The sequence below is a fragment of the Myxococcus sp. CA051A genome (genome assembly GCF_013336705.1).
GTDB classification, from domain to species: Bacteria; Myxococcota; Myxococcia; order Myxococcales; family Myxococcaceae; genus Myxococcus; species Myxococcus llanfairpwllgwyngyllgogerychwyrndrobwllllantysiliogogogochensis.
Genome location: NZ_JABUMS010000022.1, coordinates 57,672 through 111,572, shown reverse-complemented (window position 1 = coordinate 111,572; position 53,901 = coordinate 57,672). Strand labels below are relative to the sequence as shown.

General features: G+C 67.3%; 57 protein-coding genes (1 of these 57 cut by a window edge). 24 read left to right on the top strand and 33 right to left on the bottom strand.

Going from position 1 to position 53,901, the window contains the following annotated elements; translation table 11 throughout:
* Positions 1–336, bottom strand: the start of a protein-coding gene (locus HUA74_RS39865) for a right-handed parallel beta-helix repeat-containing protein (RefSeq protein ID WP_174458772.1). 2,406 nt of this gene lie to the left of the window's left edge; the window shows 336 of its 2,742 coding nt (coding positions 1–336); it begins with the start codon at positions 334–336; the stop codon falls past the left edge of the window.
* Positions 337–471: 135 nt separating this feature from the next.
* Positions 472–1,386 carry a LysR family transcriptional regulator gene (locus HUA74_RS39860; protein WP_174458771.1) on the bottom strand — a complete coding sequence of 305 codons (915 nt, stop codon included), beginning with the start codon at positions 1,384–1,386 and terminating at the stop codon, positions 472–474.
* Positions 1,387–1,535: 149 nt separating this feature from the next.
* Here HUA74_RS39860 and HUA74_RS39855 point away from each other — a divergent pair, with 149 nt between their 5' ends.
* The 3 genes from HUA74_RS39855 to HUA74_RS39845 all read left to right on the top strand — a co-directional run bounded on the left by HUA74_RS39855 (position 1,536) and on the right by HUA74_RS39845 (position 4,043).
* Positions 1,536–1,946 (top strand): RidA family protein, encoded by a 411-nt coding sequence (locus HUA74_RS39855; RefSeq protein WP_174458770.1) that lies wholly within the window; start codon positions 1,536–1,538, stop codon positions 1,944–1,946.
* Between the two features lie 152 nt (positions 1,947–2,098).
* The gene (gene lepB, locus HUA74_RS46185) at positions 2,099–2,992 is read left to right on the top strand and encodes a signal peptidase I (protein WP_174458769.1); all 894 of its coding nucleotides are present in this window, start codon (positions 2,099–2,101) and stop codon (positions 2,990–2,992) included.
* 253 nt (positions 2,993–3,245) lie between these two features.
* The gene (locus tag HUA74_RS39845) at positions 3,246–4,043 is read left to right on the top strand and encodes an N-acetylmuramoyl-L-alanine amidase (protein WP_174458768.1); all 798 of its coding nucleotides are present in this window, start codon (positions 3,246–3,248) and stop codon (positions 4,041–4,043) included.
* A 69-nt stretch (positions 4,044–4,112) separates the two neighbouring features.
* Here the strand turns inward: HUA74_RS39845 and HUA74_RS39840 are convergent, their stop codons facing one another.
* Positions 4,113–5,150 carry a DUF3592 domain-containing protein gene (locus HUA74_RS39840; protein ID WP_174458767.1) on the bottom strand — a complete coding sequence of 346 codons (1,038 nt, stop codon included), beginning with the start codon at positions 5,148–5,150 and terminating at the stop codon, positions 4,113–4,115.
* Between the two features lie 110 nt (positions 5,151–5,260).
* A complete protein-coding gene (locus HUA74_RS39835) occupies positions 5,261–6,160 on the bottom strand; it encodes a LysR family transcriptional regulator (protein WP_174458766.1) in 900 nt (299 codons plus the stop codon).
* Positions 6,161–6,261: 101 nt separating this feature from the next.
* Between HUA74_RS39835 and HUA74_RS39830 the strand changes: the two genes are divergently transcribed.
* Positions 6,262–6,876 (top strand): glutathione S-transferase family protein, encoded by a 615-nt coding sequence (locus HUA74_RS39830; RefSeq protein WP_174458765.1) that lies wholly within the window; start codon positions 6,262–6,264, stop codon positions 6,874–6,876.
* Positions 6,877–6,891: 15 nt separating this feature from the next.
* On the opposite strand, the gene HUA74_RS39825 is transcribed toward HUA74_RS39830, so the two are convergent.
* Positions 6,892–7,884: a hypothetical protein gene (locus HUA74_RS39825; RefSeq protein ID WP_174458764.1), complete on the bottom strand. Its 993-nt coding sequence runs from the start codon at positions 7,882–7,884 to the stop codon at positions 6,892–6,894.
* Positions 7,885–8,163: 279 nt separating this feature from the next.
* Complete coding sequence (locus HUA74_RS39820) at positions 8,164–8,307, bottom strand: hypothetical protein (RefSeq protein ID WP_174458763.1); 144 nt, start codon at positions 8,305–8,307, stop codon at positions 8,164–8,166.
* A 62-nt stretch (positions 8,308–8,369) separates the two neighbouring features.
* On the opposite strand from HUA74_RS39820, the gene HUA74_RS46965 reads away from it, so the two are divergent.
* The 3 genes from HUA74_RS46965 (at position 8,370) to HUA74_RS39810 (ending at position 9,936) form a co-directional block, all read left to right on the top strand.
* Positions 8,370–8,618, top strand: a complete 249-nt coding sequence (locus HUA74_RS46965) for an MYXO-CTERM sorting domain-containing protein (RefSeq protein ID WP_371817385.1) — start codon at positions 8,370–8,372, stop codon at positions 8,616–8,618.
* A gap of 62 nt (positions 8,619–8,680) precedes the next feature.
* The gene (locus HUA74_RS39815; protein ID WP_174458762.1) at positions 8,681–9,043 is read left to right on the top strand and encodes a cytochrome c oxidase assembly factor Coa1 family protein; all 363 of its coding nucleotides are present in this window, start codon (positions 8,681–8,683) and stop codon (positions 9,041–9,043) included.
* Positions 9,044–9,051: 8 nt separating this feature from the next.
* Entirely contained in the window at positions 9,052–9,936 is an 885-nt protein-coding gene (locus HUA74_RS39810; protein ID WP_174458761.1) for a hypothetical protein, read from the top strand.
* A 292-nt stretch (positions 9,937–10,228) separates the two neighbouring features.
* Here the strand turns inward: HUA74_RS39810 and HUA74_RS39805 are convergent, their stop codons facing one another.
* From HUA74_RS39805 to HUA74_RS39770, 8 genes are all read right to left on the bottom strand, one after another.
* The gene (locus HUA74_RS39805) at positions 10,229–11,047 is read right to left on the bottom strand and encodes an alpha/beta fold hydrolase (protein ID WP_174458760.1); all 819 of its coding nucleotides are present in this window, start codon (positions 11,045–11,047) and stop codon (positions 10,229–10,231) included.
* A 74-nt stretch (positions 11,048–11,121) separates the two neighbouring features.
* Positions 11,122–12,015, bottom strand: a complete 894-nt coding sequence (locus HUA74_RS39800; protein ID WP_254625470.1) for an RNA polymerase subunit sigma-70 — start codon at positions 12,013–12,015, stop codon at positions 11,122–11,124.
* Between the two features lie 145 nt (positions 12,016–12,160).
* Positions 12,161–12,433, bottom strand: coding sequence for a hypothetical protein (locus HUA74_RS39795; protein ID WP_174458758.1), 273 nt, complete (start codon positions 12,431–12,433; stop codon positions 12,161–12,163).
* Positions 12,434–12,520: 87 nt separating this feature from the next.
* Positions 12,521–12,967: a hypothetical protein gene (locus HUA74_RS39790; RefSeq protein ID WP_174458757.1), complete on the bottom strand. Its 447-nt coding sequence runs from the start codon at positions 12,965–12,967 to the stop codon at positions 12,521–12,523.
* Positions 12,968–13,375: 408 nt separating this feature from the next.
* Positions 13,376–14,203, bottom strand: coding sequence for a MerR family transcriptional regulator (locus HUA74_RS39785; RefSeq protein ID WP_174458756.1), 828 nt, complete (start codon positions 14,201–14,203; stop codon positions 13,376–13,378).
* Entirely contained in the window at positions 14,200–15,267 is a 1,068-nt protein-coding gene (locus HUA74_RS39780) for an alpha/beta fold hydrolase (RefSeq protein WP_174458755.1), read from the bottom strand. Before HUA74_RS39780 ends, HUA74_RS39785 begins: the two co-directional genes overlap by 4 nt.
* A gap of 119 nt (positions 15,268–15,386) precedes the next feature.
* Entirely contained in the window at positions 15,387–16,850 is a 1,464-nt protein-coding gene (locus HUA74_RS39775; protein WP_254625462.1) for an SH3 domain-containing protein, read from the bottom strand.
* Between the two features lie 392 nt (positions 16,851–17,242).
* Entirely contained in the window at positions 17,243–18,001 is a 759-nt protein-coding gene (locus HUA74_RS39770) for a hypothetical protein (RefSeq protein ID WP_246137514.1), read from the bottom strand.
* Positions 18,002–18,147: 146 nt separating this feature from the next.
* On the opposite strand from HUA74_RS39770, the gene HUA74_RS39765 reads away from it, so the two are divergent.
* Positions 18,148–18,633: a hypothetical protein gene (locus HUA74_RS39765; protein WP_174458754.1), complete on the top strand. Its 486-nt coding sequence runs from the start codon at positions 18,148–18,150 to the stop codon at positions 18,631–18,633.
* Between the two features lie 73 nt (positions 18,634–18,706).
* Positions 18,707–18,958 carry a hypothetical protein gene (locus HUA74_RS39760; RefSeq protein ID WP_174458753.1) on the top strand — a complete coding sequence of 84 codons (252 nt, stop codon included), beginning with the start codon at positions 18,707–18,709 and terminating at the stop codon, positions 18,956–18,958.
* Positions 18,959–19,062: 104 nt separating this feature from the next.
* On the opposite strand, the gene HUA74_RS39755 is transcribed toward HUA74_RS39760, so the two are convergent.
* Positions 19,063–20,007, bottom strand: a complete 945-nt coding sequence (locus HUA74_RS39755; RefSeq protein WP_174458752.1) for an AraC family transcriptional regulator — start codon at positions 20,005–20,007, stop codon at positions 19,063–19,065.
* 32 nt (positions 20,008–20,039) lie between these two features.
* Here HUA74_RS39755 and HUA74_RS39750 point away from each other — a divergent pair, with 32 nt between their 5' ends.
* Complete coding sequence (locus HUA74_RS39750) at positions 20,040–20,927, top strand: SDR family NAD(P)-dependent oxidoreductase (protein ID WP_174458751.1); 888 nt, start codon at positions 20,040–20,042, stop codon at positions 20,925–20,927.
* 41 nt (positions 20,928–20,968) lie between these two features.
* Here the strand turns inward: HUA74_RS39750 and HUA74_RS39745 are convergent, their stop codons facing one another.
* Complete coding sequence (locus HUA74_RS39745; RefSeq protein WP_174458750.1) at positions 20,969–21,847, bottom strand: PhzF family phenazine biosynthesis protein; 879 nt, start codon at positions 21,845–21,847, stop codon at positions 20,969–20,971.
* 122 nt (positions 21,848–21,969) lie between these two features.
* On the opposite strand from HUA74_RS39745, the gene HUA74_RS39740 reads away from it, so the two are divergent.
* A complete protein-coding gene (locus HUA74_RS39740) occupies positions 21,970–22,863 on the top strand; it encodes a LysR substrate-binding domain-containing protein (protein ID WP_174458749.1) in 894 nt (297 codons plus the stop codon).
* Positions 22,864–22,932: 69 nt separating this feature from the next.
* Here the strand turns inward: HUA74_RS39740 and HUA74_RS39735 are convergent, their stop codons facing one another.
* Complete coding sequence (locus HUA74_RS39735) at positions 22,933–23,529, bottom strand: TetR/AcrR family transcriptional regulator (protein ID WP_174458748.1); 597 nt, start codon at positions 23,527–23,529, stop codon at positions 22,933–22,935.
* A gap of 119 nt (positions 23,530–23,648) precedes the next feature.
* On the opposite strand from HUA74_RS39735, the gene HUA74_RS39730 reads away from it, so the two are divergent.
* The gene (locus HUA74_RS39730; RefSeq protein WP_254614839.1) at positions 23,649–24,548 is read left to right on the top strand and encodes an NmrA family NAD(P)-binding protein; all 900 of its coding nucleotides are present in this window, start codon (positions 23,649–23,651) and stop codon (positions 24,546–24,548) included.
* Positions 24,549–24,669: 121 nt separating this feature from the next.
* Here HUA74_RS39730 and HUA74_RS39725 read toward each other — a convergent pair whose 3' ends face one another.
* On the bottom strand, positions 24,670–25,530 hold the full coding sequence (locus HUA74_RS39725) for a helix-turn-helix domain-containing protein (protein WP_174458746.1): 861 nt from the start codon (positions 25,528–25,530) through the stop codon (positions 24,670–24,672).
* A 177-nt stretch (positions 25,531–25,707) separates the two neighbouring features.
* Between HUA74_RS39725 and HUA74_RS39720 the strand changes: the two genes are divergently transcribed.
* Together HUA74_RS39720 and HUA74_RS39715 are read left to right on the top strand one after the other, a co-directional pair.
* Positions 25,708–26,328 carry a glutathione S-transferase family protein gene (locus HUA74_RS39720; protein WP_174458745.1) on the top strand — a complete coding sequence of 207 codons (621 nt, stop codon included), beginning with the start codon at positions 25,708–25,710 and terminating at the stop codon, positions 26,326–26,328.
* Between the two features lie 262 nt (positions 26,329–26,590).
* A complete protein-coding gene (locus HUA74_RS39715) occupies positions 26,591–27,223 on the top strand; it encodes a hypothetical protein (protein WP_174458744.1) in 633 nt (210 codons plus the stop codon).
* 67 nt (positions 27,224–27,290) lie between these two features.
* Here HUA74_RS39715 and HUA74_RS39710 read toward each other — a convergent pair whose 3' ends face one another.
* A complete protein-coding gene (locus HUA74_RS39710; RefSeq protein ID WP_174458743.1) occupies positions 27,291–28,058 on the bottom strand; it encodes an alpha/beta fold hydrolase in 768 nt (255 codons plus the stop codon).
* A gap of 182 nt (positions 28,059–28,240) precedes the next feature.
* On the opposite strand from HUA74_RS39710, the gene HUA74_RS39705 reads away from it, so the two are divergent.
* Genes HUA74_RS39705 through HUA74_RS39695 form a run of 3 tightly spaced genes read left to right on the top strand, consistent with a single transcriptional unit; the run spans position 28,241 to position 30,668 of the window.
* Positions 28,241–28,831 carry a hypothetical protein gene (locus HUA74_RS39705; protein ID WP_174458742.1) on the top strand — a complete coding sequence of 197 codons (591 nt, stop codon included), beginning with the start codon at positions 28,241–28,243 and terminating at the stop codon, positions 28,829–28,831.
* Positions 28,828–29,898 carry a sensor histidine kinase gene (locus HUA74_RS39700; RefSeq protein WP_174458741.1) on the top strand — a complete coding sequence of 357 codons (1,071 nt, stop codon included), beginning with the start codon at positions 28,828–28,830 and terminating at the stop codon, positions 29,896–29,898. The genes HUA74_RS39705 and HUA74_RS39700 overlap by 4 nt, the downstream gene beginning before the upstream one ends.
* The gene (locus HUA74_RS39695) at positions 29,895–30,668 is read left to right on the top strand and encodes a LytTR family DNA-binding domain-containing protein (RefSeq protein ID WP_174458740.1); all 774 of its coding nucleotides are present in this window, start codon (positions 29,895–29,897) and stop codon (positions 30,666–30,668) included. Before HUA74_RS39700 ends, HUA74_RS39695 begins: the two co-directional genes overlap by 4 nt.
* Positions 30,669–30,752: 84 nt before the next feature.
* Here HUA74_RS39695 and HUA74_RS39690 read toward each other — a convergent pair whose 3' ends face one another.
* From HUA74_RS39690 to HUA74_RS39665, 6 genes are all read right to left on the bottom strand, one after another.
* Entirely contained in the window at positions 30,753–31,646 is an 894-nt protein-coding gene (locus HUA74_RS39690; RefSeq protein WP_174458739.1) for a GNAT family N-acetyltransferase, read from the bottom strand.
* Between the two features lie 218 nt (positions 31,647–31,864).
* Positions 31,865–33,406, bottom strand: coding sequence for an arylsulfatase (locus HUA74_RS39685; protein WP_174458738.1), 1,542 nt, complete (start codon positions 33,404–33,406; stop codon positions 31,865–31,867).
* A gap of 154 nt (positions 33,407–33,560) precedes the next feature.
* The gene (locus tag HUA74_RS39680; RefSeq protein ID WP_371817384.1) at positions 33,561–36,518 is read right to left on the bottom strand and encodes a PQQ-dependent sugar dehydrogenase; all 2,958 of its coding nucleotides are present in this window, start codon (positions 36,516–36,518) and stop codon (positions 33,561–33,563) included.
* 197 nt (positions 36,519–36,715) lie between these two features.
* A complete protein-coding gene (locus tag HUA74_RS39675) occupies positions 36,716–37,198 on the bottom strand; it encodes a hypothetical protein (RefSeq protein WP_174458736.1) in 483 nt (160 codons plus the stop codon).
* Positions 37,199–37,346: 148 nt separating this feature from the next.
* A complete protein-coding gene (locus HUA74_RS39670; protein ID WP_217443689.1) occupies positions 37,347–38,171 on the bottom strand; it encodes a sterol desaturase family protein in 825 nt (274 codons plus the stop codon).
* A gap of 104 nt (positions 38,172–38,275) precedes the next feature.
* Positions 38,276–39,064, bottom strand: coding sequence for a helix-turn-helix domain-containing protein (locus HUA74_RS39665; protein WP_371817383.1), 789 nt, complete (start codon positions 39,062–39,064; stop codon positions 38,276–38,278).
* A 54-nt stretch (positions 39,065–39,118) separates the two neighbouring features.
* Here HUA74_RS39665 and HUA74_RS39660 point away from each other — a divergent pair, with 54 nt between their 5' ends.
* On the top strand, positions 39,119–39,370 hold the full coding sequence (locus HUA74_RS39660) for a hypothetical protein (RefSeq protein WP_174458734.1): 252 nt from the start codon (positions 39,119–39,121) through the stop codon (positions 39,368–39,370).
* Positions 39,371–39,450: 80 nt separating this feature from the next.
* On the opposite strand, the gene HUA74_RS39655 is transcribed toward HUA74_RS39660, so the two are convergent.
* Together HUA74_RS39655 and HUA74_RS39650 are read right to left on the bottom strand one after the other, a co-directional pair.
* The gene (locus HUA74_RS39655; protein ID WP_141647681.1) at positions 39,451–39,891 is read right to left on the bottom strand and encodes a YciI family protein; all 441 of its coding nucleotides are present in this window, start codon (positions 39,889–39,891) and stop codon (positions 39,451–39,453) included.
* A gap of 163 nt (positions 39,892–40,054) precedes the next feature.
* On the bottom strand, positions 40,055–41,917 hold the full coding sequence (locus tag HUA74_RS39650) for a long-chain fatty acid--CoA ligase (protein ID WP_174458733.1): 1,863 nt from the start codon (positions 41,915–41,917) through the stop codon (positions 40,055–40,057).
* 140 nt (positions 41,918–42,057) lie between these two features.
* On the opposite strand from HUA74_RS39650, the gene HUA74_RS39645 reads away from it, so the two are divergent.
* Both HUA74_RS39645 and HUA74_RS39640 read left to right on the top strand, forming a co-directional pair.
* Positions 42,058–42,759, top strand: coding sequence for an AraC family transcriptional regulator (locus HUA74_RS39645; protein ID WP_254614851.1), 702 nt, complete (start codon positions 42,058–42,060; stop codon positions 42,757–42,759).
* Positions 42,760–42,902: 143 nt separating this feature from the next.
* Positions 42,903–44,339, top strand: coding sequence for a hypothetical protein (locus HUA74_RS39640; protein ID WP_174458732.1), 1,437 nt, complete (start codon positions 42,903–42,905; stop codon positions 44,337–44,339).
* Between the two features lie 113 nt (positions 44,340–44,452).
* Here the strand turns inward: HUA74_RS39640 and HUA74_RS39635 are convergent, their stop codons facing one another.
* Positions 44,453–44,788: a putative quinol monooxygenase gene (locus HUA74_RS39635; RefSeq protein WP_174458731.1), complete on the bottom strand. Its 336-nt coding sequence runs from the start codon at positions 44,786–44,788 to the stop codon at positions 44,453–44,455.
* A gap of 174 nt (positions 44,789–44,962) precedes the next feature.
* Complete coding sequence (locus tag HUA74_RS39630; protein ID WP_174458730.1) at positions 44,963–45,622, bottom strand: glutathione S-transferase family protein; 660 nt, start codon at positions 45,620–45,622, stop codon at positions 44,963–44,965.
* A 94-nt stretch (positions 45,623–45,716) separates the two neighbouring features.
* On the opposite strand from HUA74_RS39630, the gene HUA74_RS39625 reads away from it, so the two are divergent.
* A complete protein-coding gene (locus HUA74_RS39625; RefSeq protein WP_174458729.1) occupies positions 45,717–46,232 on the top strand; it encodes a helix-turn-helix domain-containing protein in 516 nt (171 codons plus the stop codon).
* 544 nt (positions 46,233–46,776) lie between these two features.
* Positions 46,777–46,899 carry a hypothetical protein gene (locus HUA74_RS46515; protein ID WP_256433628.1) on the top strand — a complete coding sequence of 41 codons (123 nt, stop codon included), beginning with the start codon at positions 46,777–46,779 and terminating at the stop codon, positions 46,897–46,899.
* A gap of 60 nt (positions 46,900–46,959) precedes the next feature.
* On the opposite strand, the gene HUA74_RS39620 is transcribed toward HUA74_RS46515, so the two are convergent.
* On the bottom strand, positions 46,960–48,135 hold the full coding sequence (locus tag HUA74_RS39620) for an NAD(P)/FAD-dependent oxidoreductase (RefSeq protein WP_174458728.1): 1,176 nt from the start codon (positions 48,133–48,135) through the stop codon (positions 46,960–46,962).
* Positions 48,136–48,244: 109 nt separating this feature from the next.
* On the opposite strand from HUA74_RS39620, the gene HUA74_RS39615 reads away from it, so the two are divergent.
* Positions 48,245–48,913 (top strand): TetR/AcrR family transcriptional regulator, encoded by a 669-nt coding sequence (locus HUA74_RS39615; protein ID WP_174458727.1) that lies wholly within the window; start codon positions 48,245–48,247, stop codon positions 48,911–48,913.
* A gap of 33 nt (positions 48,914–48,946) precedes the next feature.
* Here the strand turns inward: HUA74_RS39615 and gcvA are convergent, their stop codons facing one another.
* On the bottom strand, positions 48,947–49,897 hold the full coding sequence (gcvA, locus tag HUA74_RS39610; protein ID WP_174458726.1) for a transcriptional regulator GcvA: 951 nt from the start codon (positions 49,895–49,897) through the stop codon (positions 48,947–48,949).
* Between the two features lie 143 nt (positions 49,898–50,040).
* Here gcvA and HUA74_RS39605 point away from each other — a divergent pair, with 143 nt between their 5' ends.
* Entirely contained in the window at positions 50,041–50,718 is a 678-nt protein-coding gene (locus HUA74_RS39605; RefSeq protein WP_174458725.1) for an FMN-dependent NADH-azoreductase, read from the top strand.
* 72 nt (positions 50,719–50,790) lie between these two features.
* Here HUA74_RS39605 and HUA74_RS39600 read toward each other — a convergent pair whose 3' ends face one another.
* Complete coding sequence (locus HUA74_RS39600; protein ID WP_174458724.1) at positions 50,791–52,863, bottom strand: glycoside hydrolase family 5 protein; 2,073 nt, start codon at positions 52,861–52,863, stop codon at positions 50,791–50,793.
* A 434-nt stretch (positions 52,864–53,297) separates the two neighbouring features.
* On the bottom strand, positions 53,298–53,831 hold the full coding sequence (locus tag HUA74_RS39595) for a GrpB family protein (protein WP_174458723.1): 534 nt from the start codon (positions 53,829–53,831) through the stop codon (positions 53,298–53,300).
* Positions 53,832–53,901: the final 70 nt, after the last annotated feature.

Sequence of the window (53,901 nt, the reverse complement as noted above, 5' to 3'; positions counted from 1 at the left end):
ACGGTTTGGCGAGCCCTTGCGCCAGGTGAGCTCGGTGAGGTTCTTCCAGGGGTTGCGCTCCTGGAAGGCCGCGTCATAGCCGCCGAGCAACCGGACTCCTGGGAAGACGAGCTCCCAGTTTCCACGCTCCAGCTTGCCGTAATACCGCCCCGCGGCGACGTGGACCGCGTCGTTCGCCTCCAGGCGCTCCAGCGCCATCCAGGGGTCGGCGAAGGGCCTTTCCCGCGAGCCATCACCTCCCGTGGCGCCCGCGCGGACGAACCAGTCGCGCGCCTGGGCGGGAGCTGCGAGGCAGACGGCGGCCAGGATGAGCATCCAGCTCATGACACGGTGCATGAAGAACTCCTCGGGGAGAGTCAGCGAGAGGCGCGACTCGACCGGCCCGTCTTCACACACTTCACGCTGTCGTCATTTCCAGCACCGCGACAATGGCGTGCACAAAGGTGACATCACCCAGGAATAAGCCCTGGCTCAGGGGAGCTGGCGAGACTTCGCGCTCCATTGCGCGACCATCAGGTCGATGAAACGTCGCACCTTCGCTGGCAGGTATCGTTTGCTCGGGTAGATGGCCATGATGGGGACGACCTCCGTCTCGCAAGACGGCAGCAGCGCCTTGAGCCGCCCATTCGCCAGGTCTTCGTCGACCAGAAAGTCGGGAAGATAGGCGATGCCCTGTCCCGCGACGGCCGCATCCCTGAGCGCCTCGCCGCTGTCGAGACGAAGGCGGCTTCGCCCCTCCACCTTCACCGAGGAGCCGCCCTTCTTGCGCAGCTGCCAGTGTTGTCGTCGCGTCCGGCTGCTGAATATCAGGCAATCATGCGTCGCGAGTTCCTCCAGCGTTTCAGGCTCGCCGCGCGCCTCGAGGTAGGCAGGCGCGGCGCAGAGGACCGCCCGGTGTTGAGCCACGAGCCGTGAAACCAGGCGCGTGTCGGTGCTGGTCGTGTTGATGCGCACGGCCAGGTCGTAACCCTCCTCGATGATATCCGCGACGCGGTCCGTGAAGCTCACCTCCGCCTGCACTTCGGGCCAGGTCCGCAGATAGTCCCGCAGCAAGGGGAGGACATGCCGTCTGCCGAAGGCGTCGGGCACGGTGAGCCGCAAGGTTCCCCGGGGGTGGCCCGTGCGCTGACCGACGCTGGCTTCCGCTTCGTCCAGGGCCGCCAGGACTTGCAGGCAATGCTCATGGAAGACACGGCCATCGTCGGTGAGACTCACGTGGCGCGTCGTACGATTGAGCAGCCGCACCCCAAGGCGGGCTTCCAGCCGGGCCAGGGCCTTGCCAGCCGTCGAGCGTGTCAGTCCGACGGCCCGGCCTCCGCCCACGAAGCTGCCCGCGTCCACGACGGACATGAAGACGAAAATCTCATCCAACTGGGCGCGTTTCATGGAGGGCCCTCATTGTAGCCCCCAGCGTCGCTGGAGAGGCGAACGCCATTCGTCAATGGCCTCGGTATACGAGTCCGGCAATCACCTCTTCACGCCGGGGCGGCGACGTCCCCGAAACGCTTCCCGGCACAGCCCACTGGAGCGCACTCATGCCCGTCACCCTGCTCAACCCCGAAGGACTCCCGAAGACAGACGCGTATGGATACCGACAGGTGGCGATTGCCACCGGCACCCGGCAGGTGCACGTCGCGGGGCAGGTCGCGTACGACTCGAATGGCCAGCTCGTCGCACGCGGTGACCTGGCGGGACAGGTGGCGCGGTCCTACCGCAACGTCGCCATCGCGCTCGCGGCCGCTGGGGCGACGTTCCGTGACGTCGTCCGACTGACGTTCTACGTGGTCGACTGGAAGCCCGAGATGATGCCCGCCTTCCTCGCCGGCATCGAGCAGGTCGCCGCCGAGTTGCAGATTTCGCCAGCGCCGGCCTCTCTCATCGGAGTCTCCGTGCTCTTCGAGCCGGGCGTCCTCGTCGAGATTGAAGCCACCGCGGTCGTGGGCTGACCCACGTCGTAACCGAGCGTCCATTCGACAGCGGAGGAGTGGGGCCAGGACGGTTGTGCAGGGCCGCTCTCTTCGCGGATGCTCCGGCGATGACGGTCGAAGCCGAATCAGCCATGCCCCCGCCCCGGCCTCTCTCATTCCGGCGCAGGGCCGTGGCGACCCTCCTCGCGCTGTTCAATCCCGGTGTGGGTCATGCACTCATGGGACGGTGGCTGCGCGGAGCGCTGTGGGTGGGAGCCATCGTGGTGCTCAGCGCGAGCCTGCCGTTCATGGGCTTCGTCGGCGTCGTGGTGCTGCTGGCACTGTACGTGGCGGCCGTCGTGGATGTGGCGCGTGTAGCTCCACCCGCCGTGGGCGTGCCCTCGCGCTGGCGTGCGCTGCTGATGGTGGTGGGAATCTGGCTCGCGAGCAGCGTGGTGCTGAATGAGATTCGCGCCAGCGTCACGACGTCCTGGCGCATGCCGTCCGGGGGAATGCATCCCTCCCTCCTGCAGGGAGAAGTGCTCATTGCGGACGCCACAGTCGCGCCTCCGCTGAGGCGTCGCCCTCTGCTGCGCGGTGAGGTGTTGGTGTTCGACCCCCCGCACACTTCAGAAGGACCCTTTCTGCAGCGCATCGTCGCATTGGGCGGTGACACCGTGCGGATGGAAGCTGGCAGACTGTGGCTGAACGGCCAGCCCGTCTCGCGCCGGCTCACCGAGGACGCGTGCATCGCAACCGACCCGCCGCGGCAGGCGCCCGGATGCGCGGTGTACGAGGAGTTGTTGGGAGAACTCAACTACCGCATCCAGGTCGGCGGGGAAGGAGCGTCCCTCCCGACGGAAGAGGGACGCTGCCCAGCCCACCTCGAACTCGAGGGCACGAGCTGCAAGGTCCCCGAGGGGCACCTCTTCGTCCTGGGAGACAATCGCGACAACAGCTTCGACTCGCGTTACTTCGGCGCCGTGCCGGAAGCCAACATCCGCGGTGTGGGCTCCTACATCTTCTTCTCGTGGGCACCCGAAGGCAGGGCTCGGTGGGGCCGGCTCGGCCAATGGCTCCGGTGAGCATTCAGGGTGCTGTGGACTTCCACGAGAACGCCGGGCGGGGTTCGCATCACGTGGCGGATGCCGCCGTGCAGGCTCCAGACAACAGCTTCGGCTCCAGTTGCAGGCTGCGGCCTACAACGCGGGCGGTGGGGCTTCGTCCTTTCGCATGGTTGGAGGTGGCCTGCGCCTTGCTCTGTGGACCACGCAAGTGCTCGCAGAGGAGCAGGCTCACGGTTGCTCCCGTTCCATCCCCACACCCCAGGATTTCCCCATGCTTGGTCCCCTGAAGCGCATCGTCGACAACAGCATCGTCCGCTACTTGAAGGACGAGCCGAGTCCTCGGCCCACGCCCACTCCACGGCCCGCACCCTCGCCGGGCCCCGTGGACAGCTTCGAACCTGTTCCAGCGCCAAGGACAACTCCCTGCCCGCACCCGGGCCCGGCGCCGTCGAACGCCAGTCCCGGTGGGCCGAACTGCCCGGACCCGGCGCCCCTGACGCCTCCGTCCACCGACCCGAAAAACCCGACGCCGAAGATGCAAGTCCGTCCGGCCAGATCGGACCGCTACGATGAGTCCCGCAACGGAACGGACATCGACACCATCGTCCTTCACCACACCGCCGATAAGTCCGACAAGAGCAGCCTGGAGACGCTCACCGGCGAGGGGGGCGGTCTCATCGGTGAAGCCACTCGATGGGCGAAGGAGAAGAAGAACGGCGGCAAGGTCAGCGCCCACTACGTGATTGGAAAGGATGGGACCATCTATCACCTCGTCGCCGACGAGAAGCGTGCCTGGCACGCGGGTGGGGGGGCTGTGCACGGTGATAAGTCGAAGGACGTCAACGACCGCTCCATCGGCATCGAAATCGTCAACGACGGCGACGGCAAGGATGGCTACACCGAAGAGCAATACAAGGCGCTCGAGCAGCTCGTGCCCTATCTCTCCAAGCGCTACGACGTCCCCACCAAGAACGTCGTGGGCCACAAGGAGACCAACCCCGACAAGAAGGACCCCTCGGAGAACTTCGACTTCGGGCGTATCACCCGCGCCACCGAGAAGGTGCGGTAAGGGGCACACGGGACTCCAGGCATGCCCCCTGCCCGGAGCCCGTGTCGTGCGACACCGATGGGCCGTGAGTCAGGCGGAGCGCAGCTCTTCCGGGGCGCCCTCGCCAACCTCGAGGTGCGTTCGCAGCCAGTGTGCCAGCGCGTCTGCCTCCTCCTGGTCGGGGAAGCTGGCGATGGCTTCCTGGCGCGCCTCGCCGTCGGCGGTGGAGAGCTGGAGAGTGAGCTGATAGCTGCTCACCCGCTCCTTCTTGGGCATGTGAAGCTGGGGTTCGACGCGGAGAGACCGCACATCGCGCCACCGGACGTCGAGCCGGTGTTTGCGTTCGGAGAAGGGCGGCAGGGAGAGGCTTCGCGCCTGGGTGTGGAGGCGCACGTCATGGTGCCCTGACTTCAGCCGTTCGCGCGCCCACCGCCCGGCGAGTACACCGCAGGCGATGATGACCCCCCAGGTCCCCACGCCCACGGGCAGCGGGGCGGTGAATCCCCCCATGAATCCCCCGAGCGCGAAGCACGCCTGGGAGGCGCCCACCAGGGCCAGGGAGACCCGGATGGCCGGCCGCGGCCCATCGAGCGTCACGCACTCGCTGCCGTCCTCCCGGATGAAGGTGGACAAGCGGAACGGCTCTTCTTTCTTCGGGGTCCACCTCACCACGACCCACAGCCAGAACATCACCAGGTTGAAAGGCATCGCGCCCATGAGCGTGAACAGCCCCCAGCTATCCATGCCCGCCTGCAACACCGCCTCCGAGGGCTGACCAGGCCGGTAGTACACGGGGACGCTGGCCCCGAGGGGGTAGCGCGCGAGCTGCTCCTCCTCGTACCTGTGTATCCCCGAGCTCCCCGCGTTGAAGCTGTGCTTGTCGCCCTCGTAGGGCTGCCCGTCGACGGAGTAGGTGTAGGCCAGCTTCAGCTCGCGCCTGTAGCCCTTGCTCGTGTGCACCATCACCACCTCGCTCCGGGTGATGGTGCCCTGCGCGGAGGGCCAGCTCGCCACCTGTGCCTGGCGGACCATGGCGGAGATGGCGAAGAAGTCCAGGCCCCCAATGAGGACCGTCACCGGCAACACGACCACGATCATCAGGAGGGGCGAGCCCACGCGAACAGACATGGCCCCAGCCTATAGGGATACTCCGGAATGAACGAAAGGACGTCCGCTACGGGGCCCCCCTCCCGCAGGGTCCTGCGTGACGTCGCTCGCCGGACGGGTCACGTCGCCCATCACGAGCGTTTTCGACGCGGGCCCTTGTGCGGAGGCACTGTCGGCTCGGCCAGCGTCGCCATGGCGTCCACGAAGAGTCGGACCTTGGCCGGGAGATTCAGCCGGCTCGGGTAGACGGCGTGGATGGCCCGTGACATCGCGGGCCGGGGACCGAAGAGAATCTTCAGCCGGCCCTCACGGACGGCATCCCGGCAAAGGATGGCGGGGACGCGCGCGATGCCGACCCCGTCAATCGCCGCGTCGCACGCGAGTTCGAGGTCATTCACGGTCAGGACCGGGTCGATTCGAGACTTCACTCCCTCGGCCTCCCACGTCTCGAACGCACTGAAGCCAATGCAGCGCGCGGAGCGGAGGTCCCTGGCGCTCGGCATGCCGTACTTGGACAGGAAGCGGGGGCTCGCGACGAAATGGAACGGGCTCTCGCCGAGCTTTCTCGCCACGAGCGACGAGTCGTCGAGAGGGCCGATGTGAATCGCGACGTCCAGCCCCTCTTCGATGAGGTGGACGCGGCGGTCCGCCAGCACCAGCTCCACCCGCGCCTGGGGATGGCGCGCGAGGTACCGTGAAACCACGGGGGTCAGGTATCGCCGACCGTAGAGCACTGGCGAGGAGACCCGCAGCAAGCCCGTGGGCTCTGCCTGCCGCTGTTGCACCTCGCTGTTCGCCTCGTCGATCTGCGCGGCGATGGCGGCGCAGCGCTCGTAGTACGTCGCTCCGGCCCCGGTGACCCGCAGGCGCCGCGTTGTCCGTTCGAGCAGGCGCACCCCGAGCCGCGCCTCCAGATTCCCGATGCGCTCGCTGACGGTCTGCTTGGTGATGCCGAGCTGGCGCGCTGCTCGGGTGAAGCTCTCCTCTCGAACGACCGCGACGAAGAGCATCATGTCGGCTGGTGGAATCATGGCCGTCAATCCTAACCTGACAATGAGTTCGCTCTTGGCCACATTGTCAGGGCAGCCCTGGCGGCATCATGTTGCCGCTCGCCAACCTCAGGAGCTCACACATGAAGCTGTACTTCGCCCCTCGAACCCGAGCGACCCGTGCTCGCTGGTTGCTGGAGGAACTCGGGGTGCCCTACGAACTGGTCAAGCTTGACCTTGCTCGACAGGAGAACACCGCTCCCGCCTACCTGGCGGTCCATCCGCTGGGCGAAGTTCCCGCTCTCGTGGATGGAGACGTCACGCTGCTGGGGACCCTGGCCATCTGCCTCCATCTGGCTGACCTGTTCCCGGAGAAGGGCCTGGCGCCGCGGATGGCTTCCGCGGAGCGCGGCCTCTATTACCAATGGATGGCCTTCGCCGAGGTGAGCCTCGAGCCCGTGGTGATGGAGTTCCACGGACACGCGCAGTTGCCCGAAGAGCGGAAGGCGGCCACGCGCTCGAATGACGACCTCGCGAAGCTCGGGACTCGCCTCGCGACCCTGCTGGATGTCATCGACGAGGGCCTTGGCGGCCGCGAGTTCCTGGTGGGACACACGTTCACCGCCGCCGATGTGCTGATGGCATCAATCCTCCACCTGGCGCACACGCTGACGCTGCTCGACGGGCATCCGCGGTTGGTCGAGTACGTCAAAAGTCACACTCGACGCCCGGCGGTGAGGACGGCGGTTTCAGGGTAGGACACGGTGGAGGTCTCAAGGGGCGCGTTCGAAGACGGCCACCGCCTGGTCGTAGTCGACCGTCACGCGAAAGAACCTCAGCGCATTGCCTCCCAAGGCTCCTTCGACGGGCTTGTCCATGAACTGCGACATGAACTCACGGAAGTTCGGGTCGGGCCGGGTGGTGAACCAGACGGGGCCGACCTCATGACCCGCCACCTCGATGCGGGGAACCTCGATGAGCGTTGAGCCTGGAAGGTAGGTGTCTGCATCCTCGATGACCCGCCAGTCCGGGTGACGCTGGTGCCAGCGCTCGAAGGTGGAGCGAGTGATGAAGTTCGTCGCCCGGGTCGCCGGCCGCTCATCCGCGAGCACCTTCCTGGCGGACTCCGTGAGAGACAGCATCGCGCCCGTGTCGAAGAGCAGGTCGAGCGTCTCTCCGTCCACCCGAACCTGGATGCGAGGAAAGTTCGCCTGCCTTTTTCCCGTCGCATCAGTCGGAAACCCCAGCGCCACCCGGTGAGCGGGAGCGACCTCCGGAACGTCTCTCGCCGCGCGCAGCCACAGCTTTCCGCCGGGGTAGTCGAAGGTCCAGACCCGTCCGGCGAACCAGCCCTGACCAAGCATTCCATCCCCGAGTTCAGACAGGACCCTCTCCATTGCCGCCACGGGGAGCTGTCCCTCGGTGCCTTCGGGCATTGGCATCCAGGCTTCATTTCGGAAGTCGGGCATCCGTACCCAGTCCCCGGAATCCTCACTTCCTGCCGCTCTGGCAATCCGTTGCAGTCCCAGTCGCGTCACGGCATCCGCCAGGATGAAGAGGCCTCCCCCCGTGTCCGTGTAGAACGTCAGCGTCTGCCCTTCGAGCGTCACGGGCTGCACGAAGAATCGGTCCTCGCTGAACTTCACCGGCAGCGCGAGCGGTCGGCCGGGCACCGATGCGGGAGTCTTGAGCGCGTCACTGGGGCTCGGCGTGGTGGCGCAGGACACCAACATTCCGAAGAGCATCAACAAGAGTCGCTGCGGCATGCGTGCGGTTCCTTTCGGGGTGTTTCCATCCTGCGACATTCACCACGGACTCCGGCGCGTGAACCACCGGGTCGAGCAGGCCGCTGCGCAGCACCGTGCAACGCCTTGCGCAGACGACGCCCGCGGGACGCAATATCAGGCAGACACCGTCGTGGCCCAGGTGGTGCAAGCTGGCGTCCACGACTCAACAGGGAGCACCTGCTCCTCTCGATGCTTTCCGGGCCCGGCGGAAGCACTCATCCCCCACCTCACGACCGCCATGCCTTCCACTTTCCCTCGTCACGCATCCAGGGGAGCCCTGCGCCTCTGTCTGGGTGTCGCGCTCCTCGCCTGGATGGGCTGCCGCTCACGACCTCCCGCCGAGTCCGTCGCCGCGCCCACGAGCACGGCGGTCAGCGCGCCCTTCGACGTGGCCTCCGTCATGAGGCAGGTCCACTTCGCCTACCGCCCCGAGGGCGAGCAGTGGAGCGGGGGCCATTCGACCTATGAGGTCCGGGCCTCCACGAACGGAATGTCGCGGTGGCGTCCAATGGCGTGGACTCTGGAGTTCCTCCAGGAGGGGCGTGTCGCCGCCTCCCGTCGACCCTGGAACCGGGAATGAGAGGCCAGGGACGTCCGGATGTGGCTGTGAGGCGCATCCAGGGGCGGGCGCCTCGGCGCCGTTTGCCTTCGCGCTCGTGCTCCTCCTCGGACGGCTTGCGCGCCGGGGTTCCCGTTCGTTTCTATCGGTATAGGCAGCGCACGCTTAGAGTGCTCCCCGTCACGTCGTCAGGCCCAGAAGGGCCGGGAGCCAGGAATGTCGCCGACGCTGAAGTGGGTGCTTGGAGCGCTGGTGGGACTTCCGTTGATGTGCTGCGGCTGCGGCGGCATGTGGTTCCGGGGTCAGTTTCCCCATGAGGAGGCGCTCGCGCGGGTCGTGAACCATCAGCAGGTCATCCAGACACTCGGCGCGCCCGTGAGTGGCAGCTTCTTCTTCTCGGGCACGACCCAGGCTCGTGACGATAACGCAGTCGCCGAAATGCAGATTGCTCTCTCGGGAAGCAAGCAGGACGGCGTGCTGCATGTGAAGGCGGTTCAGACAAGCCAGGTCTGGGGATTCAGCCGCCTTCGAGTGATGGCGCAGGACGGCAAGGTCATCAACGTCGTCGCCGAGTTCTGAACAGGCCCATGACTCGGCTCGATGAACTCGGTGAAGTGACAACGTTCGCGGAAGTCGCCAGGCGGTTTGCCGGAGCGGATTGGCTCACCTCGTTCCTGGAGACCGAGGAGTTCAACGACCCGGAGACCAATGGCATCGTCGTGCCACGCATCGTCAATGGCAGCGTGCGTTGCGAGGACACCATCAAGAGCGGGCGCGGCCCATGGGCCGTCGTCATCGATGGAGACCTCGAGACGAGTGGTGACCTCGTGTGCAGGACCAACGACTACCTGTCGAGCGCACTGGTCGTGACCGGCGACGTGCGAGCGAGAAACGTGCGCTTCGCCGCGAGCGCACGCGTCGAGATAAAGGGCGACCTGATTGTCGGCGGCGGGCTCGGCATCGTGAGTGGAGCGTGGGGCGACGGCGGCGCGGTATTGGTGGCGCGCTCGTGTGAAGCCGCACTCGTGTTGCTGGATGGCACCACGTGCGTCGACGCGGACCGGTGCCGACGCACGGTGGTGTGTGGGGCGCGCGGTTGGACCGAGTTCACCCCCGACATCCACGACCACGCGACGTTCGATGAAGTGTTCGAGCCCACCGTGTTCGATGCGGACGGCTCTGTCGACTATGACCGCGTGATGTCCCTCGCGAACGCAGGGCACTCCGCGCTGAAGCCCGAGGTCGAGGACCGGCTGCGTCAGGGCAAGGGCCTGGCACCACGCGCGGCGCTCACGTGGCTGGCGAGTGATTCGCGCAGCCAGGCGCTCATGGCGCTCGGCGATGACGCGTCGATGGCGGTGCTCGTCGAGCTGTTGGCGGAGCGCGGCCACTCGGTATCCATTGAGAGCCTTACGCGCTCGGTGCGAGCCATGCGTGGAGTTCGTCTCGGTGGACCGGCCCCAGGCACTTGAACCAGGGCCTGACGCCGCCCTCCTGGCGCAGGCATCCTGGCGCTCCCGATTCGTTCCTCTTCAATCAACAGGCCCGGGAGCTCACCACCGTTGGCGCGCTGTCCCAGACATCCATCATCCTGAGCAACGACCCCCAGGTCGACCGTTGCGGAAGGAATGCAGCGGCGTCTGTCGCACTTCAGAGGGCTCCTTGCCGGACGTGGGAAGGGCTGTGGACAGGCATTGACGCGCGTATCACGCAGTGACCGGATTGGGGGCGCCTGACGCGGAAGGTCCGGCTTCGCGCGGCAGGTCAGGGCCCGAGGAAGGGCTCGACGGTTGTAATCATCGCGGGGGACTCGAACAGGTCGTAGTGCGTGTGGCCGGGCAGGATGGCGAGGCTCGACTTGGGGCGACCGCTGCCGTCGAGGCCACCGTCGCGCTGGCCTCCGCCGAGCAGCTCGTAGAACCGCGCGATGTACGAGGGCGGCATGGAGTCCGCGTCCGCGAACACGAGGAGCACGGGCATGGCGAGCTTCGACACCTCCACGGACCAGTCGTAGGGCCGGCGCTGGAGCTCGCCGGTCTTGTCGATGAGGCGCGCGAAGCCCGTCGCATCAGGCGCGATGGCGGCGTAGGTCTGGTACACCGGCGCGGGCTTCATCATGTCGGCGAGCGCGCCCGTCAGGTGCTGGAACGCCGTGGCCACCTCCGGGTACCAGCCGGTACTGCTGAACGGCGAGCTCACCACGACGAGCTTGCGCACCCGCGACGGATGCTGGATGGCGAGGCGCAGGCCGACGCCCCCGCCGAGCGAGTAGCCCAGTACATCCGCCTGCGGCACGCGCAGCTCGTCGAGCAGGGCCGCGAGGTCGTCCGCCAACTGCTCGTAGCGCAGGGGTCGGTCGATGTCGGCGGTCCTGCCGTGGCCCTGGAGGTCGACCGAGATGAGCTGGCGTCCCTGCGCGAGGCGCGTCGCGACCGGCGCGTCCATCAGGGTGTTGTGGAGCCCTCCGTGCAACAACACGAGCGGCATGGCTCCGTCAGCGAGGGCGCCGCGCACCTCGTAATAGAGGCGCAGGCCATTCACCTGGGCATGGCCGGTCTTCGTCGGAAGGGTGGGGGACGTCATGGGGGAAGCGCCTCGGGAGGAGGGAATGGAGGAGCAGGAGACGGCGAGGAGGGACAGCGCGACAAGGAGCGTTCTCACCCGAGCACCTCCGGCAGACCGAAGGCGGCCCTCAGCCTGGGTTCGAACGTCGTAATCTCGTGGATGCGGCCGTCGCGTACATGCAGCACGTCGAGCTTGAAGGCGCGCAGCTCGGGGTCTCCCGGTCGTCGCAGGTAGCTCATGGCCGCGGGCATGCGGTTGGCCCACGCCGGCACCAGTCGCCACTCTCCCATGGCATTCGCGCGCTCCATGAGCGGGAGCACCTGGTCCACGCCCTCGAAACACGCGGGCAGTGGGGGCATGGTCACCCGCACGTCGCGCGTGAGCAGCGCGATGGACGCCTTGCAGTCGCCGCTCTGGTGCGCCGAGATGAACGCCTCCAGCAGCGCGCGCTCGTCGGCGCTCACCGCGTCGCCGCGTGCGAGGGGCTCGTGGCGGGAGAGCGTGGCGCGGGCACGCTGGAGGCTGCTGTTGACCGCCGCGACCGAGGTCTCCAGCAGGGAAGCCGTCTCGGCCGCGGACCAGTCCAGGAGCTCGCACAACACGAAGGCCGCCCGCTGCCTCGGCGGCAGTCGCTGGATGACGGCCAGGTAGCCCAGGGCGATGGACTCGCGCGTGACGGCCTCCTCTTCAAGCAGGACGTCCGGGTAGGGCTGCAGCCAGGGAATCTCGGCGAACGAGCGCGCGGAGGCCGCCTGCCGCGAAGAGCTTCGCAGGTGGTCGAGGCAGGCGTTCGTGGCGATGCGGTACAGCCAGCGCCGCATCCCGGCTTCACCGCCGCTCGCGTCGAACGCATCGCGCGCATTCCACGCGCGCAGCAGCGTTTCCTGCACCAGGTCGTCGGCCTCCGCGAACGAGCCGACCATGCGGTAGCAGTGGAGATGCAGCGCGCGGCGGTGCGGTCGCACGAGCGCGTCGAAGGCGGTCATCGGGGGCGGGGAGGGTGTGGTCTCTATCATCCACACCCAAACGACGCGGAGGGACCGGAATCATCGGTCGACCGATGATTCCTCCCCGGCCCCAGTGAAAACGCGGGCTTGGCGCGGCTTCGATGCAGGCCCGCGCGAGGGCGGCTCAGAGCTTGAAGAGGTAGACGGCGCCGCTGTCCTCGCTGCTGTTGTCCGCCTGGTTGCCGTTGATGCCCTTCGCCTTGCTGTCCTCGTAGGGGACACCCACACCCAGCAGGTAGCCATCCGCCGAGAGCGCCAGGCGCAGGCCAAAGTTGTCGTTGACCCCCGTGTTGGAGGCTTTGACGTAGGCCTGCTGCTCCCACGCGGTGCCACTTCGGGTTCGGTGTCTCGTGCGTCGTGAGTCAGGCGGAGCGCAGCGCTTCCGGCGCGGTCGCATCCACCTTGAGGTGTATTCGCAGCCAGTCCGCCAGCGCGTCTGCCTGCTCCTCGCGCCCGGTGGCCCCGAGCACCTGCGTCGGGGTCGTCAGAACCGTCCCGACAGGCCCAGCATGCTCCCCTTCGCGTCGAGGGCGAGCACCGGCAGGAGGCTCACCTCGGCGGCGGGGGCCGAAGGCGCCATGTTCGAGGCGTGGGACACCTCGTAGCCGATGAGTGAGCCGGCCATGGCGAATGCCGGGAAGAGTAGCGGCGCGATATCCTCGTGCTTCTTCGGAACCAGCGTCGAGGCCAGCAGCCCAAGGCCGCCCCCGGTTCCAGCCCCCAGCAATACGCCCCCGAAGGTCCCTCGGCCCCGGGTGGCCCGCCCACCCAACCAGACGCCCAGCGGAGCACCTATCGCGGCCCCCACGAGAAACCCACGCCCTGCTCCATCGAGGTTCAGGAAGTCGAAGCGGGACGGTGGATCCTCCCGCAAGCTCGTCGCGCCGATGATCATTCCGGGGATCGCCGCCGCCATCGAGGTCGCGGCCATGAGTCCCACCTCGGCCGCGATGCGCCCCACATACCGTCCACCACTCTCCTCCCGAGGCGCATCCACCAGCGGGGCCGGGCTGAGAGGCTGTGGGCTTGACGCCATCTCACCGGGCGACGCTTCGGCTTCCGATGCACGGCCGACTCCTGGCGCGAGGAGGACCCATCCGAGCGCCACGAACGACGACCAGGTCGACAGATGCCTGAGGGTATTCATGCCCGGTCGCCCAGCAAGAAGCTGGCCCTGTCCCAGTCTCCCCATCCTCGACGGCGCCCATGTCAGGGCTGTGCAATTCCTTGCACAATCCAGAGGTCGATGTGAACGCGGCTGCACAGCCTGGCGCGTACACGCTTCTCCAGTGGCTCCAAGGAAGGCACTGGCTCAGCCCATCCATCGGGAGGGGCTGACTCAGGTCTTGCTTCGAAGCCCGTTCCCCTCCCACGGCAGCGCGAGCTCGGTCAACCAGGAGGCGCTCTCCTGTGTGTCCACGCGCAGGAACGTCTCGCGCAGGGGAAGGGCTGGGGTGCGCTCCTTCGAGTGAAGGGATGCGAAGAGGCGAGCCCAGGATGGGCCCACGGACTGGGGCGCCCCTGAGTGGACGAGCGTGACTGCCTGGACCTCGGGCACCTCCTCGATGGTGACACCTCGCGGAGTGGCTCCCGGTGCCAGGGGGACACACCAGGACACGTCCGCGTCCTCCTCGCGGTACTCCGCCTCGTGAAGGAGGCAGAAGGGCGCACCGGCCACGTGGGGGCCGCACGCGGCGAACAGCCTGGGGAAGGCCACCGACGCGTCGGAGTACCGTCCCCGGGCCCGGTGCACGGCGACGCGGGCCGGAGGGAGCCAGCGCTCGAGGAGTGGCGGCGGTGCGCGCAGGTACGCCTCCGCCTGGGCCTGGTTTCGCAGCAGGGTGTCCAGCGCGAGCACGGAGCGGTGCGCGCTGGCGGCCTCGTCGGCGAGCCGGGCGCGCGCGCGCCCCAGTTGCTCCGCGAGCGAGGCGCCCGTCGCCACCTCCGTGAGCACTCCCTGAATCTCTTCCAGGGACAGTTTCAGGTCGCGCAGCGCGCGCAGCGTGTGGGCCAGGGCGATGTCGCGCTCGGTGTAGTAGCGATAGCCAGAGGAGGGGTCCACGCGCGAGGGTTCGAGCAGTCCCTTCTCCTGGTAGAAGCGCAGGGCCTTCACGGTCAGCCCGGTGATGCGCGAAGTCTCGCCAATGGAATACAGCAGTCCGCTCACCGCTCCTCCTCCAAGAGGAAGGCGCGCACAGTGGCCGCGAAGGACTCGGGTTGCTCCTCGAAAGGGAAGTGCCCGCTGTCCGCCAGCTCCACCAGTCGCGCGTGGGGAATCGCCTCTACCACACGCTCCGTGGCCGAGCGCGGCTGGAGGTCCTGGGCGCCATGGATGACGAGCGTGGGCGCGCGCACCCGGCGCAACCATTCCGTCCAGTCGTGATGCCGGCCCAGGCTCAGGTAGAGCCCCAGCGAGAGAAAGCCTCCCGCGGTGCCGGCGCCTGGAAGCTTCGCGTCGGGGCGGGCGTGCCGCGTGGCCTGGACGTACAGGGGGCCGAAGGCGGCGAAGTGCTCGGCGAGTCGGGCCTCGTCGTCCTTCAGGCGGGCAGGGAAGTCGAAGGTGTGCTTCAGCCACGCCGCCAGCTCGCGTTGGCCCGTTGCGTCCAACCGGGCCCTCACCTGGGTGAACAGGTCGCCATCACCCGCGGGCATCGTCACCAACGGGGCGGGTGCCACCAGCACGAGGGCCTCGACCCGCTCCGGCCACTCCGCGGCGTAGAGCGCGGCCACCAGGGCCCCGAAGGAGTGTCCCACGAGCGTGAGGCGCTCCTTGCCCAGCAGTCGCCGGATGCGCTCGAGGTCCGCGAGCTGCGCGGCGAGTCCCAGTCGCAGCTCCACCGCCTGCATGGCCTGCCACGTGCCGCCAGGGGGCGCGTGGGTGAAGGGCCGCGACGAGGCGCCGCAGCCTCGCTGGTCATAGAAGTGCCAGCGCAGGGCGTCACCCGTCATGGTCGCCCCGCGCCAGGGTTCCGCTGGCGGGAGTCCAGGGCCGCCATGCACGACGACGACGTCCCGCCCATCACCCACGGCCACGTGGTGGAGCCTCACGTCCGGCGACACCTGCCAGGACGGCCCATCCGCACGTTGTCCTGGGGGAACGTCCAGCGTTTCGCCCCGCGCGGCCAGCAACTGCTCCACGGTGCCTGGTTGGAAGAGCGCTCGCCCCATCCACCACCAGGTGCCCGCTGCCGCCGCGACCAGCAGGACGAGTGTTCCAAGAACTCCTACCATGACCATCCTCCGAGACCTGTTTCCGGGTGACATGGAGCGGAGGGTGGCGGTCTCCCCTTGGGGGAGAGTCAAGCGGAGGCGGCCCACGCGAGCATGGAATTCATCGCCCGCGGCCGGGCCTATGGCCGCGTGACGTGTACGAGGCTCGTCATCGCGTCCACGTACAGGGTCGTGTCGTCGGCATACAGCGGCAGCAGAGGCGTGACCGATACCTGGTTCAGCTTCGTCTTGCGGAGCTGCTGCGTGGCCGGGTCCTTGAACACGGCGAACGGGACATCCTGGATGACGTAGGGCTCGCCATCCACGTGGCCGATGATCATCAAGACGTGACCGGGAACGACGATGAGGTCACCCACCTGCGCTTGGGCCAGCGCGCGCAGCCGCTCGGCGTGCGAGTCCTGCGCAGTGAAGAGGCGGTGATTCAGCGCCTCGCTCTTGCCCTGCATCCCGGAGTTGGGCGGCAGGAACAGCCCCAGGCTGCGGTACACCTCGCTGGTCAGTCCGCTGCAGTCGCGTGCATTGAACTGGTGCCCCCAGCCGTAGCGCTCGCCGAGGAACTTGAACGCCTGGCGGAGGATGTTGGCGCGTGTCATTGGCAGATAGCCCGGCGCGGTGTCGGCGGTACGGCGCAGCAGCGCGCTCTGGAACGCCAGTGTGCCGTCCTGCTCGCGCACCGGCAGCAGCACCGGCCACGATGCATAGCTGCTGGCGCCGTTGACGGGCTCACCGGGTGCCACGTCGGCCCGTGGCAGCGCGACCCCCATGTCGAGCTCGAGCTCGGACACTCCGGGTGCTTCCGGCGTGGAGACTGTGCGCACCTGGTCGCCCGTGACGACGCGCCCGGGCGCTTTCGCCACGTACGAGAACACCGCGTCCGCCGAGCCTTCCGCGACATCGGCGCGCCGGACCCATGCGGGACCCTGGGTCGTCATGACGAGCAGCCATTGTTGGTCCGCGCTGTGGTGCGCGATGATGACCGGCTCGCCAGGGAACAGGATGCCGGCCTGCAGGCTTTCGTAGTCGCGCAGGTTCTCCGCCGCGAAGAACTTCTGGTCGGACGGCAGTGACCGCAGGGTCGTGCGCCGCACGCTGAGGCCGTAGCGCGCGGTGGAGGCTTCGGGGATGTGTTCGGTCGCGGTGTTCTGGCGCGGCTCTTCGAGCATCGCCTCCGTCACCGGTCGGCCCTGTTCGTCGATGACTGCCTGGATGGGTGTCTGCTGCGCATCCTTGACCCAGCCGGCGACCTGCGCCCGCGTCAGCGTGGCCGGGATGCGCTTCAGGTCGATCAGGCCGCCATCCGGACCGAAGGCGCGCATGCGCTTGGCCGCCACCTGGTTGGCATCGAGCAGCACCTCGTCGGGAGATGGCGCGCGGCGGATCCAGAACTCGGGCGACAGCATGTCTTCGCTGAACGCGGGCACCCCGGATGGAGACACGGCGAGCGCGGACGGCGCGGCGCAGGCGGCAAGGCTGGCGGTGGTCCCCATCACCGCGAGCGAGAGAATCCGCGTGCGCCATGTGCGTGCGCCAGCCCGGCACGTCGTCGCACGAGGCTGAGTGGAGGGGGATGCCAGGCGGCTCATTCGTTCAACTCCCAGGGGGGAAGACGGCTCATGCGGCCGTGCATGCGCGCGGGGGCGAGCAGGTCATCGCACTTGTAACTGGCTGCTCACCCTCAGGCACAACGAACTCTGGGCGAGAGCTATTTCGCAGGCGCGCGGCGTTTTCTCCGGGAGGCAGTCGCTCCAGAAGCTCCTTGAACGGACGGCTCGCCTTGTCGGCTGCTCGCCGCCTTCACGGGCCCACTGGGATGCCCCTCCGTCAGGGCTGTTGTCGCCTCGGAGTTCACGGCTCGTTCACTGGCCGCGACGCGCTGGCGCTCATGGCAGTGACGCGCTCGCGATGCGGCGACCGGGTTTGGGAGGCACATGGGTGCGCTTCTCGCGCAAGCTCATGGCCACTCTCGCGGTCGGGCTCAGCCCAGCCCCGCCGTCACGCTCGCCACCAGCCAGAAGGTCCCCCTCACGATGTTGCCGGGCCGTAGCTGGGGCGTCGCCTCGTCTGCCGCCGCGAGGACGTCATAGGTGCCTCCATAGGTCCGCACGAGGGCGTGCTGGAACTGGTGGCCGGTGACGCCGTTGGTGCGCACGTCCGCGGCCTCCACCTGCCCGGCGAAGTAGGCCCGGGGCTCGACCGGGGGAGGAGTGCTGCTCTTCGACAGGAGCGAGGCAGGATTGGGGATGAAGAGCTTCGAGCCCCGCAGCGCCTTCCCCGGCTTGCGCGAGGTCAGGTAGGCCGCCTCGTCCGGCCAGGCCTGCAGCGACTCCGCGAAGGCGCACGGCGCAAGTTCCAGCACCATGCCGGGCCGGATGCGCTCGCGCACCAGCGCGAGGTCATCGAGCTGCGTGGCGAACGGGTAGAGGACGTGGCCTTCGGAGTCGACCATCTCTGCCTTCAGCGGGTCGCAGAGGCGGCAGCTCTCGTGGAGGGCGAAGTCGGTGGCGCGGACCCGCAGGCGCGACTCCGCCCGGAAGCCCGGGATGGCGCACTGCACCTTGTGCGCGTGGTTGAAGACGAAGCTGTAGCTCGCGCCCGAAGTGTCGGACCACACCTTCAACTCGTGGTCGCGTGTCGTGCCCGCGACCGTGGTGTGCTCCAGCAGGGAGTCCAGGACGCGCCCGAAGGCCGCCTTGTCGTTGGCGTGGATTCCGATGCAGGCGAGGTGGTTTGCCATCCACCGAAGGTAGCACGCGCCTGTTGCTCCACCGCGCCTCGCGGTTCGTCCAGGACACGCAGCGAAATTGACCCGTGCTACCGTCGAAAACCTGCGCTTGCAGCACCGGGGTTGTTGAAGTGCTTGATGGATTGGATCGCCGCGCCATGACTGCAATAACGAATATCGCGACGCAGGTTCGGCAGCACTGGCTGGAGCGGCACCTCAACGTCCAGCCGGTCGCGATGAAGGAACTCGTGGACGCGTGGCGGTCGCTTCCTGGCGTACTTCCAGAAGAATACGAGGCGTTCCTCCGCATCGCCGGGCTTCCAACGGATGAGGATGCCCAGGGGTTTCGTTTCTGGTTGCCGGGGGAGCTTCGCGCGACCGCCGATGTTCTCCGAGACGCAGGGTACGGCTGCAACGCCACGGAGGCGTCTGTCATCTTCGTCGACTACTTTCAGCAGTCGTGGTGGTACGCGCTGTGGGTGTCAGGGCCATGGAAGGGATACGTGTCTCTCGTCCTGGGCACCAAGAGCGGCAATGATCCTCGGTTCCCGTTAGGGAGCCTGGAGGAATTCCTGCTGGCGTACATCAAGGACGACGAGGAATTTCTGTGTCGGGGGATGCCGAAGATAGGCGAGGAGCGCTGACGTGGAGGCGAGGCCCGGCGCCCCGCGGCCCCCTGCGCTGTCGAAGGTCTCAGCGGCGGTATAGGTTTCGCGCATGCGCGACCTGCAATCGCACCGATGGATGTGGGTCAAGGCGATCCTCTTCGTCGTCATCGGCCTGATGTCGTCGGCGCTCGTCCTTCTGCAGTTGCCCGAGTGGCGTGTCCTGCTCCTGCTCAGCCTCGCCATCTGGGCCTTCTGCCGCGCCTACTACTTCGCCTTCTACGTCATCGAAAAATACATCGACCCCTCATTTCGTTTCTCCGGCCTTGGCTCTGTCCTCCGCTACCTCATCAACAGGCGATAGCGGTGCGCGCCAAGGTCGTTGTGGGATGCCCGTTCGAGTGCTGGGGGCCGAGGAGGGGAGCACGAGATGGGCAGCCGGCTGCACAGGTGTTGGAGGCGGGACGGCTACGTGTCCGCACGCCTTGGCGACCGCCCCCTGTATGCGCCGGGAGGCATACCGGCCCACGCTCGGAAGGCTCGCGAGAAGGCCTCGTCAGATGCATAGCCAACGGTGCTGGCAATCACCTTGAGGCTCTGGTCAGACGACGCGAGGAGCTGTGCGGCGGCTCGCATGCGCCACGACGTGAGGTACGCGAACGGCGTCTCCCCCACGATGTCGTGGAAGGTCTCCGCGAAGGTCGACCGCGACATCATCGCCTCCTCCGCGAGACGTTCGAGCGTCCATGCTTCTCCTGGCGCGCGATGAATCGCAGCCAGCGCCTTCGTGATTGCCGGGTGTCCGACTCCTCGCAGCCAACTGGCGGTCCGAACATCGAGACCGATGCACGCGCGAACGACCTGCACGAAGAGGAGCTCCGCCAGCCGCGTCAGGACGAGTGATGCCCCGGGCTTCCGGTCGATGGCCTCGGACGTGAGCGCGGCGACCAGATGCCGCGTCGCCCCCGAGAGCTCTTCGTGTTTCAAGCTCACGACTGGTGGCAGCGCGGTGTCGAAGAGCGCGCGGTCAATCTCGTCGACCTCGAGGGTCCCACAGATGACCTGGGTTCGCGCGCCGGTGCCGCCGCCGCGGAAGAAAGAGGTCGCGCTCTTGGACCTGGCGCGAAGCCGCTCGAAGGGCTCGGCGCGCGTCTTGAGCGAGTCCTTGAGCTCGTGCGCCATGCCCGCGCGGACCAACGCGACACCGCCCGCCAGGAGGGGGAGGGCACGGCGAGTCCCGCGCACGGCGAGGACCGCGCTGCCTTCGGGAATGACGTAACAGACGTAGGCTCCGAGACCCTCGGTGCTGACTCCCCAGGGCGCCGCGAGCTCGCTCGCACCGAAGACGCTCGCGCGAAGCCTCACGGTGGAGAGAAGCGACGTCAGCGCATCGTCGGACGTTCCATCAACCATTCGAGACGCTTCGTAGCAGGTCGTCCGAGACCATGGCACCCGAACTTGAACTCCACGAGGTGCTGATGTCGAGAGACGTTAGAGGAAAGGCCTTCGTCTTCGCCGGTGGGACGAGTGGCATTGGTCGAGCCACCGCGCTCGCGATGGCGCGGCGACACGCGGACGTGCTCGTGTTGGGCCGAGATGCCACACGGGGCGAAGCCACGGCGAAGCTGCTGCGTGACGCCGGAGCCGGTGACGCGCGGTGGGCACGGGCAGACCTCTCGTCGGTCGCGGGCATCGGAGCCGCTGCTCGCGACATCCTGGCCTGGCGCAGGACGTTCGATGGCCTCATCCACTCGGCGATGAGCGTGGACCTGCGGGCGCGGACGCGTCAGTCGACGGCCGACGGCTATGAACACGCCTTCGGCCTGCAATACCTCGCGCGGGCCGGGCTCAACCTGAAGCTCGTCGATGCGCTCGCGGCGTCCGGAGATGGACGGATTCTTCACATCGGCGCCAGCCCTCCCGCGCGGCTCGTGCCGGATGTGGGCGACCTTCAATTCGAGCGTCGCAAGTGGACGCTCACGGCTTCGCTCATGTCGTCGCAGGTGCTCGGCTTCCTGCACGTTCAGGAGGCCGCGCGAAGGTGGAAAGACCTGCCCATCAGCATCGCGATTTCATGCGTGGGTCCTACGACGACCGACTCGATTCGCGAGCAGCCGTGGTGGGCCCGCGCGCTGTACGCACTCATCGCGACGACGCCGGAGCGCTCGGCTGAAAACGGCCTTCGCTTCCTGCTCGATGAGGACGTCCGGCGCGCGCGAGGTGCCGCGCTCAAGAGTCCGAAGAAATATCAGCCCACAGCGATTGCGTACGACGCCGAGCTGGCGGCCAGCGTCTGGAGGCTCGCCGAAGCCATGCTGCGCCCGGGTTCGTGACTCGCGCCCAGGACAAGAAGCACGTGGGCGTCGAGTGAGTGTCACGTCACCGTGAGCAATCCACGAAGCACCACGACTCCAGAGCCGGAGAGCTCGGGCTCCGGCGTCAGGCGCACATGCAACAAACTGCGCCGGCCCATGTGAACACCCTGCTCGACGACGAGGGTCTTGTCCTCCGCGAGCAGGTCCTCCGAACCCAGGTAGGCGCACAGCGGCCCGGCGGCCGTGCCTGTCGCCGCGTCTTCCCAGAGACCGACCGTGGGGTTGAAGAAGCGCGCATAGGCCGTCCGTGGGGCGGCCGGGTCGAACGCGTAGACATAGCAGCCCTCGGCCCCCGCCGCCGCCAGCACCGAGAGCAACTTGTCACTCATGGGGCGAGCGCGATCAACAGTCAGCGCGTCTCGAACGCGAACCAGGAGATGACCTGCACCGGTGCTGGCGACGCGGGGCGCCGGGTGCGTCAGAACATCCGCGACAGGCACGGCAAGCGCCTCGGCCAGGGGGCCGACGTCATCGAGTGACGAAGAGAGCTTCAATGGGGACTGCTTCATCCGTCCATGGATGCGGCCCGCACGTGCCTCGAGCGTGATGGGCAACACGTCTGTACCGATTTCCTGTTGGAAGGTCTTCGGCGCATCCAACGAACCGAGGGCTCCGTGCTCGGCGAGCCACAGCCAGGCCCCGAGCGCATTGTGCCCCGCTCCGAATATCTCCGAGCCATTCGCGGTGAACGAGCGCAACTTCCAATCGGCGCGCGTGCTCTTCAGGAGAAAGGTCGTCTCCGCCTGATTGAACTCGCCTGCGATGCGCCGAAGCGTGTCGTCGGGCAACGCGTCCGCGCCTTCGACGACCGCGAGAGGGTTGCCGCTCAGCGGAGCATCCGCGAACACATCGATCAGCCCTGATGCCAGCTCTGCCATTCGTCTTCTCCTCGGTCGTAGATGAGCTACATTCACCTTGCTCGGACCTGACGGAAACCTAATGAGGCACGGGTGCCGCCGCAAAAGCGAAGTTCTCACCTTGAAGATGAGCTGGATTCAGCATGCCTCCGTACGAGCTTCCTCCCTTGAACGCGCTGCGCGCCTTCGACGCCGCCGCCCGACATTCCAGCTTCAAGGCCGCCGCCGCGGAGCTCTTCGTGACGCCCACGGCCATCAGCCACCAGGTCCGGCAGCTCGAAGCCTACCTGGGCGTGCGTGTGCTCGACCGGACGCCACGGTCCGTGTCCCTGACGTCGGCGGGCGCGGAGCTGTACGAGGCGGCCGCGGCGGGTTTCGCGGACATCAGCCGGGTTGTCTCACGCCTGCGCAAGGGCCCGACTCCCGTGACGCTGACACTCTCCGCCACCACGGGGTTCTTGAGCCAGTGGCTGGTGCCGCGTCTGGATGAGGTCCGCCGCCTCTTGCCGGACATCGAGTTCCGGCTGCATGCCGGAAACGCGCCCGTGGTGCTGAAAGCGGGCGAAGTCGATGTGGCCATCCGCTATGGCAGGGGCCCGTTTCCGGGGGCCGAGGCCACGGTGCTGAAGCGCGACACCTTCGCCCCCGTGTGCAGCCCGAGACTCAAACTCACGCGCGCCAGCGACCTGCGCCGCGCGAAGCTCATCCACATCGACGGGCAGCGTGTGCCCAGACCTCCGCCGACGTGGGCCCGCTGGTGTGCCGAGGCCGGAGTCACAGGGGTGGATACCGAGGCAGGCATCCGGTTCACGGACGGCCTGCATGCGGTTCAGGCCGCGCTCGCGGGGCAGGGGGTTGCCATCGTCAGCCGGGTCTTGGTGGCCGACGCCTTGTCCGCGGGACTGCTGAGCCAGCCGTTCGTCGAGGTTCTTCGCGGCGAGACCTATCACTTCGCCTGCGCGCCAGGCCTGAGTTCCCGTGCCGACGTCGTCGCCCTCCGGGAGTGGTTTCAACGCAACCTGATGACGCCCCCATGATTCATACCTGTTCGCGGGTCGTCCCAGTCCGCGTGCAACGCATGGGACGAATGCGCTTCGTGGGGTGCCTCAGCGTCGCGCCGACTTCTTTCGCCGACCGCCTTCGGCGGCGCCGAGCAGCATCACGTCGACGACGCGCTCGAGCGTCTCGTCGGTGCAGGTGTCATGGCGGAACAAAATCAGATTCCGGGCGCTGCCGAGCAGGAGGTCACGAACGAGCGGCATGTCGGTGTCCTTCGGGAGCTCGCCGCGCGCCACCGCCCGCTCGAACATCACGAGCGCGTTGCATTCGGAGCGTTCGATTCGCTCTTGGATGACCTTGCAGAGCTCTCCCTTGCCGCCACTGCCAGCGAAGAGCATGCGCATCAGCGACAGCACCACGGGGGAGCGGCAGACCGCGCGATAGCGGCGCAGGTAGTCGAGGAGATCGCCCCGGAGCGAGCCGGTGTTGGGGAAGCTGTCCTGGTCGGACACCCGTTCGAACGCGGCGAGCACCAGCGCCTCCGGTGTTTCCCAGCGGCGATAGATTGTCGTCTTGTTGACGGCGGCGCGCTCGGCGACCGCCTCGATTGACAGGTTCTCGTAGCCGACCCGCGCGACCTCTTCGAGGGTCGCCTCAAGAATCTTCGCGACCAGCGGCTCGCCCCGTTGCTGTTTCGAAGCCATCCCGAACGTTCTAGCACGAAAGCAACGAACAAGTTGCTTTGTCCCCCGGGGCCGTTACCTTCGTTAAAGCAACGAACTGGTTGCAATAAAGCGCCGGCCGCGTTGCGATGAGGTGGACCATGAAGACGGTTCTGGTGACGGGTGCCACGGGCAGACAGGGCGGAGCGGCCGCACGCGCACTGCGCGCCGACGGCGTCGCGGTGCGGGCGCTGGTCCGAAACCTGGAGGCGCCGGCAGTGGCGGGGCTCCGGGAGCACGGCGTCGAGATTGCCTCGGGGAATCTTGATGACCCGCCTTCGCTGCGCGCGGCCTGCCGTGGCGTCGACGCGGTCTTCTCGGTGCAGACGCCCGACCTCAAGGACCTCGGAGGCGACTCCGAGACGAGGCATGGGCGGAACCTCGTCGAGGCGGCGCTCGCCGAGCGCGTCCCGCAGTTCGTCCACACATCGGTCTCCGGCGCTGGCGACCATCATCGCGGCGTCCCCGGTTGGAAGGAGGGGCGCTGGAAGACGCTGGAGCATTACTGGGAGAGCAAGGCGTATCTCGACGAGCTCGTGAAGGACGCCGGCTTCCCGCACTGGACCGTGCTGCGGCCGTCCATGTTCATGGAGAACTTCGTGCGCCCGTCATTCCTCTTCGCGAACTGGGTGGAGAATCGGCTGCTGACCGTCCTCAAACCCGACACCCGGCTGTCGCTCATCGCCGTCGACGATATCGGCAAGGCGGTCGCGCGAATCATCGCCGAGCCGGAGCGCTTCGATGGCCGCAACCTCGAACTCGCCGGTGATGTCCGCTCGCTCCGCGAGATATCAGCGGTCCTTTCGGAGGCCTGGAAGACGAAGGTCGAGGCGCCCGACCTGACTCCGGAAGAGGCACTCGCACAGGGCCTCCTCCCCGCGTTCGTCCACTCGCAGCGCTACCTGAACGAAAATCCGAGTCCGGCCCGCCCCGACGAAGCGCGGGCCCTCGGCCTCTCGCCGCGGACCTTCGCGCAATGGGTCCACGCCACGTGGCCTTGAGGTGACCTCATCGCCGGGACTCCGCCAGGAGGCGAAGGGCGAAGTCTCTCTCCACGCGGTGCCGTGGGCAGGATTGGCGGCGCGCGGCCTGCTGGGCGCGCTGAGGTCTTGCCCGAAGACCCTACCGTCTCCGTCCTGCCGCCTTGAGCTCATTCAAGCGCCGCCGCGCGTCGTCGTCGGCGGGAAAGAAGGACTCGATGCGCAGATGGTCGGTGGTGATGTCCTGCGCATTGCCAAGGGTCGAGCACATCGACAACAGCCGTATCCGGAACGTCCCATGCGCGTACTCGATGGGCGTGATGGGCGGCAGGCCGGTGGATGCCGATGACGGAACTGGCAGGGCGGATACGCCGGGATACCCCCGCAGTTCGGTGTAGAGGTCCGCGAGGGCCTCGCTCGGCCGACTCTGATGCTGGCGGCGCAGATGCACGAGCATCAGCGGCGCGACCTCCGTCCAGTTGATGATGCGCCCGCGCAGGCCGGCAGGGTGGAACAGCTGGCGCATCATGTTTCGCGCCCTCGCCATGCCCACGGCGCGCTGCAGTGGCGCCGGGTCGAATGCCAGCGCCGCCGTGAGCCGCGACATGCCTGCGTTGAGCCGGACGATGTCCCAGGCGCCGTCGACCACGAGCGCCGGATTCGGCTCGAGGTGGGTGAGCATGACATCGACGGCCTCGACCACCGGCCGCATCGAGGGGTCATCCAGGGTGCTCCGGCTGAAGGCTCCGGTGAAGCCAGCGGCTTCCAGGAACACGTTGTGCTCGTGCAGGGGGAGATCGAGCACGTGCGCTAGCAGCAGGACCATGGCGCGGCTGGGCCTCGCCCGCCCCAGCTCGAGGTAGCTGACGTGCTTCTGCGAGACGTTCGCCTGCAGGGACAGCTCCATCTGCGAGAGCCTGCGCAGCTGTCGCCAGCGCTTGAGCTGCTCGGCGAAGGACGAGCCTGGGTTCAGCTCCGGCAGCGCTTGCGGACGTGAAGCCATGAGTGACCCCTCCGTGAGGAAGACGAGATGGCGGACGCGGGGAGTGTGGGGCTGATGCGGTGATGGCGACAACTACCTCCGAGGTGGTTGCCGCGCCCACGCGACGACTCCACAGTGGCCCGCGTCGCCATCGCCGCGCGACGTGCAACCCCAGCTCAGTCCTCTCCAGGAGGCTTCATGACGCGCATCCTTCATGGCTTTCCCCTGTCCGGTAACACGCACCGCGTGCGGCTGTTCCTCTCCCTGCTGGGGCTCGACTACCGCGAGCAGATGGTGAACCTGGTCGTCGGCGAGCATCGACGCCCCGAATTCCTGGCGCTCAATCCGCTCGGGCAGGTCCCGGTGCTGACCGACGGTGAGCTCGTGCTGCGAGACAGTCACGCCATTGTCTACTACCTTGCCCGGACCTATGACCGCGCTGACGTCTGGCTGCCGCGAGAGCCCGCGGAGGCGGCGGGAGTGATGCAATGGCTGTTCATGGATGCCAATGAGCTGCACAACGGCATTGGCTTCGCGCGCAACCACCTGGCCTTCGGAGTGGCCTGCGACCTCCCCGCCGCGCAGTCGCGAGCGCGCTCGGCCCTGCAGGTGCTGGAGCGACGTCTGACCGACGGGGGCTGGCTTGAGCTCGGGCGTCCGACGCTGGCGGACGTGGCTTGTCATCCTCTGGTGAGCCTCTCGTACCAGGGAGGAATCGCCCTCGACGACTACCCTGGAGTCACCGCCTGGCTGGCGCGTGTCGAGCAACTGCCGGGCTTCGTGAAGATGCCGGTATGGCCAACGGCCAGGGCCCGTTGAGCACTCCCCGCATCACCACCCGTGCCTCAGCCAGGCTGCGACACACAAGTCATGCCTCCCCTGGAGCACGGCCTCCCTGGCGCATTGCCGCGAAATTCTGAGTCCCCGAGTCGTGCTGTCTTCACGGTCCATCCTGGTGTCACCTGGAGAACAGGGAAGGCACCGCGCTTGCACTGGCGCCTCGTCGGGCCAGGCGAGGGAGGCCGACCCCGCTCTGGGCCCGGCGGTGATTCACATCGCATCACCGCGAGAGGAAGACATCATGCGCAACTCAGTTGTCACGTTCGGGGCCATCATCACGCTCATCCTCGCAGGGGCACCTGTCGCCCAGGCCGAATCCGAGGACCTGAAGCTCTCCTTCGGCCTTCGCGCCGGCTACGGGCTCCCCATCGGCATCGCGAAGGGAGGGGACAGCCACTACGACATATACCTGGACGAAATCGTGAAGGGCATCGTCCCCGCGCAGCTCGACGTGGGGACGTTCCTGGGCTCCCACTTCTACGTGGGCGCCTCGTTCCAGTACGCGGTGGGGCTCGCCGTCAGTGAGTGCCAGGGGGACTGCGGTGTGAGCGCCATGCGAATCGGCCTCAACCTGAGCTACCACCACCCCTGGTCGGAGAAGCTCAGCCCGTGGCTGGGCCTGGGCGTTGGCTACGACGTCCTCGATGCCGACCAGGTGCCCTCCGTCATGACCGGAGAACTCGAACCGACCTCGTCGTATGGCCGCCTGGAAGGCTTCGAGGTGGGCAACCTTCAGGGGGGCATCGATTTCAACGTCGCGGGGCCCGTGTGGTTCGGCCCCTACGTGACGGGGACCCTGGCCAGGTACGACGGACAGGATGCCCGCTTCCATTCCTGGTTCATGGGCGGTCTGCGACTCCTCGTCCGACGCTGAGTCGTCCAGGAGCGGAAGCCTCCCCGTCACTCACGCGGTGAAAGGGGGAGCGGTTCGAGGCACCGGCTTAAGGAGCCTCGAACATCCCCTTCGGCGTGATGCCCTTCAGGAAGGGCTCGATGAAGGCGTGCAACAGCTCCGTTTGCGTGATGACCGCGGTGTGTGACGTCGCCGGCAGGACCTCGAGGCGCGAGGGCGACAGCGGCTTGCCCATGTCGCCCGCGCCGCCACCGCCGAGGAGCCGGAACAGGGCGACCGAATGCTCCAGGGTCGAGACGTCGGCATCTCCGGTGATGATGAGCACCGGAGTCTTCAGCGCCTTCACCTGCTCCCTCCACGCCATCGGCTCCTTCTCGAGCGCAATCAGCTTCCGGACCAGCTCCGGAAACCCTTCGGGGTTGGCGGCGAGCTTCCGGTAGTCCTTCGCGAACGGCATCTCGAGGAACATCTCCACCTTCATCTGCGGGATGAACTCCTTGAACTCGGGCTGCCAGCCCTCGACGTCGTAGGCGACCGAAGCGGCGGCCAGCTTGTTCACCTTCTCCGGATGGCGGATGGCGAACTGCAGCCCGGCGGCCGCTCCCATGGAGTAGCCGAACACGTCCGCCTTCTTGAGTCCCACCGCGTCCATGAACGCCGCGATGTCATCCGCCAGGTGGGAGTACGTGATGGGCCGGTCGATGTCGGTGGTGCGGCCGTGTCCCTGAAACTCGAGCGCATAGACCCGATGGGTCTTCGCGAGCTTGGGGATGATGGCGCCCATCGTCGGGATGTTCATGTAGGCGCCGTGCAGGACAATCAGCGGGTCGCCCTTGCCGGACACCTCGTAATACATCTGCTTTTACGGTCAGTGTGTCCTTGCGCGAAGTCACGGGGAACCAACGACACCGGCGTAGCCCCCGCTCGGGTGCCGATGAACCCCTCGTCCCTGAAGTCCGACCTCTCGTCGGAACCCGCGCGCCCGGCGAGTGCCCCTGAACTAGGACCGGAAGGCACCCACGAACGGGAGTACCTCTCATGCACGCCCGCAACCTCCTCGTCGCCCTCGCGCTCACACTGGCCGCCCCTGTCCTCGCCGCGGAGCCCACGCCTCCTGTGCGGCCGAGACAGCCACCCTCCGCCGCGGAAGCGGCCGCCCGGCACCGCGAGAAGCTCTCGCCGTTCCAGGTACTGGTGGGGAACTGGCAGGGAGACGGATGGGTCGACATGGGCCCTCATGCGGGCGGCCGCAAGACGTTCCAACTGAAGGAGACCGTGCAGCCGCACCTCGACGGAACAGTGCTCGTGGTGGAGGGACTGGGCACCAGCCGAGCGAGCCCCACGGCCCCCGAGGTCCCCACGCACCAGGCGCTCGGAGTACTCTCCTGGGATGAGGCCGCTGGCCGCGTGCGCTTCAGTGCATACCGGTTCGGTGGCGGTGTCGTGGACACCGAAATGAAGCTGCTGGGCGATGGGGTGTTCCAGTGGGGCTTCGACATGCCTCAAGGCCGCGTCCGCTTCACGCTGGACGTGCGCGACGGGGTGTGGGTTGAAAAGGGAGAACTCTCGCTCGATGGGGGCAAGACATTCGGTCAGTTCCTCGAGATGACGGTGCGGCGCGCGAAATGAAACCCGGGGTGCGCTGGGCGCTGTTCGCGGGCTGCACGCTGCTGCTCGCGGCGCTCGTCACGGCGTTCGTGATACTCCCCGCGCCCACTCCGCCCGCGGAGGTCATGCGCATCTTCGCGCTCAGCGCCTTCTACGGCATCTGCATCGGCTTCCCGTCGATGAGGGTGATGCCCACGGTGGGCCGGCGCGCCATGCACGGCCCGCCCGTGCCCGCCCTGCTCAAGTGCCTGGCCGCGTGTGCGGTCATCACGGCCGTGATGATGACGGTGGCGACGGTGACGCTCGCGGGCCTGGGCGCCTTTCCCACCTCGGAGCTCCGGCAGCATCTGTTCGTCGACGGTGGCATCGGCCTGGTGCTGAGCCTGCCCGCGGGGGTGTGCACGTTCGTGTATTCCCGAATGGCGGGCCGCATCCACGGGCGGGATGCGCGCGTGCGCGAGGCGGAGGCGCTGCGCGAGCGTGCCGAGTGGCTGGAGGCCGAGGCGCGCTTCGACTCGCTGTCCGCGCGCCTGCAGCCACACTTCCTCTTCAACACCCTCAACTCCATCGCCACGCTGGTGCGCGAGGACCCGCGCGCCGCGGAGGCCATGGTGGAGCGACTGGCGTCCGTGCTGCGCTCCTCGCTGGATGCGGGGGCGGGGCGCCATGTACCGCTGCTGCGCGAGCTGGACCTGGTGTCCGACTATCTGGAACTCGAGCGGGTGCGACTGGGCGCGCGGCTGCGCTGCTCGCTCGACGTGCAGCCGGGCCTCGAAAGGTTCGCGGTGCCTCCCTTCGCGGTGCAGACGCTGGTGGAGAACGCCGTGAAGTACGCCGTGTCCCCGAGGCGCGAGGGTGGCGAGGTCCGGGTGTCGGTGCGCGCGGATGCCGGCCGCGTGTACCTGGAGGTGCGGGACGACGGCCCTGGTATCGAAGGGCCGCCGCCTCCAGGGCACGGGCTCGACATGCTGACGCGGCGACTGGTGTCCTCCTACGGGGCGGAGGACGCGGGCCTGTCCATTGCGCGGGGCGAGGGCGGTGTCGGCGCGTGCGTGCGGGTGTGGCTTCCACGCACGGAGGCCGCATGAGTGCACCAGGGCTCCTTCGCGCCGTGCTGGTGGATGACGAGCCGCTCGCGCTGCGGCGCCTCGCTCGCATGCTCGAGGAAACGGGGCGTGTGACGGTGGTGTCCACGTACACCGACCCGGTGGAGGCCGCGGAGGCACTGCGCGCCGAGCCCCCGGACGCCCTCTTCGTGGATGTGTCGATGCCGGGCAAGAGCGGCTTCGAGCTGGTGCGGGCGCTCCCCATGCCGCCGCCCGTGGTGTTCACCACCGCCTTCGACACGTACGCGCTGCAGGCCTTCGAGGTGAGTTCCGTGGACTATCTGCTCAAGCCGGTGGACGCGCGAGGCCTCACGCGTGCGCTGGACAAGCTCGCGCGCATGCACCCCATGCTCGCGCAGGAGCGGCTGCGTGCGCTGGAAGCGGCACTCCAGCCCCCCACGCCGCTGTCGCGGCTCACCTCCAGGACGGGCACCCGCGTGCGTGTGGTGGAACTCGCGGACGCCACGCACCTGTATGCCGAGGACCGGCTCGTCTACGTGGCGCGTGCCGGGCGCACCGATGTGGTGGACATGTCGCTCGCGGAGCTCGAACGCCGACTCGACCCGACGCGCTGGCTGCGCATCCACCGCGCCACGCTCGTCCATCTCGATGCGATTGTGGAGGTCCTGGGGGGCTACGGCGACGCGCGTGTGCACCTGAAGGACGGGACGGTGCTCTCCGTGGCGCGCGACCGGCTGCGCGAACTCCGTGAGCGGTTGGGTGGCACCCGGAGTCCCGCTGGCCGTCCATGAGGCAGCAAGCCCTGGAGGGGCACTCCAGTGCGCGAGATTGCCCGCGTCAACGGGGAGGGTGGCAGCGACGTAGGAGGCGAGAGTTCATGGGGACTCCAGGGTGTGGCCGAGGTTGCGGTCCACCACGGTGAATCCAGAGGACTGGTAGAGGGCGACAGAGACGGGGTTGCCCTCGAAGGCGTACACAACGGCCTGCCTGGCCCCCAGCCCGCGCATGCGCCCGAGCCCCTCGTGAAGGAGCGCACGCCCGAGCCCGCGTCGCCGGTGCTCTGGGGCGCATGCCACCGGCTCGAACTCGCCTACCGCGTTGGCCTCGTCGAGCCAGCCCAGCGCGCAGGCCGCGAGGCTGCCGTCGGGCGCCTCGACGACGAGGTCCAACGCGGGCTGGTAGCGCGGTGCCTCCATGAGGCGCGCGTACACCTCCGTCGTCACTCGCTCGGTGCCGAAGCCGCGCCGGTGCACGAGGGCTCGCGCGGCCACCTCCTCGGGGCCCCGCATCGCGCGCACCCGATAGCCCTCGGGCAGCGGAGGCGGCGAGGGAGGCAGCGCGTGCAGCGGCAGCGCGAGGTGCAGATAACATCCGCCCGTGGTGCGCAAGCCCAGCCTCCGCAGCGCCGCGAGCAGCGGGCCATTGCTCTCCAGCGCCCACAGGGTGGCTGGCTGCGGGGTGCGTCCGTGGCGCGCGCGCACCCAGGGCAGCACGTCCACCGCGAAGGCGTCCGCGTGCTCGAGTGGGTGGACGAGCAGGTCCACGTCGCCGTTGCCATAGGCCCACGCGAAGCCAGCGAGCTGCCCGGGCGCGCTCTCCCAGAGGGAGATGTCCTCCCGTGGCAGCACCTGTGCGTTGCGCAAGAGGCGCCAGGTCAGGTCCCCCACCGCGCACTCCACATGGGGGCCGCGCTCCGCCCAGGCCTGAACCACGAGATGGGCCATGGCCTCGAGGTCGGCCACATCGCGATAGGGGCGGAGACGGAGCATCCCTCCACACTACACAAGACTGTGATTGAGCCGCACTTCGGTTCCGTGAGAGCTGTCAGGCACGCGGGACAGCGACCGCTTCTCCTCCGTGTGGTCCACCACGCGCATCGTGAGCCTGCCGACCTCGCCGACGCCAGCCTTCACGGACTCCAGGGCCGTGCGGACATTCTGGAACACCTGTCGGCGCGGAGGCGTGAGTGCGCCTCCGCGCCGGGAGTTCAGTGGACCGCGGGCTGCTCCGCGGCGGGTGCCTCGTCGGAGGGTGCCGCGACGGCGAGCCTCTCGTGTTTGTCTCGGGCGCGCTCCAGTGCCTGGTCGATGCTGAAGCTCGCGGGGCGCTGACGGGGCGGGAACCGCTCGAAGGTCTTCAGGAACTCGCCGACAATCTCTTGCGCGGGAACCAGGGCGAACCCGCGCTCGGCGAACCAGCGGTCGTAGTACATGGAGGCGTCGGTGTCGGCCCGTTCGAAGGGGTCGCTCCGGAGGTTGAAGAGCTTCGGGATGCGCAGCTCCGCGAGCGGCTCTCGCCAGACGCTCAAGCCGTGGGCTCGCTGCTCCATGAAGACGACCTTCCAGGCGCCAACGCGCAGCGCCATCAGGTCCCCGTCGTCGCTCCAGTAGAAGAAGCCGCGACGCGGATTCTCCTTCACCTCGCCCTTGAGGAAGGGCAGCAGGTTGTAGCCGTCGATATGGACGTTGAACGTCTTGCCGCCAGCCGTGTGGCCGCGCTCCAGCTTCTTGACGATGTCGCCCTCGCCAGCTGCCGCGAGCAGCGTGGGCAGCAGGTCGGTGTGCGAGAACATCTCATTCGACACGGTCCCTGGATCGATGACTCCGGGCCAGCGGATGACGCAGGGGACTCGCCAGCCACCTTCCCAGTTGGTGTCCTTCTCGCCGCGGAACGGGGTGCTGCCGCCATCCGGCCAGCTCATCACCTCCGCGCCGTTGTCGGTCGAATAGATGACGAGGGTGTCGTCAGCGATGCCGAGTTGGTCCAGCTTGTCGAGCAGCCTGCCGACGTGCCCGTCATGCTCCACCATGCCATCCGGGTAGAGCCCCAACCCGGTGACGCCCTGGGACTCCTTCTTCAGGTGCGTGAAGACGTGCATGCGCGTGGAGTTGAACCAGATGAAGAAGGGTTTGTCGTCCGCATGGGCCCGGTCCATGAAGCCCAGCGTGGCTTCCACGAACTCCTCGTCCACCGTCTCCATGCGCTTCTTCGTCAGCGGCCCCGTATCCTCGATGCGCTGAGTGCCGTCGGGGTTGGCGAAGCAGTGCAGCACGCCGCGCGGCCCGTAGCGCTGACGGAAGCCCGGGTCCTTGGGGTAGTCCGAGTTCTCCGGCTCCTCCTCCGCGTTGAGGTGGTAGAGGTTGCCGAAGAACTCGTCGAAGCCGTGCATCGTGGGCAGATACTCGTCGCGGTCGCCCAGGTGGTTCTTGCCGAACTGGCCGGTGGCATAGCCCTGCGGCTTGAGGAGGTCCGCGATGGTCGGGTCCTCGGCCTGGAGCCCCAGCTTCGCGCCGGGCAGCCCCACCTTGGTGAGGCCCGTGCGGATGGGGGACTGACCGGTGATGAAGGCCGCGCGGCCCGCCGTACAGCTCTGCTGTCCATACCAGTCGGTGAAGCGCGCGCCCTCCTTCGCGATGCGGTCGATGTTCGGGGTGCGGTAGCCCATCGCGCCTTGGTGGTAGCAACTGGGGTTGAACCACCCGATGTCGTCTCCCCAGATGACGAGAATGTTCGGTTTCTTCTTCTTCATGACGTCTCCCTCGCGCGGTGGGCGACTGGCTCCTGGACGTCACGAAGGTGGGGGGGCAGGGGGAGGAGGCAAAGCTGGTGACGGTCAGATGCTCGCTGTGGCTGCTCCCCTCGGGGCTCCGCATGGCCCTGCGTTCGTTCCTGTCGTCGACACTTCAGCGTAGCGCCGCGGGGCAGGTCGCGGGCTCGAGGTAGAAGGCTTCCCACGAGCCACCGTCGGTGGGATTGCAGATGCCCCCGTTGCCGCCATTGCCACTCTGGATGGGAGCGCCCGTGGTGACTTCCTTCCAGTTGCGCGCGGTGCCTGTCGACGCCTCGAAGCCATATCGATTGCGGCCGCCGTGGATGCCGCAGTCGTGGCGGGTGAACGGCTCCGCCGTGGTGAGCGTGGCGCTGGCGGTGAGCTGGTCCGTGACCACCGCCAGGAACGCGCCGCTGGCTCCCTTGAGCTTGTATTTCGCGCCGCTCGTGACGAGTTCGAAGACTTCGCCACTGGCCTGCGTCGTGCCGAGGGCGGCCACCTTTCCAGCGCCGTCGACGGTGAGCCACTTGTCGCTGCGCTCGCTCTGGATGCGGAAGCAGCCCGCGCCGCCGCTGGTCTCGGTGCGGCATGCCGCATCGCAGCCATCGCCCGACTGGGTGTTGCCGTCGTCGCATTGCTCGCCGCTCTCGACGGTGCCGTTGCCGCACACGGGTCCGCTGCTGCCATCCGGGCAGGTCACTGGTTCCAGGTAGAAGCCCTCCCAGGCGCCACCATCACCCGCGTTGCAGGCGCCGCCATTGCCGCCGTCACCGCTCTGGATGGGCCCGTCCGGCGTGGTCTCCTTCCAATGGGGCGCGCTCCCCACCGAGGCCTGGAAGCCGACACGATTGCGCCCGCCATAGCCGCAGGGGAGCTGCGTGAACGACTCTCCGCTGGAGAAGTTGGCGCTCATCGCGAGCTGGTTCGTCACCACCGCCAGGAACGCGTCGCCCGAGCCCTTGAGCTTGTACCGGGTGCCGGTTGGAACGAGCTGGAAGATCTGCCCGCCTGCTTGCGTCGCGCTGCCGGCGACGACCTTGCCGGCGGTGTCGACGATGAGCCACTTGTCGGAGCGCTCGCTTTGAATCTGGTAGCAGCTCCCGCCCGAGGTCTCGACGAACGTGGCCGTGTAGGTGGCCGCGCTGCCAGGCGTGGTGAAGGTGTGTGATTGCGCGCCGCCGTCCGACCACGACGAGAACGCCCAGAATCGTCCGTTCGCGTACTGCGGCGAGTCCACGCCCACCGAGCGGACGACGCCGACCACGCCGGTCGTGTCATGCGGCGCCGCGAACGGCCGCCCGTCCATCAGCACCTGCAGCCCCCCTGGCACGCTGGTCACCTGGAGCGGCACCGTGACGGGGTGGACGTCGCGATACGTCGTGTGGGTGAGGCCAATCGAGTCGCGCACCGTGAGCCGCAGGCGATACCAGACGTTGGCGGAGCTCTCGCCGATGCTGGGGATGGGCCAGCTCCCGCTCGCGATGCCGGTCGTATCGGCCATGGCGGGATGCGTGTGGGTATCGTGATGGAAGGTGATGTTCCAGGTCATCGCGCTCGGCGGCAGCGCGCCATCCTCCAAGTCGCTGGCCGAGCCGGAGAACACCATGGGGGTGGCCGCGATATAGGTCGCGCCCGCGGCCGGAATCGCGATGGTGGCCACCGGCGGTTTGTTGGACGTCACCGTCAGCACCGCCTCGGCGCTGGTGACTGAACCCAGCCCGTTGGTCACGACCACCCGGAAGCGCGCGCCGCTGTCGGCGAGCTGCGCGGCGTTCAGCACGTAGCTCGTCGAGGTTGCGCCGGCGATGTTCCCGCCGTTGCGCTGCCACTGATAGGTGAGAGGTGGCTCGCCACTCGCGGACACGGTGAAGGTCGCCGGACCGCCGACCGAGACCAAAGTGCTCTCGGGTGGCTGCGCGATGCTCGGCGGCAGCGAAGCCGTGTAGGCGATGCGACCCACCTGGCCCGTGCCGCGCGCCAGATAGTAGAGCGCGCCGTCGGGCCCGACATCGAGGTCCACGGGCCCCGAGACGGCCGTCGCGAACAGCGAATTCGCGCCGGTGTTCGGGTTGATGCGCGATATCCAATTGTTGGTGTAGTCCGCGAAGAAGTATTGGCCGACGTACGCGCTGGGGAACGCGGAAACCGGTGGGTTGTAGAAGGCTCCGCCCGCGATGCAGTTGCCCGAGGCCGTGCCGGAGCCATGCGGGTACGCGAAGAACGGCTGCGTGAGCCCCGGGCGGTTCGTGAAATAGCCTTCCGTCATCGGCCAGCCGTAGTTGGCACCGGCCTGACCGCGGTTGATTTCTTCCCAGCCGCCTTCGCCCACGTCGTTGATGAACAGAGTCCCGGTGCCGGGCTGGACGTCGAAGGTGAAGGGATTGCGCAGCCCCATTGCCCAGGTCGCCTTGGCGAGCCCCGTGGCCGTCGCATAGAACGGATTGTCCGTGGGAATGCTCCCGTCTGAGTTGAAGCGCAGCAGCTTTCCAAGCGGCGTGTTCAGGCTCTGCGAGTTGGAGGAGACCGCGTTTTCGCCGACCGAAACGTAGAGCTTGCCGTCGAGTCCGAAGCGAACCGCCCCGCCGTTGTGGTTGGCGGCGTCGAGCGTCGGAAGGTCGGCGAGCACCAGCTCACTTCCGGCAACCGCCACATTGCCGTTGGCGGTGAAGCGGCTGACGCGATTGTGAATGCTGCCGGCGACCGACGTGTAATAGACATACAGGTAATGGTTGTTCTCGAAGTTGGGGTCGAACGCGACGCCCATCAGTCCCCGCTCGTTGCCGGTGTCCACGGCGAGCGTCAGGAACGGAGTCGCCAGGAGCTGGCCGTTCTGGACGATGCGCAGCGAGCCGTTCTTCTCCGAGACGAACAGGCGCCCGTCGGGCGCGAAGGTCATGGTGGTGGGCCCCTGGAGGCCACTGACGAAGACGGAGTCGGCGAAGTTGGCGTCTTGAATGACCGCGCCCGCGCGAGCGCTCGCCAGCTCTGAGGGCTCCGGCGTCGACGGCATCGAGCAGCCCACGACGAGGGAGAAGACCGCCCACACGACGAAGAGCGGCCTGGGGCACCACGCTCCTACACTCGTTCTCACCTGTGATGGCATCGCGACCTCTCCCGGTTGAACAGCCTCACGCGGCCCCTGGGGCTGCGCGAACGTTGATGGTGCTGTCCTGATTTACATTGAAAGACTGTTTGCCGGGAGTGGCATGGGGCCCAGAGCGACTGACAGGCATAAAGTTCGAGGGTAGGTGAACGGGCGGAGGTGCGGGTGCGCCGCTTCCATTCATGTCAGGGAATGAATTGGGGGGCTGGCGCCAACGGGCTGCCTGACGAATCGACGACGACCGATTCCAGGCTGCCGATGATGCGGATGCCCTCCGTACCTCCAGCCGGGCAGTTTTCACCGCGGCTGAACATGAAGATGCTCGCGCCTCCGAACCCAGCCCCTGCTTCATTGACGTCCACGGTCGAGACGCCCGAATACGCTTCCAGGCCGCTGGCGGTATATGCCTTCACGAACACCTGATGCTGCCGCCCCACGGGGACATCCATGATGGCCCCCTGAATGGCGTCGTCCACCACTTCGATGGGCACGGGGGCGATGTTGCGAACCGGCCCCATCACGGATGCAGTCGCCGTCACGACGCCGCAGGGGTCTGTCGCCAGGGGGACATGCACCTGAATGGCGTACTGGGTTGCCTTCGCATCCTTTTCGGCGCCCGGCTCGTCACCACAGGCCCCCAGCAGCGCACAGCTTCCTCCCAGCAGCATGCTCCACATGGCTCGCGTCATATTCCCTCTCAAGTCGAGCATTGCCTCGCGCTCGGCCGGACAGGCTAACCCAGCGAACATGCTGTTCGAAACGGAGACTGCCCTTGCCGCCGCGCGAGCCGCGGTGCTGAACTCACCCGCGGGGTGCTCACTTGCCTTGGAATGGCTTGAGGAGCTGTGCCCGATAGGCCACAGGGAAGTCCGGCTCCTTGGCGATGCCAAGGTCGTCCGAGGAGAACCGCCGCTCGGGTGTGTAGAACCACGTGCCCAACAGGGTGTCCCAGAGATGGGTGAACAGTCCGAAGTTGACGTCGCCGACGCCTCCCCACTTGAGGTGGTGGAAGCGGTGTCCCGCATTGAGGGCCAGCACGTACTTCAGCCGTCCCACCGTGTAGTCCGCGTTCGAGTGCTGCATCAGGAGCTGCACGACCGTGAGTGCGGCGAGCGCTGTCGCGACGCTCGAAGGAAGCCCGATGAGCAGCAGTGGCGCCACGCCCACCGTCAGCTCCAATGCCTGGTGGAGCGGATGCTTCATCAGCCCGTTGAAGCCGTAGAAGCGCTTCACGGAGTGATGCACGGCGTGGAATCTCCAGATCGCCCGCACGCGGTGGCTCAGCCAGTGCGTCAAGGTGACGCCGAAGTCGAAGACGAGCACGGCGAAGAGGACCTGGAGGACGAATGGCCACTCATGAGGCCACGCGTCGTGCAGACGCACCCAGCCTGAAAGAAAGGGCAGCGCGAGCACGGCCAGGACATTGGAGGCTTCGTTGACGAGGAAGTGGAGGAGGTCTCGACCGACGTCTCCATGAGAACGATTCCAGTCGGGCTCGTAGGGGATGGCGCGCTCCGCCAGGAAGGAGGCTCCAATGGCTGCCAGGAGGAGGCCGCCAAGCCACGCCTTCGAGGCACCGCCGTGGGCCAGGGCCAGGGCCGCGCCATTGACACCCAGGAGCATGAAGAGCGGGTAGCCCACGCGGAGCGCCTGGCGCGCCGGGGATGTTGAAGAGGCTTCGAGGGGAGTTGTCAGCATGGGAGGAGGGTGGCATCGCCGCACCTCCGCTGACTTGGAAGAACTGGCTACTTGATGGGCGCGAGCGGCTCGCTCACCCACCCGATGCCCCGCGCGATCTCCGAGGGGGCCAGTCCGAACATGCGGTGGAATGTGTTGCTGAGGTGTGAGCTGTCCGTGAAGCCCGCGACGTGGGCTGCCTGCGTGAGGGTGGCGCCGCCTTGGAAGGCTTCGGTGGCCCGGCGGAGGCGAAGCCAGAGGATGTAGGGACGCAACGGGATGCCCACGCTGGTGGAGAAGAGATGGCCCAATCGGCTGGCGGACAGTCCTACTTCCCGCGAGAGAGCGCTCTGGCTCACATCGCCCGCCTCGATGCGGCTCGGGAGAAGTTCAATGAGGCGCTTGATGGCCGGGTGAATCGGACCGGGAGAGGTCTCCTCGCCCACGAGCTGAGCCAGCAGCGCCTCCACGAGTCGCGTCCAGTCCTCCGCGCGCACCGACTCGGTGGGGAGGGGGACGCGAAGCAGTGGCATCCCCGTCTGAACCCACGCCGCCGAGGACTCGCCCACCTCGAGCCGCCGCAACCCGCGACCTCTCCGGTCGTCCGGGTCCACGAAGACGAGCAACGCACGTGCTGTCCCTCGCTCGATGCGATGAGGGGTGTCCGGAGGAATGACGGCCACCTGTCCCTCCGTGCGGCACCCCTGCGCATCCACGAGTGGGAGCGGTTCTTCGGTGGCGCGGATGAGCTGGAACGCGTGATGCGCATGCTCCTGGGTGGGGCCAATGGTTCCCCAGTACGCCAGCCAGCGCGGGCCTACCATCGCATGGCCGAGCCATCTCTTCTCTCGCGGCACGCCCGTCTTCTACCAGGACTGGAGCTCCGCGTTCCTCCCTGGCCAGGGAATGGAGTGCGCCACGACATCTGCTGTCCCAAGGACGCGTCCCGGCTCTATGACGTGGATGGCATCCCCCTGGACGAGTCGGGCCCGCTCCTCATGAGCCACCAGCTCTTCCTCCTCCGCCGCTACCGCGACGGGTTCGTGCAGTACGAGCCTGGGAGGGAGCTCGACATCCCGCTGTCCTTCACGACGCTTCCCAAGCCGCCCGGCTATGACACCTGGGACCTCACGAAACCTCCGCCACGGAGCATCTGTAGATGACGCTCCAGGTGGCGGTCTCCTCGTGGTGGGCGCGCGGCGCCACCGGCAGGTGACGGACTCCTGCTCGCCGAGGGGTGGGGCTACTTCCCCTGCTGCTTTCGCTCCAGCTCCTCGCGGAGGCGATCCTCCTGCGCGCGCAGCTCGGGCGTGAACTCCTGTCCGAAGTCCTCCGCTTCGAACACCGGACGAATCTCGAGCACGCCCTCCTCACCCGGCATCGGGTTCGGGCAGCGGCGCGCCCACTCGACCGCCTCCTCCATCGACCGCACCTGCCACAGCCAGTAGCCGGCAATCAGCTCCTTGGTCTCGGTGAAGGGGCCATCGACGACGCTCGGCTTCTTGCCGTCCTGGAAGACCAGCCGCTTGCCCTTGCTGCTGGGGTGGAGGCCTTCGCCAGCGAGCATGATTCCCGCCTTCACCAGTTCCTCGTTGTACTGGCCCATCGCCGCGAGCATCTCTTCCTTCGGCATGATGCCCTTCTCGGAATTCGGGCTCGCCTTCACGACCACCATCACGCGCATGTTCGTCTCCTGGTTCGAAGGCAGGAGTGTTCCCGCCCTTCAGCCTGGCGACGAGTCTCCGCGCGGCAGATCGACATGGCCCACGATTTTTTCGAAAGCCATGTGATTACAGGTGGTTGCGCGTAAGCCGCGCGTGCCGGTCCCTGACGCGGACTCGGCCTCCTCAGGATGCAGCGACCGGAATCTGGGAAGGCCCCGCCTCGTACATCGACTCAATCAACGCCGCGTATTTCCGTGCGACGGCGTGGCGCTTGACCTTCAGCGACGCCGTGAGCTCGTCACCATCCACCGTGAACGGACCGGGCGACACGCGGAACGTCTTGATGCGCTCGAAGGACGCCAGGTTCGAGTTCGTCTCCGCGACCAGGGTCTGCAGGACGCTGGTGATTCGCGGGTGCGTGGGGTCCGCCGGAATGCCCTCGCGTCGAGCCACCACGGCGAGTATCTCCGTGTCGAGCGCGAACAAGGCCGTGCAGTAATTCCGCCCCTCACCCATGACGACGGCCTCCTGGACGAGCGGGTTTCGCTTGAGCTGGGCCTCGATTTTCAGCGGCGCGACGTACTTGCCACCGCTCGTCTTGATCAGCTCCTTCTTCCGCCCGGTAATCCGAACGAAGCCCTCCGCATCGATGGAGCCGAGATCTCCCGTCCGGAACCACCCTTCATCATCGAAGGCATCACCCGTTGCATCCGGACGATTCAAGTACCCCCGGGAGATGTTCGGCCCGCGAGCCAGCAGCTCACCATCCGACCCCAGCTTGAGTTCGCATCGCTTGAACGGCCTTCCAACGGTCCCTGGACGCACGTCCTCCTTGCGATTGACCGTCAACCCAGGGCACGTCTCCGTCAGTCCGTAGGCTTCCAGGACGGTCAGCCCCAGGGAGAGAAAGAACATCTGCACATCGACGCGAAGCGCGGCGGCTCCCGAGAGGAGAACGGAGGCGTTGTCCAACCCCAACCGTGCGCGCAGCTTCGCCAACACGAGGCGTTCCGCCAATCTCCGCTGAGCCGCGAGCAACACCGGCAGCGGCTTGCCGGCGGAGCCCTGGGTCGCGACTTGATGACCCACGCGCAGGGCCCATTCCAGAAGCCATCGTCGCAGGCCGTGCTCGCTCTCGATGGCGCTGGTGACCTTCGCCATCATCTTCTCGAAGACACGGGGCGCCGCCGGGAAGAACCCCGGGCGCGCGGCGACAAGGTCCGCTGCCAGCGTGGGCACCGACGACATGACCAGCGGCGCGCCGAAGAACGGACCCGCGAACTCCACCATGCGTCCGAAGGAGTGCGCGGCGGGGAGGAATAGAAACAAGCCGTGCTTGAGCACGTTGTCATCCAACAGCCCCGCGTCCGCGACGTCCTCGAGCATCGCCAACATGTTGTCGTGGGTTTGAATCACCGCCTTCGGGGCTCCGGTGGTTCCCGAGGTATAGGTGAAGGTCGCGACGTGCTCGCGTCGAATCAGCGACGCTCGTCGGCGCATCTCACCCTCCAGCGCCGCGCGTCGGGCGCGACCCCGGGCCTCCAGGCTCTCCAGGCTCTCCCAATCATCCGAGGGAGCAAGCCCGGCCGGATGGAGGACCACCACCTTCGCTCGGGCACCGAGTTCGTCCGGCGAGTAGCGCCTGTCGAAGAACGTGAAGCCCTTGCGAAAGGCTCGCACCTTGTCGAGCTGACTCCCGTCGTCCACGACGATGAGCTGTGCCGCGGTGTCCACGTGCATGTAGCCCACCTCTTCGGGCAGCAGGCTCGCGTAGACGGGCACCGTCTTGAGACCGACGCTCAGGGCGGCGAAGTCGACGAGACACGACTCCATCGTGGTGTTTCCGACGATGGTGATGCACGCGCCATCATCCACCGGACCGGCGCTCAACAACCCCGCCGCGATGGCTTCGATGCGCGCTGGCAACTCCGACCAGGGGACGTCGACATAGGCCTCGCCTCGGCGTACACGGAATGCGACGCACTGCGGCGACGTTCGCGCCCGGTCGAGAATCATCTGGGAGAGGGACGGGTGTTCGTGGGCCATGAGGCCACCTCTGTTCGAACGAAGAGTCATCGGGACGGGCGGGGTAGGGGACAGGGGAGCGGCGGGGTTCAACGCACCAAGCTAGGTGCGGCGCCCACGTCCACGCTTGTATGATTCTGCAGATGCAGAGCCACTTGTTGATGGGCGGAGGGAGATCTCTGTACGTCGGCCGCTTCCACGAGCTGCCCAGGCATCGGTTCGCCGCCAACGCCGTTCTCGTGGGGCTCGATGATGCGTTCGACCTCATCGACGGTGACGGCCGCGTCGAGCACCACGAAGCCGCCTTCGTGCGCGGGTGGCAGTGGCATGCGCTCGACTTTCATGGTGGACGCGCGGCCGTGCTGTTTCTGGAGCCCGGCGCGGGCCTCAGCCGTCAGGTGGACGCAGGCGCGTTGCGCGCGGCGGTCGAAACCGCCCTTGTCTCGCGAAGGCCCGAACCCTGGACCGAACTCTTCCAGAACGCCTTGAATCTGGGCCCCTGTCCGCTGACGGTCGACGCACGCATCGCTCGCATCGCCGCGTTTCTTTCCACACCCACTGACAAACCCTCCGATGCGATGACCATGGCGCGGCGGGTGGGGGTCTCCACGTCCCTCGTCGAACACCGATTCAGGGAACAGTTCGGCGTCCCGTTGGGTGCCTTTCGCGCCTGGCACCGGATGCAAGCGGCCACCGCGCTCGCGCTCAGAGGCCGAAGCCTCACCGAGGTCGCGCACGCCGCGGGCTTCTGTGATTCGGCCCATTTCTCCCGACTGTTCAGCAGGATGTTCGGCTTGCCGCCCTCGAAGGTCTTCACCCATGGCCTCTCGGGCACCGTCTTCGACGCACGAGGACCCCGCTGAGCGTCACGGTCGATGTCCGAATCTTCATTCCGGCATCCACCGCGCGATGTCAGTATGTCCTCCGCGCCCCAATCGTTTCAGCGACTGACGCGGCCAGGAGGCCAGCAACCCACCTCCAGGGACTGTGGCTCATGGAGGAAGTGATGCGACGGCTTGGAATGGTGCTGGGGCTCCTGGGGTGCGTGGGATGCGCGACCCTCACGCGAGGTATCGACACCCAGTACAACCCGGAGACGGGTCGGTACGAGACGCCCACGCATGAGCTCGTCTATCAGGTGCCCGTCGAGGACGCGCTGATGACCGTCCGATACCTCCTGGAGAAGGACCACTACGACGTGATGGAGAAGGAGGGGGGACTGGAGCTGTTCTCCTCCTTCATTCCGGAGGTCTTTCCCCCCGAGCGCTACTACATCAAGGGAGAGCGGCTCGGGCCCCGGCAGGCACTCGTTCGAGTCTTTCGCCTCAGGTATTCGGCGGAGGGGGGCGGCTCCAGCGCGGAGGTCTCCGGTCGGACCCGCGATCAGCTCTCCGTGCCCGCCATGTCGGAGGCCTTCAACAACATCCCAGGGCTGGAGGGCTACCGGCCGGCGCACGGCTACCGCGACATGAGCGTCGAGCAGAAGCTCCTGGAGCGGCTGGAGATGGCCCCCGCGCTGGAGCTGGTGGATGGCAATCCTCCTGTTCCCCTCCGCTCGGTGGTGATGGAGAGCGCGGGCGAGGAGGGTGGGGCCCCCGTCGCCGCCATCGCTCCCGCGTGTGGTGCTCCCGTGGAGGGCGCCTCGTCCTTGTTCGCGGCGGGAGGCGTCCTGCTCGTGGCGGACCCGCTGGGCACGCAGGAGGTGCCGTCCGCGGCGCTGCGGATGTTGTGCGAGGCCACGGCCCAGGCGCTGCCGGTGACGCTGGCGCTGTCCATTCCCGTCTCCGAGCAGCCGCTCCTCGAGCGCTACCTCGCCAGCGACGGCGCTTCATCGGCCGTTCAGGATCTCCTCTCGGGGAGCGCCTTCTGGCGCCGGGCCTACCAGGACGGGCGCAGCAGCCGCGCCATGCTGTGGCTCGTCGAGCAGGCTCGCCGCTTGCGCGTCTCCGGAAAGGACGTGGCCGTGGCCGCCATCGACGCCGACAGGGCCCAGGGCAATGAACGCGAGGCGCAGATGGCCCAGCACCTGCTGAACGCCCAGTCGAAGCGCCCCCAGTCCTGGACGCTGGTGCTCGCGGGCAGCGTCCATGCTCGCACCACGGAGGTGAACTGGGATGGCGACTTCGAGCCCATGGGCGTTCGCGTGGCGCGCGCCCTGCCTTCTTCGGTGCGTGCCCTGGACGTGGGCTTCCAGCGCGGCACCCAGTTCGTCTGCCGCTACGACGTCTGGGACGAGGACGTGGAGTGCAACGTCTTCGGCATCAGCCCGACGCTCGAGGCACGGCAGGCCTCCACGCAGGCCGCGGGCCTGAAGCTCTTCACCGCCCAGCAGCCCCACGGCTTCCACGGCCGGCTTTACCTGGGCGCGCTGACCGCGTCCCCGCCCGGGCTCCAGGCGCCGCGCCGGCCCACTCCGGTCAACCCCGTGCCCGCCACGAAGTGATTCCGCGGCGGGCGAACAGAGGGGCGCGAGGCTCGATGAGCCGTCCGAATCACGGCCTGCCTATCGAGAAGTGGGTGACGAGCGGACTCGGTGTCGAGGCCGCTCGGGCGCCGTCACAGCGGCATATTGACTGCAACTCCCTCGCGGCCGGAAGCCCACTCGCGCAAGTACGCGTTGAGTTCCCCGAAGAATGACACCGACACCAGGTCCGCCACCGCGAAGAGTTCGCGGAGCAGCGAACCCACATGGTTGTTATGTGTTTCGGCCGCGTCGGCGTCGACGTACTCCTCGATGATCGAAAAATGACCGGGCTTCTGCGTGGTGAACCACTGATAGCGCAACGTTCCCGGCTCGGTCGCGGCGACGGAGGCCAAGGCCCGCGCCACTCGCAGGAACTCCGTCTCCCCGTCGGTCCGTGCTTTGAACTCACATAGAACCACAAGACTCATACGATGCTCCTCCTCAGGCCGTGCCTGGAGGGTCGGTTTTCGCTGTGCCACGCGGTGGGCTCGAAGTCGTTTGATAACGTGCTGCGCGCCGCGATGGCGAGCAGAAGTTGCGCGCCTGGGTCCGCGGTCAAGAGGTCTTCCTGGCAGTGCGCTACCGCGGTGCATGTCAGGGCTTCAGTCCCGGTCCGGCGCCCCGAGGGGAAAGTTCGGCCTGAACCACCGCGCCTCGTCCACTGCCCGGGCGAAGGACGGGCGGGCAAGCAACCGGGCGCGGTAGGCGCGCAGCTGGGGAAACGCCTCGGAAATCGGATGCGTCCAGTCCGCGTAGAAGAGCGAGGGCGCGGCCGCGCAGTCCGCGAGCGTGAAGTCCGCACCGGCGGCCCAGGTCCTGCCGCCAAGCCGTCCTTCGAGCCACGCGTAGGCGAGCTCTAGCTTTTGCGCGGCAAAGGCCAGGCCTTCCTGTCGCTTTACCGGATCACCCGTCAGCGCGCCGTCCACCGCGCGCTGCACCGGAGTCATGACGTGCAGGTCGAAGAATCGGTCGAGGAACCGCACGTCCAACGCGGCCATCGGCTCCGAGGGGAGCAGGCGCACCGGCCCGGGATGCACGAGCTGCAAGTACTCGATGATGACGCTGGTCTCGACGACGTTGCGCTCGCCGTCCACCAGCAGCGGGAACTTGCGCAACGGCCAACGCTGGAGCCACTCGGCCGAGTGCTGCGGCGTATCCGGCCCGAGGCTGCGGAAATCGAAGGGCGTACCGTTCTCGTACAGCGAGATGAGCACTTTCTGCGTGTACGAGGAGAAGCAATGACCATAGAGCGCGAGCGACATCGTGAGGCCTCCAGGAACCAGTTGCATGTTGCAATGGGTTGATTTCTGCCCGAGGCACTTGCAGATTGCAAGTGGTGACTTCAGGAGACTCGCTGTGCCCCACACGAAACGATCCGGCTGTCCGATCAACCTCACACTCGAACAGCTGGGCGACCGCTGGAGTCTGATCGTCATCCGCGACGTGATGTTCGGGAACAGGTGCACCTACGGTGAGCTGCTCGCGCAGAGCGAGGAGGGCATCGCGTCGAACATCCTCGCGGACCGGCTGAAGCGGCTGACCGCGTCCGGCCTGCTGACGCGACGAAGCGCTCCGGAACACAGGCAGAAGGGGATCTACAACCTCACGGAAGCGGCCATCCAGCTCGTGCCCCTGCTCGCGCAGATGGGGGCCTGGGGCCGCCGGCATACCCGGCCGAGCAAGGAGTTGTCGGTCCGCGCGGAACTGCTGGAGAAGGGCGGCCCGCCTCTGTGGAATGCGTTCATGGAGGAGCTGCGCCACCTGCATCTGGGGGCGCCCCGCCCAGTTCGCTCGGTGTTCGGTGAACTCCAGGCCGCCTACGAGAAGGCCTGTGCGCGCCGCGGCGGCGCGACCCACGCTGACGAGCCTTGAGCGCGGCTCTCCAGGAACCGCTTGGGCACCCATGGCTCAGCGAGCGAATTTCGGGTAGGCATCACCCGGAGTGGATGAACCGCCTCGGGCGGCGGCCCTGGGGGCTCCGTCAGGCGCGTGGTCGCGATGGGGGACCTCACGTTGAAAGACCATATGAGACGGATGGCGATGTCGACGGGGCTCGTGGGCGCTGTCCTATGTGGATGGCTGCTGGTTGCCTGTGGGGGGAATGGCAACGGGCTGCCTGACGGTTCGACGCCGACGGATTCTGGAACGCACACCGAGCGGGATTCCGGCACACCGGAGCAGAAGGACGCGGGCCCGACGGATGCGGGCCTCGGGGACGCAGGGCCTCTGTAGGACACCTCGCCTCCCGACGCGCCGATGCTCATCGGGACCGCGCCCGCCTCTCCCGCCAATGCCAACGTGCCGCACATCCTGGCCAGGACCGAGCCCGGGGCGCGCGTGCGCATCTTCACCGTCGCGGGCTGCTCCGGCGTCATTGCCGGCGAGGGCGCCGCGGACGCCGAAGGACTTCGCCACCGTGAAGGGGTACCTCGGGAATATCGAGGTGGCAACCAGCCCTCTCGGCAACGCCGTCGTCGTCTGGCCTCGCCAGGACCTGGACGCGGGCACCGATACCCTGCTCTCGGCCGTCTTCGAGTAGGCCCGCCTGGGTGCTTGCCTCTTGCCCCGGGACGCCCCGGGGCGGAGGACTCTTCGACCTTCAGGGCCGGATTGAGCCACCGCGAGCGTCCCCCGCAGTGGGCGGTGCCGAGGTCGATGCCGAGCCGGTGAAGAAGTCGATCAACCCGTGCGGAGCGTTGTCGCCGAAGCAGAGTCGGTGGAGGGTCTCCGCATCGGCGGCTTCGTTCGCGCTGCGGGTGAACATGGGTTCCTCGTACTCGGCGAGCGCGGCTTCGAGGTCGCCTCGGTGCGCGGCGATGGCCTTGCCGAGTTCGGCGCCGTCGTACATCGCGAGGTTGGCGCCTTCACCAGACGGCGGCATCAGATGCGCGGCGTCGCCGAGAAGCGTCACTCCAGGCACGCGCTCCCACCGATGTCCCGGCGGAAGCGTGTGGATGGTCCGGGGGACGAGGTCTCTCTCGCCATCGGTGATGAGCGCGGTGAGCGCTGGCGCCCAGCCGTCGAACTCCGCCGCGACTCGAGCCTTCGCCGCCTTCGGGTTGGCGAAGTCGATGCCTGCAATCCACTCCCTCGGCCTGGTGAGCGCGACGTAGGTGTGCAGGACGCCGTTGGTTTCGCGGTGGGCCTGGATGCCCTTGCCGGGCGTGAGGGCGAGCATCGCCCCGCCTCCGACGGCTTTCGCGCTGGCCGGGTGGCGAGCGTCGGCGTTGAAGAGATAGGTCTCGATGAACGAGATGCCGACGTACTCGGGCCTCGCGTCGGACAGCAGCGGCCGGATCCTCGACCACGCGCCGTCCGCGCCGACGAGGAGGCTCGTCGTGACAGTCGACCCGTTCGCGAACGTCACCGCATGACGCCCATCGCCGAGCGCGTGGACGGCGGTGACCTTGTGTCCCCACTGGACGGTTCCCGCAGGGAGCGAGTCGAGCAGGAGGCGCCGCAGCTCACCTCGATGCACCTCGGGGCGACGGCCGCCGCCGTTGTCGGGCTCATCGAAAAGGACCGCGCCGCGCGGGTCGAGCACCCGCATGGCCTCTCCGCCTTCGTGGATGATTCGGCGGAATTCGTCGAACAGTCCGGCCTCCTTCAGCGCGAGCTGTCCGTTGTGGTCGTGGATGTCGAGCATCCCGCCCTGCGTGCGCGCGTCCGCGGACGCATCGGCCTCGTAGACGGTGGAGGCGATGCCGTGGACGTGCAGAACGCGCGCGAGCGTCAACCCGCCGAGGCCGGCGCCAATGATCGTGATGGGGGTCATCGTGCTTCCTTTCGAGTGGGAGACCGCCCCGCGATGCGGCCGTCGGTCTCTGGAACGCCGTTCCATTGGCCATGTTGGAACGCTGTTCCAGAGCTGTCAAGATGGGGCCATGGCGAAGGCAACGCGCGGGTCGGAACGACGTGAGGAGGCGCTCTCACGCGAGCGAATCGTCGAGGTGGCAATCGAGCTGCTGGACGACGAGGGGGAGGGCGGGTTGACCTTCCGAGCGCTTGCCTCGCGGCTGGCCACTGGACCTGGCGCTATCTACTGGCACATCGCGAACAAGAACGAGTTGCTCGTCGCCGCCAGTGACGCCGTCGTCGCCCGCGCGATGGGCGAAGTGCTCGCCTCCGCCAGTCCGCGCGAGGCAATCCGAGGCATCGCCGCCGGCGTGTTCGAGGCAATCGACGCGCATCCGTGGGTGGGCGCGCAGCTGTCCCGCGCTCCGTGGCAGACCGCGATGCTGCAGATCTTCGAGCGCCTCGGGCGTCAGGTCCAGGCGCTGGGGGGGCCAGAGCGCGCCTGGTTCACGTCGGCGTCGGCGCTGTTGAGCTACATCATCGGCGTGAGCGTCCAGAATGCCGCGAACGGCCGCCTGCTCGAGCCGCCCGTGGACCGCGCGGACTTTCTCGAGAAGGTGTCGGCCCAGTGGACACGCGACGCCCACGCGTATCCGTTCACGGTGAAGGTCGCCGCGCGATTGCGCGAGCACGACGACCGCGCCGAGTTCCTCGCCGGCATCGACCTCATCCTCGCCGGCATCGAGGCTTCGCTGTAACCGGTCCTCGACAGGAGAAGGTCTGACGAGGACTCAGCGCCGACGGGAGGTGCCCGGCTTCCGCGTGCGTGCCGGGCGCCGAACTCCGGACGCCCGCGCCTCGAGCACCTTCGCTTCGGCGAGCAACCACTGACGCAAGGGGCCCAACCGCTCGGCGTGGCGTGGCGTGTCCAGGTAGACGAGGTGATACGCGAAGCCCTCCAGCTCCGGCCCGAATGGCTGCACGAGCGCCCCGCTGGCCAGCTCCTCCGCCACGAGCACGAGGCTGACGAGCGCGATGCCCTGCCCCGCGACAGCCGCCTGGATGGCGTGAGACTCGTCGGAGAAGCGCAGCTCGCCGTTCGGGGCGCGGTACCGCCCGCCCGCGCTGGCGAACCACCGGTTCCACGTCGGAGTCGCATCCTCGACGCGCTGCCACTCGAAGTGGATGAGTGGATGGTGGCCGAGGTCCTCCCGTCCGCGCACCCCCAAGCGCGGACTGCACACAGGCGCGAAGCGGTCCTGAAACAGCAACTCCGAGCGCAGCCCCGCATGCGCCCCCCGGCCATAGCGGATGGCCAGGTCCACTCCTCCCGCCCGCAAGTCCACGGCCTCATCGGAAGCATGAAGCCGCAGGTCCAGGCCAGGGCACGCGGCCCGGAACGCGGGCACGCGCGGCACCAACCACTTCGACGTGAAGGCGACCGTGGACGAGAGCGTGAGGAGCTCCTGGGCGGAGGGCGTCCTGAGCGCTTCGACCCCACGGACCATGGTGTCAAAGCCCTCCCGCAGCGACGGGAAGAGCTCCGCCCCCTCTTTCGTCAGGACCACGCGACGGATGTGCCGTTCGAAGAGCCGCAGCCCCAGCCACTCCTCCAGCTGACGGACCTGGTGGCTGATGGCCGTGGGGGTCACCGCGAGCTCGTCCGCGGCGTTCTTGAAGCTGAGATGCCGTGCGGCCGCCTCGAAGGCCCGAAGCGCCGACAGCGGTGGGAGGTCCCTCATGAAGCACCCATGGATGAATCAGGCTCAGCCATCGCCTGAGGAATACGCGTTTGCCAGGGGAGTGGCCAGCCTCTATCTCTCTTCGTGTCCGGTCCGCGCCATGGATGAGCGCGACTCAACCGGAACCCTATTGGAGACACCCCATGGTCAAAATCCTTCATCTCGATTCGAGCGCTCGCCCGGGTGGGTCCGAGCAGGTGCCTCATGGCTCACATACGCGCCGGCTGTCCTCCCGTTTCGTCGCGCGCTGGCGGGCAAGCCGTCCGGGCGACACGGTCGTCTACCGGGACGTCGGGCAGGCACCTCCCACTCCCGTGACGGGACGGTGGATTCACGCGGCGTTCACTGCTCCCTCGAAGCGGGAACCGTGGATGACGGACGTGCTCGCGGAGAGCGACGCGCTGGTGGATGAGCTGCTCGACGCGGACCTCATCGTCGCGGGCGTGCCCATGTACAACTTCAACGTGCCAGCGCAGTTCAAGGCGTACATCGACAACATCATCCGAGTGGGCCGCACCTTCGGGTTCGACCGCTCACGGCCCGGTGAGCCCTACTGGCCCCTGCTGACCGAAGCGCGCAAGAAGCTCGTCATCCTGAGCTCGCGTGGCGACTTCGGCTATGGACGCGGCGAACGACTCGAGGCCATGAACCATGTCGAGCCGAGCATCCGCACCGCGTTCGGCTACATCGGCATCACGGACATGGACTCCGTGGCGGTCGAATACGACGAGTATGGCGGTGAGCGGCTCAAGCGCTCCATCGCCCACGCGGAGGAACAAGTCGATGTCCTCGTGGCCCGGCTGCTGCGCCTTGCACAGTGACGGAGATTCGCCGGGCTTCCGCATCGAGTCCGGCGGGACCATTCACAGGCCCCGCCGTCTCGATGCCTCTGCTCACAACGCGAGGAAGTTCGCGGTCAAGAAGGCGGCGTACCAGTTGATGGGCGTGATTCCGTTGGTCGTGTAGTCCGCCGTATGGTTGTTGGTGGTGAGCTGCCAGTGGGTCAAATCCCACGGAGACCAACCGATCCACACGTCGCTGTTGTTGTTCATGAACGTGAGCGCGTTCGTAATCTGGGGCTGCGCGAAAGACTCGTGGATTCCTATCCCCATCTCGGACAGGAACAGCTTCTTGCCGTGGGTTCTCGCCCAGTGAGTGACCGCCGTGAGCTGAGCGCCGTAGGACGACTCATCGTTGCTGCCGTAGCCTTCCGGGTAATACGAATGCATGTCGAAGGCGTAGTTGTTGGCGCTGTCCGTGATGGAGAGGGCCGCGACCGAGTCGAGCGGACCTCCGCCCGGAGCCCAGGTGTGCCAGTGCCCCACGTCCGATGCGCGCGTGTTGGGAACCAGGATCAACTGGGTTGAACCTGTCGCGCGCACGGCGTTCATGACCGTCTGAATCCCGGCGAACCAGGTGGTCGACGTCATCGGGAGATCATGCGGCTCGTTCATGAGGTTCAGGATGACCTTGGGGTTTGTCTTCACCAGATTCGCGAGCTTCGTCCAGACGTCGGCGAGATGGTTCACGGTCAGCGTCCCGTCTCCGATGACGCGTTGGACGTAGTTCCCCGTCTGATTTCCCGCGCCATCGAACGCGCCTGTCGCATAGCGATTGTAGTTATGGAGGTCGAGCACAAGGGTGAAGCCCTGGGCCGTCGCCAGGTTGATGTAATTCATCATGCCGTTCGAATACGCCGTATTCAGCGGGCCCAGGAGCGTGTGCTGGAGGCGCTCCCAGGAGATTGGCAGGCGAATCAGGTTGAAGCCCTTGCCCTTGTAGTATGCGAGCTCCGCGGTGATCTGGGTCGACGACGGCATCTCGTAAAAGGTCTGGCCGGTCCAGCCACCCCAGTCGTTGCCGTACTCCATCCCGGCGCGGTTGATTCCGCGATAGGCCACGCCGGTGGGATAGGTCTTCCCCAGGCCGGTCGGCGGATTCGTGGTGTCATTCTCCAGCACGATTCCGTCGACCCCGTAGACCACCGCCGTGGCGCTCTGGATGGTGAGCTTGTTGAAGGTCGTCAGCGCTCCCTTGAGCGCGCTCATCGGGATTCTGACGCGCGTCCAGTGCCCCGGAGGCAGGGAACCCAGGCTCGGATTCGCGTAGGCGCTGATGGCGACTCCCGCATTCCCGTCGACACCCTCCTGGCTCACGATGACCTTGAGGGCCTGGATGGCCGTGAGGTTTGAAGTGCCTGGGTTGATGGCGAAGCTCACGGCGACGTGGTTGGAGACCGGAAGGCTGGAGCCGACCGCGCCCAAGGCCAGGGCACTGTTGGCTGGCGCCGTCACCTTCATGGACGTGGTGCCATAGGCCTTGCTGGCCGTGTCGGGTGCGAGCGTGGTGCCGCCCCAGCTGTAGCCGGTGCTCCAACCGGACGCGACCGCATCGTTATACAGGACCGTCATGGTGGAGGTGTCGAGCGCGGGCAGCCGCGGAATCTCGATGGCGATGCCATCGATGCCGTAGTTGACCGCGGTCTGCGCCATGAGCGTGAGCTTGTTGAAGGTGGTCAGCGAGCCCTTGAGCGCGCTCATCGGGATGGTGACGCGAGTCCATTCACCCGCGCCCAGGGAGTCGAAGCTCGGGCTGGCGTAGTTGCCGATGGTGACGCCCCCGTTTCCGTCGACGCCCTCCTGGCTCACGATGAGCTTGAGGTTCTTGATTGCCGTCAGGTTCGCGGTGCCCGGATGGATGGCGAAGCTCACCGCCGTGTAGGTATTTGTCGAGAACGACTGACCGTCAGCTCCCAACGCAAGGGCGCTGTCGGCGGCGGAGGTGACCTGCATCGACGAAGCGCCGTAGGCCTTGATGCTCGTCGTCGAACCATGGGAGACGTTGCCCCAACTGTAGCCGGCATCCCAACCTGGCGTGACGGCATCGTCATACAACACCGTCTGGTAGGAGGTGTTCATCGCTGGCAGGAGCAACAGCCTGTCCGTGCTCGAAGCGGGTGCTTCCATCAGCAGGTCGCTTGCGGTCAGGCCTGCTTCTTCGCTCGAAGGCGGAGCACATGCCGCGCCAAGGGTGAAGATACTTCCCAGAAGAACGTACAAACACTTTCTCGAAACCGGTGGTCGTCCCATGCAGGCCCCCTGGAGTTGGCGCATGATTTAACGACCACCGCTTCAGCGGCAACTGCTCGTTCCATTTGATGACAACTATTGCTCTCCGACGGGCTCAACCTGACGAACGCGTTCACATCGTCGTAGTTGTCGCCGGCCACGCGGAGGGGCCGTGTTCCTATCCGTGTGTAAAAGGCGAGCAGGAGCGAAGGAGGAAGAGGGACGCTCCTCGGAGGTCAACCCAAGAGGGTCTTCCTTTGGCGAGGAGGCCGAGGCGTTCCCCGCCGAACCAGGACCCTCGCGGTCGTGTGATTCGTGAGGCCCCGCGTCGTTCAGCGCGTCTGGTAGACGGCGAGCGCCTCGGCCTCGATGCGCTTGATCCAGGCATTCTTGCAATCGCTGTAGGCGTGCGAGTCGTTTGGATGAAGGCGCTGACATCGCGCCTTCTCGTCGTCGTAGTCGCGGGCGACGCTCGGCCGTTCACGCAGGTAGTCGCGGAACGCGAGGTGCCGAGAGATTTCCCGAGAGCCGTCGGCATAGCCATGGAGTTGGACGAGGCGCTCTCGGGTCCTCGGGTTGTCCTTCGTGCAGTAGCGACGGCCCGGGAGGCCGAGCTCTCCCCACACCGCGTAGCCGAGCGCTTCGAGCACGCCCTGGTGCTTGTCGAGCTCGTCCACCGAAGTGACGACGGGGATGAGGTCGAGGATGGGCTTCGCGGAGATGCCGGGGATGGCCGTCGAGCCGACGTGATGGACCCGCAGAACGACGGGGCCTAACGCGTCCGCGAGGGACCTGGCCTCCGCGGCGGCGGCTTCTGCCCAGCGCGGGTCATGGGGAACCAAGGTGACTTGAATCGGTGGCGGCACGTTGTTCTCCTCCTCGCGGCTCGTGGTCGTCTACGCGAGCTCCCCAACGAAGAAGATGTCGTCGGGGACG

What these genes read in the sequence shown, in the direction of transcription:
- HUA74_RS39810 (WP_174458761.1), top strand. Translation starts at nt 9,052, where the DNA reads ATGACTCGGCTCGATGAACTCGGTGAAGTGACAACGTTCGCGGAAGTC.
- HUA74_RS39855 (WP_174458770.1), top strand. Translation starts at nt 1,536, where the DNA reads ATGCCCGTCACCCTGCTCAACCCCGAAGGACTCCCGAAGACAGACGCG.
- HUA74_RS39600 (WP_174458724.1), bottom strand. Translation starts at nt 52,863, where the DNA reads ATGGAAGCACCCGCTTCGAGCACGGACAGGCTGTTGCTCCTGCCAGCG.
- HUA74_RS39830 (WP_174458765.1), top strand. Translation starts at nt 6,262, where the DNA reads ATGAAGCTGTACTTCGCCCCTCGAACCCGAGCGACCCGTGCTCGCTGG.
- HUA74_RS39720 (WP_174458745.1), top strand. Translation starts at nt 25,708, where the DNA reads ATGACGCGCATCCTTCATGGCTTTCCCCTGTCCGGTAACACGCACCGC.
- HUA74_RS39860 (WP_174458771.1), bottom strand. Translation starts at nt 1,386, where the DNA reads ATGAAACGCGCCCAGTTGGATGAGATTTTCGTCTTCATGTCCGTCGTG.
- HUA74_RS39775 (WP_254625462.1), bottom strand. Translation starts at nt 16,850, where the DNA reads ATGAGCCGCCTGGCATCCCCCTCCACTCAGCCTCGTGCGACGACGTGC.
- HUA74_RS39750 (WP_174458751.1), top strand. Translation starts at nt 20,040, where the DNA reads ATGGCACCCGAACTTGAACTCCACGAGGTGCTGATGTCGAGAGACGTT.
- HUA74_RS46965 (WP_371817385.1), top strand. Translation starts at nt 8,370, where the DNA reads ATGAGGTCCGGGCCTCCACGAACGGAATGTCGCGGTGGCGTCCAATGG.
- HUA74_RS39770 (WP_246137514.1), bottom strand. Translation starts at nt 18,001, where the DNA reads ATGGCAAACCACCTCGCCTGCATCGGAATCCACGCCAACGACAAGGCG.
- HUA74_RS39690 (WP_174458739.1), bottom strand. Translation starts at nt 31,646, where the DNA reads ATGCTCCGTCTCCGCCCCTATCGCGATGTGGCCGACCTCGAGGCCATG.
- HUA74_RS39685 (WP_174458738.1), bottom strand. Translation starts at nt 33,406, where the DNA reads ATGAAGAAGAAGAAACCGAACATTCTCGTCATCTGGGGAGACGACATC.
- HUA74_RS39620 (WP_174458728.1), bottom strand. Translation starts at nt 48,135, where the DNA reads ATGACCCCCATCACGATCATTGGCGCCGGCCTCGGCGGGTTGACGCTC.
- HUA74_RS39765 (WP_174458754.1), top strand. Translation starts at nt 18,148, where the DNA reads ATGACTGCAATAACGAATATCGCGACGCAGGTTCGGCAGCACTGGCTG.
- HUA74_RS39655 (WP_141647681.1), bottom strand. Translation starts at nt 39,891, where the DNA reads ATGCGCGTGATGGTGGTCGTGAAGGCGAGCCCGAATTCCGAGAAGGGC.
- HUA74_RS39705 (WP_174458742.1), top strand. Translation starts at nt 28,241, where the DNA reads ATGCACGCCCGCAACCTCCTCGTCGCCCTCGCGCTCACACTGGCCGCC.
- HUA74_RS39780 (WP_174458755.1), bottom strand. Translation starts at nt 15,267, where the DNA reads ATGGTAGGAGTTCTTGGAACACTCGTCCTGCTGGTCGCGGCGGCAGCG.
- HUA74_RS39745 (WP_174458750.1), bottom strand. Translation starts at nt 21,847, where the DNA reads ATGGCAGAGCTGGCATCAGGGCTGATCGATGTGTTCGCGGATGCTCCG.
- HUA74_RS39710 (WP_174458743.1), bottom strand. Translation starts at nt 28,058, where the DNA reads ATGTATTACGAGGTGTCCGGCAAGGGCGACCCGCTGATTGTCCTGCAC.
- HUA74_RS39730 (WP_254614839.1), top strand. Translation starts at nt 23,649, where the DNA reads ATGAAGACGGTTCTGGTGACGGGTGCCACGGGCAGACAGGGCGGAGCG.
- gcvA (WP_174458726.1), bottom strand. Translation starts at nt 49,897, where the DNA reads ATGAGGGACCTCCCACCGCTGTCGGCGCTTCGGGCCTTCGAGGCGGCC.
- HUA74_RS39675 (WP_174458736.1), bottom strand. Translation starts at nt 37,198, where the DNA reads ATGCTGCTGGGAGGAAGCTGTGCGCTGCTGGGGGCCTGTGGTGACGAG.
- HUA74_RS39715 (WP_174458744.1), top strand. Translation starts at nt 26,591, where the DNA reads ATGCGCAACTCAGTTGTCACGTTCGGGGCCATCATCACGCTCATCCTC.
- HUA74_RS39725 (WP_174458746.1), bottom strand. Translation starts at nt 25,530, where the DNA reads ATGGCTTCACGTCCGCAAGCGCTGCCGGAGCTGAACCCAGGCTCGTCC.
- HUA74_RS39820 (WP_174458763.1), bottom strand. Translation starts at nt 8,307, where the DNA reads ATGACGGAGGCCACGTCGAAGGGCGCGCTGACCGCCGTGCTCGTGGGC.
- HUA74_RS39645 (WP_254614851.1), top strand. Translation starts at nt 42,058, where the DNA reads ATGGGCGGAGGGAGATCTCTGTACGTCGGCCGCTTCCACGAGCTGCCC.
- HUA74_RS39630 (WP_174458730.1), bottom strand. Translation starts at nt 45,622, where the DNA reads ATGTCGCTCGCGCTCTATGGTCATTGCTTCTCCTCGTACACGCAGAAA.
- HUA74_RS39740 (WP_174458749.1), top strand. Translation starts at nt 21,970, where the DNA reads ATGCCTCCGTACGAGCTTCCTCCCTTGAACGCGCTGCGCGCCTTCGAC.
- HUA74_RS39815 (WP_174458762.1), top strand. Translation starts at nt 8,681, where the DNA reads ATGTCGCCGACGCTGAAGTGGGTGCTTGGAGCGCTGGTGGGACTTCCG.
- HUA74_RS39755 (WP_174458752.1), bottom strand. Translation starts at nt 20,007, where the DNA reads ATGGTTGATGGAACGTCCGACGATGCGCTGACGTCGCTTCTCTCCACC.
- HUA74_RS39835 (WP_174458766.1), bottom strand. Translation starts at nt 6,160, where the DNA reads ATGATTCCACCAGCCGACATGATGCTCTTCGTCGCGGTCGTTCGAGAG.
- HUA74_RS39795 (WP_174458758.1), bottom strand. Translation starts at nt 12,433, where the DNA reads ATGCGACCGCGCCGGAAGCGCTGCGCTCCGCCTGACTCACGACGCACG.
- HUA74_RS39700 (WP_174458741.1), top strand. Translation starts at nt 28,828, where the DNA reads ATGAAACCCGGGGTGCGCTGGGCGCTGTTCGCGGGCTGCACGCTGCTG.
- HUA74_RS39615 (WP_174458727.1), top strand. Translation starts at nt 48,245, where the DNA reads ATGGCGAAGGCAACGCGCGGGTCGGAACGACGTGAGGAGGCGCTCTCA.
- HUA74_RS39760 (WP_174458753.1), top strand. Translation starts at nt 18,707, where the DNA reads ATGCGCGACCTGCAATCGCACCGATGGATGTGGGTCAAGGCGATCCTC.
- HUA74_RS39735 (WP_174458748.1), bottom strand. Translation starts at nt 23,529, where the DNA reads ATGGCTTCGAAACAGCAACGGGGCGAGCCGCTGGTCGCGAAGATTCTT.
- HUA74_RS39840 (WP_174458767.1), bottom strand. Translation starts at nt 5,150, where the DNA reads ATGTCTGTTCGCGTGGGCTCGCCCCTCCTGATGATCGTGGTCGTGTTG.
- HUA74_RS39640 (WP_174458732.1), top strand. Translation starts at nt 42,903, where the DNA reads ATGCGACGGCTTGGAATGGTGCTGGGGCTCCTGGGGTGCGTGGGATGC.
- HUA74_RS39825 (WP_174458764.1), bottom strand. Translation starts at nt 7,884, where the DNA reads ATGCCGCAGCGACTCTTGTTGATGCTCTTCGGAATGTTGGTGTCCTGC.
- HUA74_RS39790 (WP_174458757.1), bottom strand. Translation starts at nt 12,967, where the DNA reads ATGGCCGCGACCTCGATGGCGGCGGCGATCCCCGGAATGATCATCGGC.
- HUA74_RS39650 (WP_174458733.1), bottom strand. Translation starts at nt 41,917, where the DNA reads ATGGCCCACGAACACCCGTCCCTCTCCCAGATGATTCTCGACCGGGCG.
- HUA74_RS39695 (WP_174458740.1), top strand. Translation starts at nt 29,895, where the DNA reads ATGAGTGCACCAGGGCTCCTTCGCGCCGTGCTGGTGGATGACGAGCCG.
- HUA74_RS39805 (WP_174458760.1), bottom strand. Translation starts at nt 11,047, where the DNA reads ATGACGTCCCCCACCCTTCCGACGAAGACCGGCCATGCCCAGGTGAAT.
- HUA74_RS39845 (WP_174458768.1), top strand. Translation starts at nt 3,246, where the DNA reads ATGCTTGGTCCCCTGAAGCGCATCGTCGACAACAGCATCGTCCGCTAC.
- HUA74_RS39605 (WP_174458725.1), top strand. Translation starts at nt 50,041, where the DNA reads ATGGTCAAAATCCTTCATCTCGATTCGAGCGCTCGCCCGGGTGGGTCC.
- HUA74_RS39800 (WP_254625470.1), bottom strand. Translation starts at nt 12,015, where the DNA reads ATGACCGCCTTCGACGCGCTCGTGCGACCGCACCGCCGCGCGCTGCAT.
- HUA74_RS39635 (WP_174458731.1), bottom strand. Translation starts at nt 44,788, where the DNA reads ATGAGTCTTGTGGTTCTATGTGAGTTCAAAGCACGGACCGACGGGGAG.